Source organism: Brucella haematophila, assembly GCF_005938105.1.
GTDB lineage: Bacteria > Pseudomonadota > Alphaproteobacteria > Rhizobiales > Rhizobiaceae > Brucella > Brucella haematophila.
Genome location: NZ_VCPE01000022.1, coordinates 1 through 56,453, shown reverse-complemented (window position 1 = coordinate 56,453; position 56,453 = coordinate 1). Strand labels below are relative to the sequence as shown.

Below are 56,453 nucleotides of genomic sequence, written 5' to 3'. Positions count from 1 at the left end.
GGCATTCAGGTGGACCTCACCTATGTCGGCCCGCGCGCCATGATCACCTATGAACTGCCGCTCAATGAAGTGGTGTTCGATTTCTACGACCGGCTGAAGTCGATCTCGAAGGGCTATGCCTCGTTCGACTATAACCTCTCGGAATATCGCGAGGGCGATCTGGTCAAGATGTCGATTCTCGTGAACGAAGAGCCGGTCGATGCGCTGTCGATGCTGGTTCACCGAACGGCTGCGGAAAAGCGCGGCCGTGCGCTTTGCGAGAAGCTGAAAGAGCTGATCCCGCAGCACATGTTCAAGATTCCGATCCAGGCTGCTATCGGCGGCCGCATCGTGGCGCGCGAGACCATCTCGGCGCTGCGCAAGGACGTGACGGCCAAGTGCTACGGCGGCGACGTGACGCGTAAGCGCAAACTTCTGGAAAAGCAGAAGGAAGGCAAGAAGCGCATGCGCCAGTTCGGCAAGGTCGAAATCCCGCAGGAGGCCTTTATTCAGGCGCTCAAGATGGGTGATGATTGATTGCCTGCCTTTGCGGGCAGGCAAGTGCGCGCTTTAATGCAAGAACGGTGGTGTTGGATGGTCGCCGGTATCGTAAGGCTTTCCATCACCGCTTTCGTTTAAGTCAGTAATAATTTTATCGACTTTCTTAATTAGCAGAATTCCAAGTTCTTGTATTTTTGGATCGGGTTCGCCTAGCCGAATGAGCCGCTTTGACCTTAGGCAAAGAACGGCAAGATCATCGGGCTTGTTCACTGTATATAACGCCGGGAATACAGATAATACCGCTCTGACAAGATGATCATCGAGTGCTGGCCGGGCAGTATTCCAAATATGGACCGCAGCAACCTTGTCATCAGTAATCAAACTGAAGTTTGGTTTAAATGTCAGTTTAAACAGAGATTTAGGGCTGTTGTAGATAACGTTGTTGGCCATCACAAACTGGGCTGGGTGTTCATTCTTCCATTTTATAAACGCTTGAAGACCAGTTCGAGCCGAATCTCTCTCTGATACCTTTTTTATGTCTTTGAGGCGTTCAATGACCGCCCTTGGATCAGCGTTATTCAGCGCCAGGTCTGCACAAAGTCTCCGAACGCTTCCGTGAAAGTCGTAGCCTCCTCCGTCACTAGGATTCAGGCGCTTGCGAATTTCTGTCTTTTGAGGTTTTTCGTTTAAGTGTAGAATTTTAAGAAATGAAGAAATTCCGAAATTGGGCATGAGGGCTCCGTTCTAATATAGATATGATAATATAGGGGTGACTTTTACATATTAAAGAGGTGATAATAAGATTATATACTTCTAATATATTGATTTACTAATATATAAGCATCCATCTTAAGTTAAAGAAAGGCAAGATAATAAATGTCCGCAAATCCCCGCATCTCCATCACCTACTGCACCCAATGCAATTGGCTGCTGCGCGCTGCGTGGATGGCACAGGAACTGTTGCAGACTTTCGGGCAGGATCTGGGGGAAGTTGCATTGCGTCCGGGGACTGGCGGGGTTTTTGAAATCCGCGTGCTGATGCCAGATGGCAACGAAGAACTCATCTGGGAGCGCAAGCGCGACGGCGGCTTTCCGGAAGCCAAAGTATTGAAACAACGCGTCCGCGATCTCGTCTGGCCGGAACGCGATCTCGGTCATTCGGACCGACCAGCCAATTCATGAAGGGTTCTTACTCCGATCCTTCGATGACCTCAGGATGAGGGCGACGGCAGCGCCTCTATTGTAAGCTTCCCTCATCCTGAGGAGGTGCGAAGCGGCACCTCATCATGAGTTCATCGAAGGACGAGGGAAAACACGATCAGTCCTCATCCACCACGCGCAGGCGCATTTGGGTGGGCGCGCTTTCCGCCGGTCTTGGCTGCGGGCGGGGCGTTTCCTCGGCAGGCTTTTCGCCAAATTCCAGCGCTTCGATTTTCGCGCCGCGCCGGGTGACCTTGTTGGATGACACCAGAATATCGTCAATATCCTTGTTGGCCTGCACAAAGTGCGTCTGCAGCTTGCGCACGCGCTCGTCGAGGCGGCCCACATCTTCCATGAGGCGGATCACTTCGCCCTGAATGACATGCGCCTGTTCGCGCATGCGGGCGTCTTTCAGGATCGCCTGAATGACCTGTATCGACAGCATTAGCAGCGACGGCGAAACGATCACGATCCGCGCCCGGTGCGCGCGCTGGATCAGCGCTTCGAAATGTTCGTGAATATCAGCGAAGATCGATTCCGACGGCACGAACAGGAAAGCCGTATCCTGCGTTTCGCCGGGGATCAGATATTTGTCGGAAACATCCTTGATATGGATTTCCATATCGCGACGGAACTGCACAACAGCAGCTTTGCGGGCGTCAGGATGCTCCTTCTCACGCATGGCGTTCCAAGCTTCGAGCGGAAACTTGGCGTCGATCACGAGTGACGGTGCTTTGTTGGGCATGCGCACGAGGCAGTCGGGACGGGTGCCGTTGGAGAGCGTCGCCTGAAATTCATAAGCGCCTTGTGGCAAACCGTCGGCGATGATCGCTTCCATGCGTGACTGGCCGAAAGCACCGCGCGTCTGCTTGTTGGCGAGGATCGCCTGCAACTGCACCACCTGTCCGGCGAGCGACTGGATATTGCTCTGTGCCGTGTCGATGACGGCCAGACGCTCCTGCAATTTGGCAAGATTTTCATGGGTCGAGCGGGTCTGCTCGGTCATGGTCTGGCCGATGCGATGCGTCATGCCGTCGAGCCGTTCGCGGATCGACTGGTTCAACTCCGCCTGTCGTGAGCCGAAAACCTCCGCCATGGTCTGCATGCGGCCCTGCATCTCCGCCTGTGCTTTCAGAATTTCCGCCATGCGATATTCGGCGTCGCGGGCGCGGTCCTCGGCCTGTGCTTCGGCAACGGCGCGCAGGCGCGCAGAGCGCGTTGCGGCGATCAGGAAAATGACAAGGCAGAGCACCACCACCACAATGCCAGCCAGAAGAATATCTCCCAGCGTGAGCGATGTGGCACCGAGCTGCAAAAGCGGCTCATTCAAGAGGTTCTGGTTTTCCATGTGCGAAGCTTAGCTGATTCGTACGGGCTTGATGAGATCAAAACAGGAACATTTTGCAAAGCACAATTGACGATTCTGTCACAAGCGATTACGTGAAGCGCATGTCAGTAAAACCGCTTATCATCCTTCCCGATCCTGTGTTGCGCCTGGTTTCCAAGCCAGTGGAGCGCTTTGACGATCAGCTGCGCAAATTTGCCGGCGACATGTTCGACACCATGTATGACGCGCCGGGCATTGGCCTTGCCGCCATTCAGGTTGGCGAGCCGATCCGCATGCTCGTCATCGACCTTGCAAAGGAAGGCGAGGATAAAGCGCCGCATGTCTTCATCAATCCCGAGATTGTCGGCGTGACGGATGAAGTCAGCACCTATGAAGAAGGCTGCCTGTCCATTCCGGATTATTATGCGGAAGTGGAACGGCCAGCCGCCATTCAGGTCAAATATTTCGATGCCGATGGCAAGCCGCACGCAATGGAAGCCGATGGCCTGATGGCAACCTGCCTGCAGCACGAGATCGATCATCTCAATGGTGTGCTCTTCATCGATCATATTTCCAAGTTGAAGCGCGATATGGTCATCAAGAAGTTCAAGAAGCTCGCCAGCCAGCGGGCGTCGAAAAAGGCTCTTTAGATGCGTATTGTCTTCATGGGCACGCCGGATTTTTCCGTGCCGATCCTGACCGCCATTATCGGGCAGGGCTATGATGTGGTGGCCGTCTATTCGCAACCGCCGCGTCCGGCAGGACGCAGAGGGCTGGAACTGACCAAGTCGCCTGTCCATGAAAAGGCCGAGCAGTTCGGTATCCCCGTCTTCACGCCGAAGAGCCTCAAGGGTGCGGAAGAGCAGGAAGTGTTTGCGAGCCTGGAGGCTGATGTCGCCATCGTCGTCGCCTATGGTTTGCTGTTGCCCAAAGCTATTCTCGATGCGCCGCGGCTAGGCTGCTACAATGGCCATGCCTCGCTTCTGCCGCGCTGGCGCGGTGCCGCGCCCATCCAGCGGGCCATCATGTCGGGCGATAGTGAAACCGGCATGATGATTATGAAGATGGACGAAGGGCTGGATACGGGCCCGGTCGCCATGGCTGAAAAAGTGGCGATCACGCCGGATATGACGGCAGGCGAATTGCATGATCGCCTGAGCATGATCGGTGCCGACCTGATGGTGCGGGCGTTGGGCGCGCTTGAGCGCGAAAGCCTGACATTGCAGCCGCAGGCGGAAGAAGGTGTCACCTATGCCGCCAAGATCGACAAGGCCGAAGCACGCATTGACTGGTCGAAGCCTGCCCGTGATGTGCACAATGCCATTCGCGGCCTTGCGCCTTTTCCGGGTGCATGGTGCGAGATGGAAATCAATGGCGCTGTCGAGCGTGTGAAACTTCAGCGCTCGACGCTGGGCGAAGGTTCCGGTGCTGCGGGTACTATGCTGGACGACCGGCTGACGGTTGCCTGCGGCGGGGGCGCCGTGCGGCTCGTCACCTTGCAGCGTTCAGGCGGCAAGTCTTTGCCAGCGCAGGAATTTCTGCGCGGCGCGACGGTTACGAAGGTTTTGTAGGCCCGTGCCGCGCTACAGGCTTCTGGTCGAATATGACGGCACCCCCTATGCGGGCTGGCAGCGTCAGGAAAACGGCCATACCGTTCAGGGCGCTATCGAGCAGGCGTTCAAGAAATTCTGCGGCGAGGATCTGGCGTTAAGCGCGGCGGGTCGCACCGATGCAGGCGTGCACGCGACGGCGCAGGTTGCGCATGTCGATCTCAGCAAGGATTGGGGCGCGGGCAAGGTGCGCGATGCGGTCAATGCGCATCTGGTCATGGCCAATGAGCGCGTGAGCATCCTCAATGTCGAGAAGACGACGGACAGTTTCGATGCGCGTTTTTCCGCGCAAGGACGACATTATCTCTATCGCTTCCACAATCGTCGTGCTCCGCTGGCTGTCGATTATCAGCGCGCCTGGTGGGTGCAAAAGCGCCTTGATCACGAGGCTATGCACGAAGCGGCGCAGCTTCTTCTGGGCGAACACGATTTCACGACCTTTCGCGCCACGCAGTGCCAGGCCAAAAGCCCGGTCAAGACGCTCGACCGGCTTGATATTACGCGTGATGGCGAAATCATCGAAATGCGTGTTTCGGCGCGCTCTTTCCTGCACAATCAGGTGCGTTCCTTTGCAGGCAGCCTGATGGAAGTGGGCGTCGGTCGCTGGACGGCGGATGATTTGCAGGCGGCGCTTGAAGCACGCGACCGCAAGGCTTGCGGTCAGGTCGCGCCGCCTTACGGTCTTTATCTAATCGGTGTCGATTACGCTTTCCCGTTTTAATAAGCGTGCGGGTCGAAGCCGATGCCGAAGATCTGCTGAAGCAGCACGGTGAGGAACAGCGAGCCGAAGAAGACGCAGGCGAAGAACGGTGCTGCGAAAGCATGCGGACGTTGCAGCGCCACAAAGGTCAGCCGATAACTCAGCACAATCGAAGCACCGAACATGATGAACGCGAAAAGCGTCGCGACATCAAAACGCCCCGGAAAGAACAGCTGTAGCAGGGTGATCGGGGCAAAGACCCAGGCCAGAAGCGCGCTGCCCCAATTGGTGGCGATCACATAGGCCGCATAGCGTTTGACAATGCCGATCCGCTTGGCCAGCATGCCGATGATGGCAAGCGGCACCACCCATGCTGCAATATCGACGAAGGCCGCCCTCATGACGATGGCAAAGCGGATGCCCGCTTCCTCGCGCCCGGCGGTGAGATCGGCGGCATAGGCTACCCAACTGGCAAAAAGCGGTGGCAGAGCCACCGCTATTGCGAAAAAGGAAGACCAGAAACCCTCGGCGGATATGTCGAGATAATCGAGACCGTCGCGGCGACCGAGCATCATTTTCCAGACGCCCAGGAAATATCGGTAAATATCGTCCAGGCTCGGCATGGGCTCCCCAATGTTTCGCATGATCCAGTCCGAAAAGTCATGCAGCTTTCCGGGCCTATGCGTTACCCAAAGAAATCAGCGATGAAACGCTCATAAATCTGTGTCAGCCCTTCAAGGTCGGCAAGGGCCACGCGTTCATCGACCATATGCATGGTCTGGCCCACAAGGCCGAATTCCACCACCGGGCAATAATCCTTGATGAAACGCGCATCCGACGTGCCGCCGGAGGTCGACAGCTCTGGCCGCTTGCCGGTCACCGCTTCGACAGAGGCTGTCAGCGTACCGATCAGCTTTTCATCGCGGGTCAGGAAGACGTGGCTTGGGCTTTCGCGCCATGCCAGCTCATAGCTGATCGGCGTTTCGCGGCCGGGGCGCAGACGATTGTCGCGGGCGGCCTTTTCGAGGCGTGCGCGGATTTCGGCTTGCAGGCTTTCCGCCGTCCATGTGTCGTTGAAACGGATATTGAACGAGGTCGTGGCCTTGTTCGGGATGACATTGGTGGCCTTGTTGCCAACGTCGATGGTGGTGACTTCCAGATTGCTGGCCTGGAAATCGGCAGTGCCCTGATCGAAGGCCGGATAAAGCAGGCTTTCCACCAGCGTGGTGATGCCGCGCACCGGGTTTTCCGCCAGATGCGGATAGGCCGCATGGCCCTGCACGCCGTGAACGGTAATCGTGCCGGAAAGCGAGCCGCGACGACCAATCTTGATCATGTCGCCAAGCGCATTTGGGTTGGTCGGCTCACCGACAATCGAAGCGTCCCAGCTTTCGCCGCGCTGCTTTGCCCAGGCGAGCAGTTTTACGGTGCCGTTGACCGCAGGACCTTCTTCGTCGCCGGTGATGAGGAAGGAGACGCTGCCTTTCAGGCTGCCATGCTTTTCCACATGGCGGGCGACAGCAGCAACGAAACAGGCAACGCCACCCTTCATGTCCACAGCGCCGCGCCCATACATGACGCCGTCTTCGATAGCGGCGGAGAAGGGGGGGTGCTTCCAGTCGTTTTCATCGCCGGGCGGAACGACGTCCGTGTGGCCGGCAAACATCAAATGCGGTCCGTTGCCGGATTTGCGGGCATAGAGGTTTTCGATGTCGGGCGTGCCGTCTTCGCTGAAGACGGGCCGTTCAACGGAAAAGCCCATTGGTTTCAGCATCGCTTCCAGCGCCGTCAGCGCGCCGCCTTCGGCGGGCGTTACGGATGGGCAGCGGATGAGGGCGGCGAGATTTTCGGCGGGATTGACTGCTAGGCTCATGATGTCGGCTTCTTACTCAAGAATCGTCTGGAGAGTGAGACTAGATCGGGATGCGTCCGGATGGAACCACAAACCGTTGGCCGTAGCCATGTCTGAAAATTCACTCTTCACGCGCTTTTCCAACTTGGTTGCAATTCGGGAACGAAATTTTCTTGACCGGAGGGCGTCTGTCATCGTTAGTTAAAAAAGAGTTGATAACGAGACCCGGGAAACGGGCCGATCAGCGGGAACGTTTTTAATAATGGGAAACTGTGCATGCGTTTAATCACCACAACTGTAGCAGGCATGATGGCGCTCTTCGGAGCAACGATGGTACCAGCCAAGGCTGCACAGTGGAGTGAAGCGGGCGGAGTGACAAGCATCCCTTACGGACACAAGGACTATTGCGGGCGCAATCCACGCGATTGCCGTGGCCATAGCGTGTTGCCGCCGATGCAGCTCACTCCACAGCGTATGAAGCTCCTGCAGAGCGTAAGCAGCTCCGTCAATCACCGTATCAAGCCCGTTTCCGATCAGGATAATTACGGTAAGCGCGATTACTGGACCATTCCAGTCAATGGCAAGGGCGATTGCGAGGATTATGTGCTGATGAAGCGTGCGCAGTTGATGGCGCGCGGCATGAGTGCGTCGCAGCTTCTCATCACCATGGTGCAGGGCAGCGAGGCGCATATTGTGCTCACCGCCCGTACTGATCACGGCGATTATATTCTCGACAACCTGCGCGACGACGTGCTGCCAGTGGAGAAGACGTCCTATCGTTATATCAAGATGCAGTCGCCTGCCAATTCCGGCCAGTGGGTTTCCATTGCCGGTCGTTCGGTTGCCGTCGCGAATAACTGATAGCGAGCCGAGGGGGCGCGTTCCCCAAACCTGTTTTCTGAAAAGCCGCATCCTCGATGCGGCTTTTTTGTTGCGCTGACTTTGCTGGTCTTGGGTCGGAGGGCGGGCAATGCCGTCATTGTTCACGTTTATTATACAATAACCCGAGACACACTGTTCGGGTTTGGTGAACAAATTAACGACTGTAATGCGTCCGTGATGACGAATAATAAAACTATCATTTTGTTTTTAATTATTTTTTTTGAATTAATTGCAACGATTGCCGTAAGCGCTGTGCACGAATGTGTGGTCTTTCTAAAGTTTTTGTGACTGGAACTTTTCGCCATTGTTACCCATTTCGGACATATCGGAACGGCGAATTGATACGCCGCTCCATTTTATCAGGAGATTGAAATGAAGAAGTTTGTTCTTGCCGCTGCTGCCCTTGCTTTGAGTGCCGGTGCTGCTTTCGCTGAAAATCCACGCGTTGGTGAACCTGAGAATCTCTATGCAAATGATCGTACCCCGGTTGCATCGCAATCCGTTGACTACACTGCGCCTGCAGCGATCAGCACTCCGGTTTACCGCGATGGTTCGGCCAATCGTTTTGGCGATGCCAATCAGGGCTAATGGCTTTCAGCCATAGCATGTCATCCCGAAGGTGTTGTCGGAACGGGTCTTGAAGATCTGCCGGATGCCGGAAGGGAAAGCCGCAAAGGCTCAATTAAGCTCAACCTCGAAGTCCCTGATGCCTGAAGAAGGCTTGAACGGCCAGATGCCGAGGAAGGGGACAGGATGCAAAGGAATACGAAAATGAAAAAGTTCGCTCTTGCTGCCCTTGCAGTTGCTCTTAGCGCCGGTGCTGCCTATGCCGAAAATCCTTATGTCGGCATGCCGGAATCCCAGGTCGTTCAGGACAAGGCCTTCAAGACTCCGAATACGGCCCCGCTCTTCGGTACAAAGGGCGATGTGGACTACACCGCAACCGCCACCATTCGTCAGTCGGCCCCGGTTTATCATGATGGTTCAGCCAATCGCTTCGGCGATGCTTCGCCCTCCAGCTATGAGAACTAATGGTTCGATAGCATAAGAATCTCCCCGGAGGATGGCTGCGAAGCCTCCTCGGACACATGCCCGGACCAGAGGCTTCGTGCCATCCGATGGGAGCAGTCGATCCAGAGATCGATTGCATCAAACGACCCCCAAAACAAAAAGGCGAAGCACAAGCTTCGCCTTTTTGTTGTCTGTTAGCGCTGCAAGGCGTCAGTCGCGCAGCAATTCGTTGATCGAGGTCTTCGAGCGGGTCTTTTCATCGACGCGCTTGACGATCACGGCGCAATAGAGGCTCGGACCCCAGTTTTCGCCCGGCACGTTCTTGCCGGGCATGGTGCCTGCAACAACCACCGAGTAAGGCGGAACTTCGCCATAGAACACTTCGCCGGTGGCGCGGTCGACGATCTTGGTCGACTTGCCGATGAACACGCCCATGCCGAGCACTGAACCTTCACGCACGATGCAGCCTTCGACGACTTCCGAACGCGCGCCAATGAAGCAATTGTCTTCGATGATGGTCGGTCCGGCCTGCATCGGTTCCAGAACGCCGCCGATGCCAACGCCGCCGGACAGATGCACATGCTTGCCGATCTGTGCGCAGGAACCGACGGTCGCCCAGGTATCGACCATGGTGCCCTCATCGACATAAGCGCCGAGATTGACGAAAGACGGCATCAGGATAGCGTTCGGCGCAATATAGGCCGAGTGACGCACGACGCAGTTGGGCACAGCGCGGAAACCGGCCTTTTCGAACTCATTGGCAGTCCAGCCGTCGAACTTGGACGGCACCTTGTCCCACCAGGAGGACTGGCCGGGGCCGCCCTTGATGACTTCCATCGGGTTGAGCCGGAAGGAGAGCAGCACGGCTTTCTTCAGCCATTGATTGACTTGCCAGTTGCCGTCCGCCTGTTTTTCTGCGACACGGGCCTCGCCGCGATCGAGCAGGATAAGCGACTGTTCAACGGCATCGCGGATTTCGCCGCGGGTTGCCGTATTGACACCGTCGCGCTCGTCAAAAGCCTTGTCGATGGTCTTTTCAAGGGAGGCGAGGTCTGGCTTGGTCATGGGGTGCAGTCTCCGTGAAAGGGCAGCGGATGGCAGACCGGGCACTTGGTCCGGCCGATTGTCATGAAAGTGATTAAGCGAAGGCGCCATATGGGTCAATCACCTATTGATCACGGTGCAATTGCGCTCTCTTGATCTCCATTCTCGAACAATGTCTGTCATGTTTGAGACAGATTAAGCATTTAGCGCCAGAATGGATTTGGTAGCAGGTTGTAAGGAGCAGGTGAGAAGCATGAACCCGATGGAGAAGTCCGGCTGGACGCCGTTCCCGAATTCCGAGGAAGCGATCAAGCAGGCGAAAACCGTACCGCAAACGCCCCAGACGGAAGCGCCTGCCTATCGCCTTGCCTTTACGGATGACGATTTTCTGACGCGTCGCGACCTGCGCCCTGTGCGCCTGCAACTCGAACTTCTCAAGCCGGAGCTGATCCTTGCCGACCGTGGCATCAAATCGACGGTGGTGATGTTTGGCGGCGCGCGTATTCCGGAGCCGGGCGGCGAGGCATGGGCGGCCAAGAACGAGGTGCAGAAAAAGAACCTCGAAGCCAATTCACATTATTACGAGGAAGCGCGCAAATTCGCCCGCCTGTGCTCGGAATATTCCGCCACGACCTATTATCGCGAGTTCATCGTGGTGACGGGCGGCGGACCGGGCGTGATGGAAGCGGGCAATCGTGGTGCGGCGGATGTCGGTGCGCCGACCATCGGCCTCAACATCGTGCTGCCGCATGAACAGGCGCCCAACCCCTATGTGACGCCGGAGCTTTGCTTCAACTTCCATTATTTCGCGATCAGGAAGATGCACTTCCTGATGCGCGCCAAGGCGATCTGCGTTTTTCCGGGCGGCTTCGGCACGATGGACGAACTTTTTGAAGCAATGACACTGATCCAGACCAACCGTATGGAGCGCATGCCGCTGATCCTGTTTGGCAAGGAGTTCTGGACCAAGGCGATCAATATCGAGTTTCTGGCCGAACAGGGCACGATTTCGCCGGCCGATATCGAGCTTCTGAACTTCGTCGAAACGGCGGACGAAGCCTGGGATCAGATCAAGGATTTTTATAAGCTCTAGGCTGCCAAGCTGTAGTGCTTGGACTACCGGGGGGCGGTTTCGATTCTATCGGATGCGCCGAACCCCGGTGCAGGTCCCGTTCGGGCGCGGTCTAAAATCTGCAATCGATATGTGATTGAACACGCACGGCATGCGTTCAGATCGGGCGCTTTTCTTAGATTAATTCACAAATCTGCGCCCTTTCAACAGGTGAATGTGGATACATTTTCAATATTAACAGTATATTCAATTAGAAATTTAGAATGAAATAATCTGAAAATACATTTGGGATTCATCTGTATTGTCTGAGTTTGAATTTAAAATACCATCCAAATTGAATTTCTATATAAAAGGTGGGTAATATAAATATCAATTGAATATCAAGATGGCGGTGTTTGTGTCATTGTCCTGATGGCTGTTCATTGCGTATGCGTGATTGCTGCGGCCTTCGTCTCGATGATGCGCGGGCGTGTCCGTTTCTGTGTTTCTTTGATTTAATTATTTTCATCTTCCGGAAAATTCTCGGTTGTTTCCACATTTGCGCTCCGGTCGCGTCAATGTGGTGGGGAGGACTCTTCCCGCCTCTTGGGCTCTCCCCATGCCTCTTTTCCAGTGCGTGGGGCGAAATACTGCAAAGCTTACTTTAAAGGGTTTTTATGAACACGGTTTTGAAAAGGGCAGCTGCGCTGTTGCTTGGTACGTCCGCACTGATGGGATGCGTGAACATTGCGATGGCGGATGATTGGACGCTTGGGCAGTCGGGCTTGTTGGATGGTTTCGGCGAGAACGGGAGTGGGGCGGTTGCAGTTTCCGCCGACGGAAAGGTGATTGTTGGATCGGCTTTTGTCGAGCACACCAATCCTCAAGGGCTATCTGTCGTCTCCCAGCGCGCGGCAACTTGGGTGGACGGTGTAGCTACATTAGACTCTGCTTATGCGTCCGCAGATGGTTCAGCGAGTGGTGCAGTAGCAGTTTCCGCGAACGGCAAGGTGATCATTGGGTGGTCGGGTGAACGTCTTGAGGATCCAGATAAGCAGGCTACTGTGTGGTTGAACGGTTCGTCAAAGGGCGTGGGCCTCGATGGCGTTGACTTGGGCGACGGCTTTATCGATACAGCTGCTGAGGCGCACGCGCTTTCTGGCGACGGCAGTGTGATTGTTGGTAGTGCGCAGGACGAGAACCGTATTAATCACGCGGTAAAATGGGTAAATATTTCAGACGATCCGAGCGTTGAACATTACGCCACAGATTTAAACACACTCGGCGGAAACAGCAGCGATGCACTGGCAGTATCCCGCGACGGTAACGTTATCGTTGGCTGGGCGCAGGATAGTACGGGAAAACAATACGCGACATCTTGGGTGGGTGACACAACAACCCCGACACAACTCGGTGCATCTGCTGATGCGGTCAGTAGTCAGGCCATTGGCGTTTCTGCCGATGGTACGATGATTATTGGAAATGAAGATCTCGGTTCCAATCATGAACGCGGGCTTTCATGGGCCACTGGTCAAAGCAATGTGACAGTGCTTAACACTCTTGGCGGAAATATCAGCAAGGCGGTTGCAGTTTCCGGTGACGGCAAGGTTGTTGTCGGGTTTTCAGATAATGGCTCCGCAGAATTTCATGCAGTATCCTGGCTGAACGGATCGGCGGAAGCGACAGACCTCAACACGCTTGGCGGAAATTCGAGTACCGCAAAGGCAGTTTCCAACAATGGCGCGGTCATCGTTGGAGGGGCGGATTACACTGACGGCAATCAACACGCGGCGGCATGGGTAAACGGATCGACGCAAGCGATGGATCTCGGCACGCTTGGTCGGGATACGAGTGTCGCAAACGCAGTTTCCGACGACGGCACGGTAATTGTCGGATCTGTGGCAAACGATAACGATTTCGATCATGTGGCTCTTTGGAAGCTCGTTCCGCCGCCCGCGCCGAATCCAACTCCAGACCCCACACCCGCACCGACACCGGTGGGTATTGATGTGACGAACACGGTGGTGACGGTGGCAGCACTTGCTCACGACACCTTCTCTGTCATGGAATCGCAGCGGGCAACGCTTGGTCGTCTGCAAACGTCCTGCGATGTCTCGAAGGCTGGCGAAAGCTGCTATTCGATCTCGACCGATATCGGCAAATCGGGCAACTCCAAGGATATGCTCGGCTGGATGACGCTCGGTCACGCCTTTACCGATAATTTCTCGGCAGGTGTTTCCGTTGCGCATTCCCTGTGGCGCGATCTTCCGGGCGATTTCGACCACGAGGATAACAATCTCGGCGGTGGTCTTTATGCCCGCTGGAGAGACCAGACGGCCAATGGCAGCTGGTATGTGCAGGGTTCTGCCGCGATCAACCGTTATGATGTCAAGCGGACGCGACGAGTTCTGGGTTACACCGAACCGGGTACCGGTGACAGCACCATCAATGGCTGGGGCGTGCAGCTGGAAGCGGGTCAATCCTTCGATCTCGCGAACAAGTCCTCATTCGGCTATTACGGTGGTCTCCGCTACGATGATCTGAAGATGGATGGCTATACGGAAACCAACGCCTATTTCCCGTTCACCTATTCGGATGTGAAATCGCAGCGTACGACCGCTTATCTCGGTGCTAATTACGGCATGGCGCTGACCGACAAGGTGCGCTGGTCTGTCAATGCGGAGATTGAGCAGGACCTTTCGCATAAGGACCCGAGCGTCACTGCGAGTGCCGATTATGTCGGTTCCTATAAGTTCGACTCTGATGCGGCACACACTCGCGGCAGTCTGTCCACCACAGTTTCCTATGCGTTCAGCGATGCCGTCAGCATTGGTGTAACGCCTTATGTGAACCGCACGGTGAACAAGGATACCGGTTTTGGGGCGATCATCGGTCTTTCCGGTAAGTTCTAGAGCGCATCCCGAAAAGTGTGAAACGGCTTTCGGGAAAGATGCGCGTTAAAACAAAGAATTAGAGCGCCGATCTGATCCAATCAGATCGAAACGCGCTCTAAGGTCTCACCGGAGGCACGAACGGTTTCGCGTGGAATGAAGCGCAACAACGAAAGATAGTTCGTCTTCGACGTGCCGTTTGATGGAAGCCGATTTGATAAGATTAGGCAGGCGGGAGAGGGCAACCTTTCTCGCCTGCCTCGTTTTTGGCGAGTTTGCTAAAAAGGGCTGCTTTCGGGGCTTAAATAAATCGTTGGCGTACGCTTATGTTTGTAAGCAGATGGATTTTCGTTTTGAATTTTCGCAGTTTCTTTAAAAGTAATTTTCATTGTAAATTGATTGTTTAAATTTGAAACAATAGATATTGCCGTCGTTAAAAATAAATATATGATAAACTTATATGGTTTTGTTGGGGGTGTACCATGTATTTTTATTATATGAATAATATTATATATATTCCAGCATCGTTCTTCTTTCCAAATTAAGATGTCGCTATGAAAGCGATTCTTAAAATTATTTCCGGGCTGATGCTCGGGACGGTGGCTGCTGTCTGCCCGGCTCGCGCCGCGAATGTCGAGCAATCGGGGCCAACTCTCGATTTCGGAGCGCTTACCGGGGATGCCGCCGCGACAGCCGTGTCGGCTGATGGGTCAGTTATGGCGGGGCGAGCCTACACGTCCGGCGGCGGACTATCGGCGGTATCCTGGACTGCGGGCAACGCTACGCCGGTCGTTCTCTCAACATCGGGTGGTGGCAACTCTGTCGTCAATGCGGTCTCGGCTGACGGCACATTCATCGTCGGTCAGGCACAGATCGGTGCTGCCCTACACGCTGTGTCCTGGGCAAATGGTGCGACGCTGGCTACCGATCTTGGCACGCTTGGCGGCAGTTTTTCCGAAGCGGTTGCGCTGTCCTCAGATGGCAGTGTCATTGTCGGCAATTCCACCACTTCGGGCGGCATGAACCGTGCGGTCAAGTGGACGAGCGGAGCGACCTCTCCAACTGATCTTGGAACGCTCAACGGCAACGGCTCTTATGCCAAGGCCGTTTCTGCGGATGGATCGGTGATTGTCGGCTATGCGGCTTCCGTGTCCAACGCTAATCATGCAGTTTCCTGGACGAATGGCGCCTTGACACCAGCGGATCTCGGCACGCTTGGCGGCTCAAATTCCGCAGCAAATGTCGTATCGGCAAATGGGCGCGTCATTGCAGGGCAGTCGGAAACGAGCGGTGGTGAAATCCATGCCGCATCATGGGCCGATGGTGCATCATCGCCGGTCGATCTGGGCACGCTCGGCGGGTTCTATTCCGATGTGTTCACGCTCTCCGCTGACGGGTCGGTCCTCGCGGGCATATCCTATACCGAGATGGGTGAAACCCACGCCGTTTCGTGGAGGGACGGCGCGACGACGCCGACCGATCTTGGCACACTTGGCGGTTATTATTCCGATGTTGCGTCCATCTCCGCCGACGGTTCGATCATCGCGGGATCGTCGTCGGCAACAGACGGCAATCTGCACGCGGTTTACTGGGCGAATGGCGCAACCGCGCCCACTGATCTCGGAACACTTGGCGGCGTGTCTTCTACGGCCAATGCCATGTCGGCAGATGGGACAGTTGTGGTCGGAACGTCGACACTCGCGTCCGGGGTTTCACATGCAACCATTTGGAAGCTCCTGATTTCGGCTCCGCCGGTCACAGGCACGCCAACACCGAATCCTGATCCGGGCGAAACGGCAACACCGCCGGTTGTCGAAACTCCTACACCGGATCCCGGCGCGGGCGGAACAGAGCAGCAGTCACCCGGGTCTGAAGCTGGCTCAGGCGGTCAATCGGGATTGTCTACGGGTGCAGAATCTCAGCAACCACCGGCAGCGGGCGAAGGCTCGACACCATCGGACAACGGAACGCCCACAGAGTCTGGCTCGGGGGGAGCCGAACAACAGACAGCCGGAACTGAAGCAGGGTCTGGCGCTCAATCGGGTTCGTCGACGACGACGGAATCTTCACAATCGCCGACAGCGGGGGCTGGTTCAACGCAAACTGTGCAGTCGGTCGGTGTCGATGTGACCAATACGGCGAAGACTGTCGCTGCTTTGGCGGGAGACACATTTTCGCTGATGGAATCACAACGCGGAACATTGGGGCGCTTGCAGCGCGCATGTGATGTCGCGAAGGCGGGCGAAAGTTGCTACTCGCTTTCAGCCGATGTTGGGCATGCGGGCGGGAAGACCGATGCGCTTGGCTGGATTTCCATGGCGCATGCCTTCACTGATAATTTTCTGGCAGGCATCACAGTCGCACATTCCTTCTGGCGCGACATGCCGGAAAGTTTCGACCGGGATAATGACAATCTGGGCGGCGGCTTCTATGCCCGCTGGCGCGCGCCAACAGCAACGGGTCACTGGTATCTGCAAGGTTCGGTTGCCGCCAATCGCTACGATATTGAGCGGACGCGGCAGGTATTGAATTATACCGAGGCGGGCACGGGCGAGAGCACAATCAGGGGCTGGGGGGCATCGCTCGAAGCGGGACGGTCGCACGATCTCCCGGACAATGCTGCCATCGGTTATTATGCGGGGCTGCGCTACAGCGATCTCAAGATGGATGGGTACACGGAAACCAATGCTTATTTCCCGTTCACCTATTCCGATGTGAAATCGCGGCGCTTGGGCGTCTATCTTGGGGCGAACTATGCCATGCCGTTGAGCGAGCGGGTGCGCTGGCTGATTAATGCGGAGATCGAACAGGATATCCTGCATGATGATCCGAGCGTGATGGCGAGCGCCGACTATATCGGCGCGCTCAGCTTCGATGCAGATGCAGCGCATACACGCGGCAGCCTTTCGACCAGTTTGTCCTATGCGTTCAGCGAGGTCTTGAGTGTTGGCGTGACGCCTTATCTTGCGCGAACCGTTAACCGGGATATGGCCTATGGCGCGAGCATTGATGTCACGGGCAAGTTTTGACCGGACGTTGCAGGCTTATGCTTCTGCCTTTTCAGGAGTAAGCGATTGTGCGTCTTTCTCGCCCTCATAGGGGCGAGGACGATGAACCAGCGTGACCAGCACGACGGAAATGATCATCAGGAGATACCATGAGCCGAGCTTGCCGAGCGAAACCGGCACCCAGCCATTATGCTGGTTGGGATAGAGCCAGGCCTTCGACCACGTGCCGATATTCTCCGCAAACCAGATGAAGAGCGAGGTTAGCAGAAAGGCGAGGAGCAGAGGCATTTTGTGCCGAAAGCGGAACACGCGATAATGCATGCTGGTGCGCCAGAACAAGGCGAATGTCAGCGCAAACAGCGGCCAGCGAATGTCCCAGATGAAATGATGGGCGAAGAAATTGACATAGATCGCAGCCGCCAGCACCAGTGTTGTCCAGAGCGGCGGATAATGGTTCAGCCGAATGTCGAAGATGCGGTTGATGCGCGCCATATAGGAGCCGACTGCCGCATACATGAAGCCTGAAAACAGTGGCACGCCGCCGATGCGGAAGAAGTTCTCTTCCGGATAGATCCATGAACCGGCATGGGTCTTGAACACTTCCATGGCCGTGCCGACGACATGGAAAATCAGGATGACCTTGGCTTCCTCCCATGCCTCCAGCTTGAAGACCAGCATGGCAAGCTGGATAGCCAGCGCGGAAAGGAAGAGAAAATCATAGCGCGTGACGTAACCGGCGATACCGCCAACCCCGCTTTCCGGCCACAGCCAGCGGGTGAGGATGATGAGGCCGAGCATGGCGCCGCCAAACAGGCAGGCCCAAGCCTGTTTGAGGCCGAAGACCAGAAATTCAATCAGTCCGTCGGTCAGGCGGTTGCGCGGCAGCCGGTCGAGGACACGGTGGGCCGCCGCATCGATAGACTGTTCGAGGCCAGTAAAATGCCTATCTGCCTGCAATGATCTGTTCCAGAAACTGGGTCAGATTATCCGTCACATAGTCGACCTGATCGGTAAATTCCGGATCGCTTTCCCAGATTTCCGAGAAGGTCGGCTCGAAATTATTCGGCACCACCAGAACGGTTTTCATGCCGAGCGCCTTGGGCACGACGAGGTTGCGCGCCAGATCCTCGAACATCACGGCCTTACTGGCATCGACACCAAAAGCGCCCAGAAAACGGTCATAGGTGACACGTTCCGGCTTTGGCATCAGCCCGGCAGCGACGATGTCGAAAATATCGTCGAAATTATCGAGAATACCGAGCTGGCGTGCCGCGCGCTCGGCATGGCCGCGATCGCCATTGGTGAAGATGAAGCGGCGGCCCGGCAGGGACTTGATCGCTTCGCCAAGCGCCGGATCGGGCTTCAGCCAACTATAGTCAATGTCGTGCACCTTTTGCAGAAAGTCGTCCGGATCGATCTGATGGCATTCCATCAGGCCTTTCAGCGTGGTGCCATAGTCGAGATAGAACTGCTTCTGGATGCGACGCGCTTCCTCGCGCGGCAATTGCAGCAGGTTTTCGACATAGCTCGTCATCTTCACGTCGATCTGCGAAAACAGATTGGCGGCGTGGGGATAGAGCGTGTTGTCGAGATCAAACACCCAGTCAGTGATATGCTGAAAAGCTGGAGTGAAGGCCGAAGCGTTGGAACTATTGGTCATGGGGCTTTATGGCACGATCAGCGTGCCGGCACCATGTTCGGTGAAAAGTTCCAGCAGGACGGAATGCGGGGTCTTGCCATTGAGGATGACAACGCCTTCCACGCCACGGCGGATTGCTTCGATGCAGGTTTCGACCTTGGGGATCATGCCGCCGGAAATCGTACCGTCCTTGATGAGCGCCTGCGCATCAGCAACGGAGAGTTCCTTGATCAGCTTCTTGTCCTTGTCCAGCACGCCCGGAACGTCGGTCAGGAACAGAAGGCGGGTTGCGGCAAGCGCGCCTGCGATAGCACCGGCAAAGGTGTCGGCATTGATGTTGTAGGTGTGGCCGTCGCGGCCGGGAGCGACCGGCGCGATGACCGGGATCATCTCGGAACGCGCCAGAAGATCGAGCAGCGTGCGGTCCACTTCCGCCGGTTCGCCGACGAAGCCGAGATCGAGTACCTTCTCGATGTTGGAATCGGGGTCGATGACGGTCTTGTGCGCCTTCTGCGCGAAAACCATGTTGCCGTCCTTGCCGCACAGGCCGATGGCCCATTCGCCTTCGGCATTGATGAGGGCGACGATTTCCTTATTGATGGAACCGGCCAGAACCATTTCCACCACTTCGACGGTCTTTTCGTCGGTGACGCGCAATCCGCCTTCAAAACGGGATTCGATGCCGAGCTTGGTCAGCATGGCCTGAATCTGCGGTCCGCCGCCATGCACGACGATCGGGTTGATGCCGGACTGTTTCAAAAGCGCAATATCGCGGGCAAACGCCTTGCCAAGCTCCGGATTGCCCATGGCGTGGCCGCCATATTTCACGACGACGTGCTTGTTCTCGTAGCGCTGCATATAGGGCAGGGCGGCGGAGAGGAGTTGCGCTTGCTTTTCGGAATTTTCAAGGGTCGTCATCGCGGGCTCCATGGCTGGCGACAGGGCAGAAGAGGCAGGCTTTTCTAGACCGGTTTTGATTCAAATGGAATCCGCGAAAACGGTCTCGCGGCTTATTTTTCACGAATAGTTGGCTGGACACTGCTGCCAGTGTTCTATGTAAATCCTGATTTTATAGTTTCACTGTTCCATGAAGAAAGTTGTTTCAATGCGTCGGTTGATTTTGACCGCTCTGGTTTCGCTCTTTGCCCTCAATGCTGCTCAAAGCACTGCTGCTGCGGCATCCTCCACACAAACCGTGATCTTTGTCCGCCATGGCGAAAAGCCGGAAGCAGGATTGGGGCAGCTAAGCTGTCGCGGCCTGAACCGCTCGCTGAAACTGCCAGCGGTCATTACAAAACAGTTCGGCAAGCCTGCGGCGATTTTTGCGCCCAATCCGTCCGAGGAGAAGGATGACAAGGGCGAGACCTATGCCTATGTGCGTCCGCTGGCCACCGTCGAGCCAACCGCGATTTCGCTCGGCCTGCCGGTCGATACGCGTTTTGGCTTCGAAGATATCGACAAGCTGGAAGAAGCGCTGGCAGCACCCGCCTATCGCAATGCGACCGTTCTGGTTGGCTGGGAGCACAAGCAGATCGTCAAGCTGGTACGCGACATCGTCAAGGAGAATGGTGGCGACAAGCACAGCGTGCCCAAATGGTCGGGCGACGATTTCGACAGCATCTATGTGCTGCGCATGACCCGCGACGGGGAAAAGATCGACGTGCAGTTCGAGCACCGCAATCAGGGACTGAACAATCTGCCGGAAACCTGTCCTCTTTGAGGACAGGTCAGGCTGAGATCAGGATTCTTTGATCACCAGAGCAATAGCGGCGCGCAAATCGTCGAGGCCGAGGCCCTTTTCCGACGAGGTGGCGATAATACCGGGGAAGCAGGCTGCGCGGCGGAAGGTGAGTTTGTGCGTATCCGCCATCAGGCGCGGCACGCCCGCCGGTTTAATCTTGTCGATCTTGGTCAGCACGATCTGGTAGGACACGGCAGCCTTATCGAGAAGGTCGAGCACCTCGGCGTCGTTCTTCTTGATGCCGTGGCGGGCGTCGATCAGCACATAGACGCGCTTCAGCGTGGTGCGTCCGCGCAAATAGTCGAAAACAAGCCGCGTCCAGGCATCGACATGGGCCTTGGGTGCTTCGGCGAAGCCATAGCCGGGCATGTCCACGAGGGCCAGCGGCGGCAGGTCGCCGTTCTCGCCGGAATAACCGTCCGGCACGAAATAGTTCAGTTCCTGCGTGCGGCCCGGCGTATTGGATGTGCGCGCAAGGCCCTTCTTGTTGACCAGAGCGTTGATCAGCGATGACTTGCCGACATTGGAGCGTCCGGCAAAGGCGATTTCCACCGGGCCTTCCGGTGGCAGGAACTGCATCGACGGCACGCCGCGGATAAAGATCCACGACTTCTTGAACAGTGCACGGCCTTGCTCGACCAGTGCCGCCTGCGCCGCGCGGGTCGCATCTGCCGCCGCCTGAGCTGCATTGATTGCCGCCTGCTTCTTATCCTGCTCGCTCAATGTTTTTATCCTGGTCGCTTTATTCTGTAGAACACACGCATCAATGGTATGGGCCGCATTGTCAACATGACGGCATAAAAAACCCCGCCTGAGCGGGGTTCTTTCAGTTCTATTTCTTCGCCTCATTGGGCTTTCGTTTGAACATGCCCTTGAGGTTATCGAAGAGCTCGATCTTGACGCCCTGACGCTTCATGATGATGCCCTGCTGGGTGATCGAGAGCAGGTTGTTCCATGCCCAGTAGATCACCAGACCAGCCGGGAACGAAGCCAGCATGAAGGTGAAGATGATCGGCATCCAGGTGAAGATCGCAGCCTGTGTCGGATCCGGCGGGGTCGGGTTCATGCGCATCTGCAGGAACATCGTGATACCCATCAGGAGCGGCCAGACGCCAATCATCAGGAAGTGCGGCACGGCGAAAGGCAGCAGGCCGAACAGGTTGAAGAGCGAGGTTGGATCCGGTGCTGCAAGATCCTGAATCCAGCCAAAGAACGGCGCGTGGCGCATTTCGATGGTGACGTAGAGAACCTTATACAGGGCAAAGAACACCGGAATCTGCACCAGCACCGGCCAGCAGCCTGCGAGCGGATTGATCTTCTCTTCCTTGTACAGCTGCATCATGGCCTGCTGCTGCTTCATCTTGTCGTCCGCGTATTTTTCGCGGATTTCCGTCATCTTCGGCTGAACCAGCTTCATGCGCGCCATCGACTTGTACGACTTGTTGGCGAGCGGGAAGAACAGGCCCTTGAGCAGAACGGTGACAACCAGAATGGCGACGCCGAAATTGCCGGAGAACTTGTAGATCCAGTCGATGAGGTAGAACATCGGCTTGGTGATGAAGTAGAACCAGCCCCAGTCGATCAGCAGTTCGAACTGCTTGATGCCGAGCTGCTTTTCATAAGCCTGAATCTGGGTGACGACCTTTGCACCGGCAAAGACGTGGTTCTTCAGCGTCTGCGACTGGCCAGCCTCAATGGTCATCGGCGCGCCGAGGAAATCGGTCTGGTAGCGCGGGCGATCATTGGTGAAGTGCGAGAAGCGACCGGTGAACTTTTCGTCCTGCGGCGGTACCAGCGTTGCGGCCCAGTACTTGTCGGTGATGCCGAGCCAGCCGCCATTGACGTCCTTGAACGAGATGTCCTTGTCGTCTTCGACCTTGGAATACTTGATTTCCTGCAGGCCGTCCTGACCCATGACGCCGATCAGGCCTTCATGCAGAACATAGGTGGCGCTGGCATTTTGCGGCTGGTTGAAGCGGGTTACGCGACCATAGGAGGCCAGCGAAATCGGCGCACCGGTATTGTTGGTGATCGTGTCGTCAACGGCGAACATATAAGCGTCGTCAACCGAGATGACGCGCTTGAAGGTGATGTTCTTCTCGTTGGTATAGGTCAGCGTGACCGGCGTGGTCTGGGTCAGCTTGTCGTTGCCTTCCACGGACCAGACCGTGTTCGGACCCGGAACCGGGCCGGTCGTGTCATTGCCGGTGAAGCCGAGTTCAACGAAATAGCCCTGCTTCAGCGCGGAAGGCGCAAGCAGTTCGATATTCGGAGAATTGTCGTCGACCGTCTCGTGGTAGTTCTTGAGGAAGAGGTCATCAAGACGCGCGCCGGTCAGATTGATCGAACCGCGCAGCGAAGGCGTGTCGATCTGGACGCGCTGGGTCTGGGCGATTGCGGCTTCGCGGGTCAGCGCGCCGCCTGCGGCTGCCACATCACCATGGCCGGGAATTGTGCCCGAGGCGGCTGGCGCCTGCGGCGTATCGCCCGCGCTGTTGCCTGCCTGGCTACCCTGGGCTGCCTGCTGGGCCTGCCGCTGTTGCTCCTCAATGCGTGCCTGCTCCCGCTGGGCTTCCGTTTTCGGACCCAGATAAAACACTTGCCACAGCGTCAGTATGAGGATGGACAGGGCAATGGTGATGAAGAAATTGCGTTTATTTTCCATTGACGGGTCCTGATTCCGGTCTTTCCGTTCGGCGTTTCCCTTCGCCTTTCCGCTCACCCTTTGCCGTGATGCGGCGGGTGAGTTCCTCGGTCAGTCGCGAAAAGGGCGCAGTGAGAGCTTGCTCGCGCGCTACGATCACATAGTCGGTCGAAGGCGCCATGTCACGTCCTGCGTGACAACGTACCGCTTCTCTCAACCTGCGACGGATGCGATTTCGTATCACGGCGTTGCCGTTCTTCTTGGTGACGGTGAAGCCGGCGCGGGGCTTGTCGCCAATTTTGGCCACTGCCGATTCCTCTTCCGTCCGCTCGCGGACTTCGAGAAGAAACAGCGGACCACGCCGCTTTTCACCGTTCCTTAAAGCCAAAAACTCCGCTCTCTTGCGAAGGCGGAGTATTTGTTTCGGCTTTTTCATGTTTCTGATCACCGCGCTGCTGCGCGGGATAAGATTAAGCGGAAAGCCGCTTACGGCCGCGCGAACGGCGAGCGGCGAGAACCTTGCGGCCGCCGGTGGTAGCCATGCGTGCACGGAAACCGTGACGACGCTTGCGGACGATCTTGGATGGCTGATAAGTGCGCTTCATTTTTTTAATACCGCGGTGTGCGGCCCTTCTTAATTCTGTTTTTCAGTTGAGCATGATCTGGCCCGAAGCCGGTTTCCCTTTTCCGGGATCATGCTCTCATGAACAGGAGCTGGTTCTTTTCCCTTGCGGCGGACAGCGCAAACCATCCGTTAACCCGCGCGGGCGAACGTGACGCGGCTTATAGGGGGAGGGGCCTCAAGAGTCAATCCGCAGATGCGATCAAAGCTGCGCTTCGATGGCTGCTTTGTCGATAATCGACCAGACCGCTTTTATAAGGCCATTCTCGAAGGTGTAAAAGACGTTTTCCGCAAACCGGATATTGCGACCGTTGACCGGCAGGCCAAACAACGCGCCAACAGGCGTGCAATCGAAAGCCAGACGCGCGGCGATCGTTGGCGGTTCGCTGACGAGCAGTTCTATATTGAATTGGAGGTCGGGGATCGCCTTGAAATCCTGCTCAAGCATGGCGCGATAGCCAGCCAGTCCGAACGGCCTGTCATTATGCGAGACCGTCTGATGGACAAAGCGCCCGAGATTATCCCAATCCTGCTCGTTCAGGCAGGCGATATAATCCCGGTAGATGTCGGCAAGCGGGTTCTGCATGGTGGTTCCTCCTGTTTTCGAAATTAAGCGATCACGCATGGCAATGCCATTGCCAAACTGCGCATAGACTTCCATAAGAGAGCGCACATTTTTTCCAATGCGGAGCACGTTCCGCAGCAGCATTCAGAGGAGTTCACCATGAGCATCCGTCGCATCGGAGTTGGTCCGCGCATGAGCCAGGCCGTGGTTCACGGCAATACTGTTTACCTCGCCGGTCAGGTGGGTCTGCCAGGCGCCAGCGTGACCGACCAGACCAAGGCCGTTCTGGGTGAAGTGGACCGCCTGCTCAAGGAAGCCGGTTCGGATAAGACCAAGATCCTCCAGGCGATCATCTGGATGGCCGACATGAAGGATTTCGCCGAAATGAACGCTGTCTGGGACGCATGGGTCCATCCGGAGCACACCCCAGCCCGCGCAACCGGTGAAGCAGCGCTTGCAACGCCGGATTACAAGGTTGAAATCATCATCACCGCTGCGATCTGATCCCAGCGCGAATGCATGAGAAAGCCCCGCTTTTGCGGGGCTTTTTTATTCGCGGATGCGTTGCGAAAAGTCGTCGCGTCCGCCTGCCTGTGCTCTGGCATCAATGGATGCGCGCTGGCGTACTTCTTCCAGCGAGCCGCCGTTCTCGATCCAGTGATTGTCGTAGAGATAACCGGGTAGATAGCCCGACAGCAGAATGCGGTAGTCGAACGGGAATGTCGGGTCGAGCAGGCGCGCCATGTCAAAGATCATGGTCGTGCAGTTGGTGGTCAGCGTGTTGTAGAACTCCGCCTTGGCGGCCAGTTGGTTGCCACGCTCGACATAGGACAGGAACAATTGTCTGGCCGGGCCGGGCGGCAATCTGACCTGATAACGATAGGCATCTTCCTTGCGGACATTGGTGCGCAGGTAAATGATGTCCCGCTCCTCGGCGGCGATCATCGCCAGCTCGAATTCGCGGAAAAAGCCGCCAATGGACGAAAAGACCTCATGATGCTCGCGACGGATCTCGCCGGAGAAAACCACATGGCGTCCGTCGGCAAAGCCGAAGGAAAGCAGCGTGTGGGCGATGGCCGGGCTTGACCAGTAGGATAGATAGATGTCCACCGAGGTGATCTTGCTCAGATCGTAGGTTTCGTCTTTCCAGTTTTCGGTAAAGTCTTCGGTCGTGCGCCATTCGAAATCGCGGACATTGAACAAGGTGACCATGTCGCCATCCACCTTGCCGGTGACGATGCGCGCAACATCGGGTGCCCAGATGCGGTCGAGGGAAGGGCGGATCGTCGCCCACCAGCCGAGGATGAGGAGCGCGAGGAAGCAGAAGAACAGTCGTTTGCGCCAGCAGGAAAACTGCCGTTCCCCGGCAATGATCCAAAGCGTGATGAGCAGCCACACCGCGATGACTGCCTGGCGAACAACAGTACCGAACGGCAACTGGTACCACATCGCAAAACTCGCCCAGATCGCAAAGATAAGAGCGAAAACAACGAAGATAAACTTGCCTGCAATGCGAACGGGCGCCGATCTTAAAATAGACGTCATGTGCCTCAGTGCTCGCCGGTTGCGGTAATCATTGCGGAATCTGCGGCGATACTGACATGATTTGCGGCACTATGTCAGTGCCTATCCAGAAATCGGAGAAATTTATCTCAATAGACTGGAATCTTTAAAAACCAGCACTTCTATAAGATGTTACTTCTTTAGAGCGACGGCCTCTCCGCGCGGACGCGGCGCGGTTGTCTTGCGGCTACGCCTGTAAGGACGCACCACGCGCCACAGGAGCAGCGCTGCGACAATGGCGGCGTAGATGATCGGCTCCGCAGGCCAGCTTTTTACCGACATGATGAAATGGATCGCGCCGCCTGCGATGGCGACATAGACCAGTCTGTGCAGGCTGGTCCAGCGGCGTCCGAGCCGCCGGATCGACCAGTTATTCGACGTTAGCGCCAGCGGCACCAGCAAAGCGAGACTGACCATGCCGATGGTGATGAAGGGGCGGCGGAGAATATCGGCGAGGATAACCGGGAAATTCAGTGCCTGATCGAGCACCATATAGGTCGTGAAATGCATGAGCGCATAATAGAAGGCGAGAAGACCGAGCGCCCGGCGATAGCGCAGCAGGCTGATGCCGGTCAGATCGCGGATCGGCGTCACGAGCAGGGTCAGGATCAGGAGGCGCAGCGCCCAGAGACCAAGCGTATGTTCGAAAGTCTTGACCGGATCAGCGCCAAGACCGCCAGTCGCGCCGAGATAGAAGGTCCAGATCGCGGGAACGAACCCGACCGCATAGAGCAGCCAGACCTTCCAGCCATCGGATTTGCGGGCCGCCGGCTTTTGCATGCGCGTTTCGTTTGTCGCTGCCCTCTCAGCCGTCATGTCAATAATTCGCTTTCAGATCCATGCCAGCATAAAGCGATGCGACTTCGTCCGCATAGCCGTTGAAAGGCAAGGTCGGGCGGCGGCTTGAGGAAAAGAAACTGTTTTCGCCGATGCGCCGTTCGCTTGCCTGACTCCAGCGCGGATGGTCGACCGCCGGATTCACATTGGCGTAGAAGCCATATTCATTGGCGGCCTGCTGTTGCCAGGAAGTGGGCGGCTGCTTTTCCACAAAGCTGATGCGGGTAATGGCCTTGATGCCCTTGAAACCATATTTCCATGGCACGACGAGCCGGATTGGCGCGCCATTGGCGTTGGGCAGCGTCTCGCCATAAAGCCCGACAGCCAGAATAGTCAGCGGATGCCGGGCTTCGTCCAGTCGCAGCCCTTCGACATAGGGCCAGTTCAGCACCTGAAACAGCCCCTTTTGGCCGGGCATTTCCTCCGGGCGCACGACGCCGGTGAAGGCGATATATTTGGCGGAACCGAGCGGTTCCACTTGCGACAGCAGGCTTGCAAGCGGAAAGCCGATCCACGGGATCACCATCGACCACGCCTCGACGCAGCGCATACGGTAGATGCGCTCTTCCAGCGGCATTTTGGCGATCAGGTCGCGCATGTCGAATTCTTTTGGCTGTTTCACCAGCCCGTCGACGGTCAGTTTCCAGGGCAGCGGCTTATAGTCGGCGGAATTGGCGGAAGGATCGCTCTTGTCGGTGCCGAACTCGTAGAAATTGTTATAGGTCGTAACGTCTTCCTTCGGCGTCAGCTTTTCATCGACCTTGTAGGCAGAGGCGGCGGCCTTGAGCGGATCTGCAAATGCCGAGGATGCGAAGCCCCCGACAGTACCTATTGTGGCAAGCGCGCCGAGACCTGCCATAAACTGGCGGCGATGCAGATAGATGTTTTTCGGTGTCACCGCATCATGCGTGAGACGGGCATGCGAAAGACGACCGGGTTTGAAGCTGCTCATGTCCGTTATCCATCCTCCTGGAATAATACCCTATTTTGACGCTGAACGCGTCAGAAACATGGTGTTTTGTCCACTAGTTCGTGGCTCACGCATTGTTGATGATTTTCCCAATTTGTAACAGAATTGTAACACGTCGAAACTTTTCGTTATTCTGCCATATTCTCGCTCAATCTCTGCTGTTAAGGGAGTTGCATTCGCCGCGAAGGCAGGCACGTTATGGGCTTTCTGCGAGTGCCGCTTTCAAACCTTCGTTAACGTCTCGTTGGCTATGTTGAGATCATGGTAAAGAAGATGTTTATTGCCGCTTTGGCGGCTGCGCTTATGGTATCGACCGGCTCGGCTTTTGCTGAGGGGCAGCCTGTGGCTGTCTCTACGAAAGGTCAGGGCAAGGCACTGAGCGGCATTGCCGCTTCGATGAAGGAAGAAGAAGGCGCCCCCAAACTCGGTGAAGGCGTCACCATGCGCGAGAAGAAGATGGATACGGAAATCACGCCGGAACAGAATTTTTCCCGCAGCAAGCAGTTCATTCACCGCTTCTATACGCCGGAAAAGGCGTCCAACGAGCTGGTTATCCTGCTGCACGGCTCGGGTGGCAATGAAACCAGCCTCATTCCGCTGGCGTCCAAGATCTGGCCGCGCGCGACGCTGCTCGGCATTCGCGGTCGCGTCATGCAGGACGGCGGCACGCGCTGGTATAAGCGTATCACGCCGGTCAAGTTCGACCAGAAGGACATCCAGCTCGAAGCCAATGCTTTTGTGACGTTCCTGACGCGCCTTGCCGATGACAAGGACCTCGACCTCACTCATGCGACATTCGTGGGCTATTCGAACGGCGCCAATCTTCTGGCGGCAACCATGATGCTGCATCCTGATATGGTGAAACGCGCTGTGCTGATGCGCTCGATGCCGGTGCTGGACAATGCGCCGGTTGCCAATCTGAGCAAGACGCGCGTGCTGACGATCACCGGCGAGGAAGACAAGCTCTATTCGCCGTTTGCGCCTGCGCTCTCCGCACTTCTGCGCTCCAGCGGCGCGCGTGTCGATGCGCGCACGATTGATGCCGATCACATGCTTTGTGACAAGGATGCCGCCGCGATCAGCCAGTGGGTCGCATCGCTCGGACCGGACGGCGCACCTGCGGTTTCGATGAAGAGACCCTGAGTTCTAGGGGAGTAGGGGAATAAGGGAATAGGGCAGTATGTTGGGCAAGAAGCGCCTGACACTCTCTTAAGACCTATTCCCCTACTGCCTTACTCCCTTATTCCCCTAATCCCTTAACGAAACGATGCCACAATCCCCCGCTTCCGAACCGAAGGCGAGGCGGTGGCCCTGATCGTCCCAGCCCATGCTGGAGACCGCGCCTTTGCCGGGGCGGCGCAGCAAAACTTCCTTCTGATCGGCAAAACGAACCAGCATGATCATGCCGTCATTATAACCAATGGCGACGATATCCTCGACAGGATGGCAGGCAACCGCCGTCACCATGCTGTCGCCGCGCAGGCCAAGCTCAAGCGGGGCCTTGCCCATCGGGCCGTCCTTGCCTGCAAAAGGCCAGACAATGGCCGCAGGCGCACCGGACGTTGCAAGCCACTTGGCCTTCACGCTCCACGACCAGTCCTTAACCTTCGCCGGATAGCCGGTCATACGCATGTGTTTGGTGTCTTCGAGACGCCAGCCATGCAAGGCATTTTCCTGCATCGAGGTGATGAGGAAGCGGCCATCCGGCGAGAAAATGACGCCGATATGCGCGCCTTTCCATTCCAGTTCGGCAGGCTTGGCGGCAGTCCCGGTCCAGATCAGCGTTGCGCCGTTGTAACGGGCGATCGCAAGCCGCTGGCCCTTTGGTGCGAAGGCAATGCCTTCAACACTGCGTTCCTGCGGGAATTCCTGCACTTTGCCATCAGAACTGCGCACCCAGGCCGAGCGGCCCGATGCAAAGCCGACCGTGCCGCCGGGACCGGCAGCAACCGCCGTCATCCACTTGCGCGGAACTTTGGCAAGTTCGGTCACCGTGCCATTGGCATCGGTGCGGCAGACGCGACCGTCTTCGCCGCCGGTGATGAGTGATTTGCCGTCAACGGCAACCGCAGCGCTCAACAGCCCGTCATGGGCCGTTGAACTCTGGCTGCCGTTATCGAGCCGGTGGATCGTCCCATCGGCCATGGCAAAAAATGGAACGCCGCCGACGAAGCGTGCATGAAGACAATGACCTTCGAGGTCAAGCGGGGCAACTGTAGGCATCAGTGTCCAGTATTTCTTATTTAACTTGGCAGTTTTCGAAACCGGCTTTCAATTCAGCCGGGTCGAGTTCGCGTCCGATGAAGACAAGGCGGCTTTCCCGCTTTTCTTCCGGCTTCCATGCGCGCTGGTGATCGCCTTCGATGATCATGTGTACGCCCTGAACCACATAGCGGTCCGGGTCGTCCTTGAAAGCGATGATGCCCTTGAGACGCAGAATATTCGGCCCTTGAGTCTGGGTGATGTTCTGAATCCACGGGAAGAATTTCGCCGGATCGATTTCCCCGGCCCGCAGCGAAACGGACTTCACGGTGACATCGTGGATCGGCGAGGCGTGGTCATGATGGTGATGATCGTGATCGCAGTCCGGGCCGCAGACATGATCGTGGTCATGGTGATGATGATCATGGTCGTGATCATGCGCGTGGTGATCGTGCCCGTGATGATCATGATGATGGTGGTCATGCCCATGATCGTGGTCGCAATCCGGTCCGCAGACATGATCAGGATGATCATGGTCGAGGAAATGCGGGTCGTTTTCCAGCACGCGCTTCAGGTCGAAGGCGCCACGGTCGAGCACGCGCTCAAGCGGGATCGAAGCGCGCTCGGTGCGGTGAATCACGGCATGCGGATTGATGGCGCGCACGGTCGCTTCAATGGTGGCCAGTTCCTGCGGCGTCACCAGATCAGTCTTGTTGATCAGCACCACATCGGCAAAGGCAATCTGGTCTTCGGCTTCGCGGCTGTCCTTGAGACGCAGCGGCAGATGCTTGGCATCGACCAGCGCGACAACGGCGTCGAGGCCGGTTTTGGCGCGCACGTCGTCATCCATGAAGAAGGTCTGTGCGACCGGAACCGGGTCGGCAAGGCCGGTGGTTTCCACGACGATGGCGTCGAAGCGTCCCGGGCGGCGCATCAGGCCTTCCACCACGCGGATCAGGTCGCCACGCACGGTGCAGCAGATGCAGCCATTGTTCATTTCGTAGATTTCTTCATCCGACTCGACGATCAGGTCGTTGTCGATGCCGATCTCGCCGAATTCATTGACGATGACGGCATAACGCTTGCCGTGATTCTCGGTCAGAATGCGGTTGAGAAGGGTGGTCTTGCCCGAGCCCAGATAGCCGGTGAGAACGGTAACGGGAATGCGGCCAGCTTCAGTGGTCGCCTCTGCTGTGGTTTGGGCTTCAGCCTGGCTCATGGTCTTGCCTCTTGAAGTTACGGCCCCGGATCGGTCGGCGCACAAAGGCGCATGGCGGGGCTTCAGATCGGACAATTCATATAAGGGAACGGCGACAGTAATACCATATGCAATGCTATATTATTACATCTGCCCCATCACATTCCCGCCATTGATGAACTGCGGGTCGGATTGACTGGAAATGCCCGGTTTCCCGCTTCAGGATTTGAACCGCGCCAGGTCGAAGCGGTCGACATCGCGTAACAGATCGACAAAGCCCGACACGGCATTGGCGATCAGCTTTTCGCCGGCCTCCGCCGTCGCCGCAGCAGCGTTGCCTGCAACGCCATCGGTATTCAGGTCGTGCATTTTCCAGCCAAACGCATGCGGGCCATAGGCGCGCAGATATTTGAACTCTTCGGCAAAGCCGGACTGCGCATTGCTGAAATTGCGCGCTTTCGACATATCCACGAGGTCAGGCCGCAGCGCGAGCATCACCGAGGTTTCGATAAAGCCGCCATGGATGTCGAGCGCCTTTTCCTCCGGGGTGATCAGTCCTTCAGGAAGGCCGAAGCGGGTCCAGCTGGTTGCGACTGCGAGCATGCCGAGCCGGACGCGCAATTCGGTCGCAACGATGGTCATCAGGGGCGAATTGCCGCCATGGGCGTTGAGCATGACCAGCTTGCGAATGCCGCCCGCATGCAGGTTTTCGCCGATGCCGATCCACTGGTTGACCGCTTCGGAAAAGGCAAGGCTCTGGGTGCCTTCCGTATCCATATGTTCGATCGAATAGCCGACAGGCTGCACCGGCAGGAAGTTGACGTTCAGACCAGCCGGAATCGCCTCGCCAACCCGCGCGACAATGCCTTCCGCGATGATTGTGTCCGTATCGAATGGCAAATGAGGGCCATGCTGTTCGTGTGCGCCAAGGGGCAGGACGACAATCATATCGCTGTTCTGATCGCGCAGTTCCGTCATGTTTTCCTCACTTTGTTTATCGGGCCCTGAACCTAAACCCGGGGAGCCGGAGGGGCAAGCCAAGCGACAACAAGACTGGCTTTTGATTTAGCGGAACGTTTTTAACCTTGTTGTTTCATAAGTCGGACAATATTTTACGCTATAAACATCTCGGGCAATGTCGATCGAGCGACAAAATGAAGTCGCAACAAAGGGTGAGGTGGCAATGAACAAGGACAATAAAGCGGTTGTACTTTACCGGTTGCAATCCGTCGCGCGTCTTTCAAGAACAGTTCTGGCCACACGGCTTCTGGAACAGGGACTTTATGCCGGGCAGGATGCAGTCATGCTGCAACTGGCTGCCGAAGACGGGCTGACACCTGGCGTTCTTGCGCAGCGCCTCGGTGTGCGCCCGCCGACCATCACCAAGACGATTGCGCGCCTGCAAGGGCAGGGCTTTGTCGCCAAGCGTGCGTCCGAAACCGATCAGCGTCAGTCGCATGTCTATCTCACCCAGACCGGGCTTGAGACGATCAAGGCCATCGAAAAATCCATTCGCAAGACCGACAAGGACATGCTGAAGGGGCTCGACAAGAAGGAACGCAAGACTTTCCTGAAAATGCTTGGCCGTATGGAAGGCAATCTTGCGCTGCGCGGTCTGTCGCGCGTGGTTGAAGAAGCGTCCACCGATACCATTGAGGATGACGAAGCCGAATAAGCAAATCCGGCTGCGGGTTACTGCCAAAAAAACTTTCAATTCAATAATTGCAATGGCATAACCGTTTTAATGATGACGCCCGTGTGACGTAAGACGTATGGGCGTTCGTGGCATGGACCGTTGGGGGAGGCGACTTGGCCCAGAAAATCAAGCTTTCGACCATCGCTGATGCGCTGGGTGTTTCGACGGCTACCGTTTCGCTTGCGCTGCGCGACAGCCCGCTTGTTGCCGACCAGACCCGTGAGAAGATCAAGGAACATGCCCGCGCCATCGGTTATATCTATAACCGTCGGGCAGCGAGCCTGCGCACGTCGCGGTCGGGGATCGTCGGCGTCGTGGTGCATGACATCATGAATCCGTTTTTCGCGGAAATTCTGAAATCCATCGAATCGGAACTCGACCGGTCTCGCCAGACCTTCATTCTGTCCAATCACTACGATCAGCTGGAAAAGCAGCGCACCTTCATGGACACGCTTTTGCAGCTTGGCGCTGACGGCGTGATCATGTCGCCCGCCATCGGCACGCCGCCGGAAGATATCCAGATCGCCGAGGATAACGGCCTGCCGGTCGTTTTCATCGCGCGCAGTGTCGAAGGCGTTCATGCGCCGGTGTTCCGCGGTGACGATGCCTATGGCGTCGGCCTTGCCACCAACCACCTGATTTCACTTGGTCACAAGCGCATTGCCATGATCGGCGGCACCGACCAGACCTCGACCGGTCGTGACCGCTATCGCGGCTATGTGCAGGCGATGGACAAAGCCGGGCTGGAAATTCGCGACGACTGGCGCATTGCGGGTCCGCGTACCAAGCAGGGCGGGTTCGAAGTCGCGCCGCAGTTCCTCGCCTTGAAGGACAAGCCGACCGCTGCCGTCTGCTGGAATGATCTGACCGCAATCGGCCTGATGAACGGCATTGCACGCGCCGGACTGGTGCCGGGTGACGATATTTCCGTCACCGGCTATGACGATCTGGAAGAGGCGGCCATTGCCACGCCCGCGCTTACAACCGTCTGGAACGGCCAGCGCGAAGTCGGTCGTCGCGCCGCCCGCGCTTTGCTCGATCAGTTGAATGGTGTCGAGGTTGCCTCGACGCAGGAACTCATCAAGCCGGAGCTGCATATCCGGCAATCGACGTCCAAGCCCAAACATCCCTGATTCCCCCGCTCCGGGTCCGGTTCAGCCTGACCGGTCGCCGGTCTCCCCGTGAACTGCGAAATGCTTCCCAGAGGAATATTGTCATGACCAAGCGCGACGCAACCGTTCTGGTGCTCGGAAACTTCAACGATTATGCCGTCGAACGCCTTTCGGGTGAATTTTCTGTCCGCCGTATCCCGCGCGGTGATGCTGCGCTGGTTGATGCCGCCTGGGCGAACGATGTGCGTGGCATTGCCAGTATGTCCACTGTCGATGCGGCGCTGATCGACGCTTTGCCAAATCTGAAAATCATCGGCAATTTCGGCGTTGGTTATGATGCGGTTGACGCCAAACATGCCGCTGCCCGCAACGTGATGGTTACCAACACGCCTGATGTGCTGACCGACGAAGTGGCCGATACCGCGCTTGGCCTTTTGATCGATACCGTGCGTGAACTGTCGAAGTCGCAGGAATTCCTGCGCGCAGGCCGCTGGGAAAAGGAAGGCCGCTATCCGCTGTCGAAGCTGTCGCTGCGCGGACGCAAGGTCGGCATTTTCGGCCTTGGCCGTATTGGCAAGGCGGTCGCCCATCGCGTGGAGGCTTTCGGCCTGCCGGTTTCCTATCACAACCGCCGCAAGGCTGAAGGCGTCTCCTACGATTACTACCCGAGCCTGCTTGAACTGGCCAAGGCGGTCGACACGCTTATTCTGGTTGCCCCGGGCGGCGCGGAAACTGCCAAGGCGGTGAATGCAGAAGTGCTGCAAGCGCTCGGCCCGGATGGCGTGCTGATCAATGTCGGTCGCGGTTCACTGGTCGATGAGGACGCGCTGGCTGCGGCGCTGAACAATGGCACCATTGCCGCTGCGGGTCTGGACGTCTTCGCGAACGAACCCTCCGTGCCGCAAGGTTTGCTCGATGCGCCAAATACGGTTTTGCTGCCGCATATCGCATCTGCATCGCATAAAACCCGTCAGGCCATGGCGGATCTTGTGATCGACAATCTCATTTCATGGTTTGATACCGGCAAGGCGATCACGCCAGTGCCGGAAACGGAGCATGTTAAGGGAGTAGGGGAGTAAGGCAGTAGGGGAGTAAGTGAAGAAGGAGCTTGATAGACGCTTCCGCGTCAATCACCCTATTCCCCTATTCCCCTATTCCCCTATTCCCCTATTCCCCTATTCCCCTATTCCCGTCCCTTGTGTTCGCGCACCGCATCGCCAAACGCCTCGAATATCTTCCGCGAGGGAGCATCGGACTGGACCCAATATTCCGGGTGCCACTGGACGCCGACGACAAAGCCCTTGGCGTCCTTGACGGAAACGGCTTCCACGGTGCCGTCTTCAGCCACAGCTTCCACTTCAAGGCGCGGCGCAAGCCGGTCGATGGCCTGACGGTGCACCGAGTTTACCTTTACGCTGTCTTCTTTCAAAATTGCGCCAAGGCATGAATCCGGCTTGATGCGGATCGGGTGCTGGATCGCGAAACGCTCAGCCTGGCTTTCCGATTGCGGTGCGCGGTGGTCCATGCGCCCCTGCAATTCCTGAATTTCAGTGGCGAGCGTACCGCCCAGCGCTACATTCAGTTCCTGAATGCCACGGCAGATTGCCAGCACCGGCACGCCTTTTTCAATGGCGGCACGGATCAGCGGTAGCGAGGTCGCGTCGCGGGCTTTGTCATAGGGTTCGAAGGCAGCACTCGGTTCCACACCATAAAGCGACGGGTTGACGTTCGATTTCGAGCCGGTGATCAACACGCCGTCCACGGCGTCGAGAATGGCGTCGAGGTCGATCTTGTCACCGAAGCTCGGCACCAGAAGCGGCGTCACTTGCGCAACATCGATTGCCGCAGCCAGATATTGATCCGGTGCTGCATGCCAGGTGTAATTCTCGAAAGGTTTGACGTCAGTCGGTACGGCAATCAGGGGGCGGGACTTCGACATAGCATTCGGATCCGTTGATTTGGCTCTTATCTGGAGCAGTATTTAGGCCTGAATCAAAAAGCGGCATGTGTGTGCGAAAATGGTGATTTTCGAGTACCGGAGCGGAGCGTACTATTGGTACGTGAGCACCGGAATGCAGAAAATTGCCATTTGCAGCCGCACAGGGCGACTTTTGGAACAGGCTCTCAGCCTTGTGCAATAGAACACATCCAGAAAAGAGTGAAACAGTTTTCGGACAGGATGTGCGTCGGCATAACCTCTCGCAATTGGCAATTAGTGTCGTCTTTTCATCACGCTCGCGCGCCTTTTGTGTATTGTCCTGATTTGAGGCGAAATTCGAGCCTGCGCGCAGTTCAAATGCCGCTATGAATGTGCTCTAGAATTTTGCAATGAGGTGCATCTATCTGAAAACTGTTTCACAGGTTTCGGGATGTGTTCTACTAGGGGCAAAGATGGATTGGCAGTTGAGGGGATGTATGACTGACGATCAGCTTTTCTCCGTCCGGGGCAAGGTTATTGCCGTGACGGGAGGCTCCTCGGGTCTGGGCTTGCGCATGGTGCATGTGCTGGCCGGGCACGGGGCGCGGGTGATCTCTATTTCGCGCACGCATGCGGGCGAAAGCCTGTGTCCGTCGGGTGGGGAAGTTCTTGAAATCATGGCGGATGTAACCCATCCGGATGAAATCATGCGCGCCTTCGATGAAGCAGAGCAGCGTTTCGGGCCGATCTCGACCCTGTTCAACAATGCCGGCGTCGCCCATATGGCGCGTGCGCTCGATACGACACGCGACATGCTCGAACATATTTTCGAGGTCAATGTGGCGGGCGCTTTCTTCGTGGCGCAGGAAGCTGCACGTCGCATGATCGCGCAAGGCGCGGGCGGCTCCATCATCAATACGACCAGTATTTTGGGCGACAGGCCGCAGAAAGGCGCTGCCGCCTATTCCATGTCGAAAGCCTGCATCACGCAGATGACGCGTGCGCTTGCACTCGAATGGGCCGCACATGATATTCGCGTCAATGCGATCTCGCCGGGGTGGTTTCCGACCCGAATCAATGAAGAACAGCTCAATGGACCGGCTGCGGGCTACTTCAAAGGGCGTAATCCGCTGCGCCGTCTCGGCGAACCGCAGGATCTGGATGGTGTGGTGCTCATGCTGGCCTCCGATGCCAGCCGCTACATGACCGGCACCATCGTCAATGTGGACGGCGGACACAGCCTCTGAGTGCGCCCCAACGGGATAGGGATTTATTCCGCGTTGGCGTGCTTTCCTCCGGGTTTTCCCCGTCGGCGATTGCTATTCGGTGATATTCTCTAGTTTTGTTGTAGAATGCTTGTGAATTGCAATCGCGCCGCGAGGCGTAATACAGGGTGTTTTGCCACTCTGCTTTCACGGCCAAATTGTTTGAAGGCCTCCGCTTTGAAAGCCTATGGTTGTATTGTTATTTCGCAGGTTGCTGTTAAGTTGTTCCCCTGTGAATAATTGGGATACATCTTATGGTGGCGGGGGTAACAGCTTGTGGTTTCATTTCGCGAAAGATATTTTTAAGTCATTAGTGCAATAATCGCCCTCACGATAGGGACACAAGCAAGGACATGTGGCGGAGCCGTAAACCTGACATACCTGCAGACGTGCGGCTTTCTTTCATGCGATCACTTTACGGTAATCGCACCACGCTGTGGTTTGGCTTGTTGGCCCATGTGGTGGCCTGTGTTGTCATCTATGTGAAAACTGTTGACTGGCATTTCATCGGCTTTGCCGGGCTTTTTGCCGTCGTCGCTCTCGGTCGTCTCTACGACATGCGACAGTTCGACCGTGCCAGGCTAGGTCACCTTACATCCGCCGATCTCGACCGCTGGGAGTTGCGCTATCTCATTGGCGCTTCGCTGGTCTGCGCGACGCTTGGCATGTTGTGCTTCTTCTCGATCTTCGTGCTGCGTGATCCTTTTGCCGAGCTGGCCAGTCTGACCATTCTGCTGGCTTCGGTCGTTTCCATCGTCGGGCGCAATTATGCCTCGGCGAAGGCCGTCGTTTTGATGTCGATCTGCACGCTGATTCCGGTGCTCGCCGGGCTCGTGCTTGCGGGGACTCCCTTTCACATCATCATCGGCCTGCTGCTGATCCCGTATTTCCTGTCCAATATCGAAATGGCCAACGGCCTGCGTGAGTTTCTCTTCGCGGCCGTGATGGGCAAGCGCCGCCTGTCGATTGTCGCTGGACGCTTTGATGCCGCGCTCAACAATATGCCGCAGGGTCTGCTCATGCTCGATGGCCAGCAGCGCATTGCGGTGATCAATAACAAGGCCAAGGCGATGCTGCGGATCGCCGAGCACACCAAGTTGCACGGGCGCCGGCTGGAAGTCCTGCTGCGCTATTGCGCGCGGGAAGGGTTGTTTCCGCATAATGATATGGCGAATGTACGCGCCCGCATGACCGACCTTGTCGCCGGACGCAAGACGCGCGACATTTTCCAGCTTTCCGGTGAACGCTATATAGAATGTATCGGCAACCAGACTGTCGGCGATGGTGCGGTTCTCATGTTCGAGGATGTGACGCAGCGTGTCGAGGCAGAAGCCCGCATTCAGCACATGGCGCGGTTCGACGGACTAACCGGCCTTCCGAACCGTAATTATTTCGAGACCATGGTGCGCACATTGCGCGCCCATCAGTCTGCGGACAGTTTTGCGGCGCTAGTCGTCATCGACATCAATCACTTCAAGCATGTCAACGATACGCTCGGCCACCATACGGGCGACGTGTTGCTGCGGCTGTTTGCGCAGCGGCTTTATTCGCTCGACCAGCAACGCTTTGTGGTTTCGCGATTTGGTGGTGACGAATTCGTCGTGTTTGTTTTCAATCTTCAGACCCAGGCGGAAATTACCGGCATCATGGATCATATCACGTCGGTCGTGTCCGGCGTTTATGATCTCGACGGCGATCATGTTCATATCGACATCAGCGCCGGTATTGCGATTGAGAACATTGCCAATTGCGATGTCGGCAATATGCATATCAATGCGGATCTGGCGCTATATGAAGCGAAGGGCCATGAAGACCGGCAATGGGCGGTTTTCGTCGGCGCGATGGATACCAAATATCGCAGCCGCCAGAAGCTCAAGGCTGATCTCCGACAGGCCATCGGCAACAATGAAATCAAGGTTGTCTACCAGCCAATCGTCAGTGCGCAGTCTCTGCGCATTGTGGCTTGTGAAGCGCTGGCGCGCTGGGTGCATCCGGAGCTGGGTTCGGTGCCGCCTGCCGAGTTCATTCCTCTGGCCGAGGAAATGGGCATCATCACCGATATCACCCGATTCATGCTGGATCAGGCCTGCAAGGACTGTCTGACCTGGGGTGATCGTATCGGCGTTTCCGTTAATCTGTCGGCTATCGATCTGAAGAGCAACGAGATTGCCCGCGATATCGCTTCTGCCTTGCAGAAATCCGGTCTTCCCGCCCATCGTCTGGAAGTCGAAGTGACGGAAAGCGCAATCATCGCCGACCGCAACAAGACGTCGATGGTTTTGCAGCGGCTGAAGAACGCCGGCATCAATATTGCGCTCGACGATTTCGGCACGGGCTATTCCAGCCTCAGCTATCTCAACACGCTGCCGTTGACCAAGGTGAAGGTGGACCGCTCCTTTGTCCGCGACATCACCACCGACCGCCGGTCGCTGATGCTGTTGCGCGGTGTGACGCAGCTCTCGCATGAGCTGGGTCTTGGCGTGACCGTCGAAGGCGTGGAAACGGAAGAACAGCTTGCGCTGATCCGCGTTGCCGCCGGTGCCGATCTGGTGCAGGGCTATCTTCTCGGCATGCCGCTGCCTGCGGATACAATCGGCTCGATGACGACAAAATCCGTCACATGGCGCGAAGGCGGCCGTACCGTCGCCTGACCATCGGCCTGATCTTTTTTGGCCAGACCGCACCCCGTGACAATTGCGCGCGACGGATGCGGACGGGGCAGGCTGAATTTCGTACCGCTCATCAGGAATTTCGCTCCGGAGCGAGCACCTCATTGCGGCAAAGATGGCAAAAGGCCCTGAAATGCGGTTTCTAGCGCATTTCTCACGCTGAGCATCGAAAAAACGCTGTTTCCATGTGGCGAATCTGTGGCAATACTGTGCCGGGAAAATGGCGCGGGGGCGTATATGCAGTTGAACTTATACCTTTACATGAAGGTAAACCTGCTTATTCTGCCGCTGAATTGAAATGTATGATTTGCATGATTTGATGGTGCGGAAATCGCTTATATGACTGATTCAGCTGTCTCGGGGGAGAAACCGCCGCTATCCAATTTTGCGCGACAGCTGCTGCATTTTCTGGATCGTGTTGAATATCGGCGGATCGTCCATGCGGAAGATCTGGAAGAGATCGGTCGGCTTCGCTACCGCTCCTATCGTACCCGCAATGTGATGGATGAGGCCGAAGTGCCGTCCATTGTCGACGATATTGACCGGGACAGCCACGCTTTCGTCTATGGGGTGCATGTCGACGGGCAGCTCGTGAGCACATTGCGTATTCATCACATCACGCCCGATCATCGCAAGGGAACGAGCTATGCGCTTTTTCCCGATATTCTCGATCCGCTGCTCAATAGCGGCATGCATTTCGTCGATCCGACCCGCTTTGCCGCCGATCCGGAGTTGCTGAGCGAGTACCCGGCCATCCCCTATATCACATTGCGTATTGCTGCGATGGCGTCGGAATTTTTCGTTGCAGATCAATGCCTTGCCTCGGTCAAGCCGGAGCATATGGCATTTTACAAGCGCATTTTCGGCACGTCGATGATGGCCGATGCGCGTGAGCATGCAGGCTATGGCATCAAGGTCGGGTTGGGTGCCGCGCCGATCCGCAATATCCGCGATGCGGTTGCGGTGCGCTTTCCATTCTTCAAATCATTGCCGCGCGAGCGGCAGGCGATGTTTGCCGATAGACGCAGCACTGTTGTGCCGCTGACGATATTGCCGACTGCGAAATATACGGGACTGGGCGTATAAGCGATTACTATGCGTTCTATAGGCAGTGTTCTAAATAATTAGATGTAGCGCATTGCGCGAATCCGATTTACGAAGACTGCGGAACCGCTTTACGCGGAGAGAGAGGGTTGCTGCGACGAAAAGACTTGGCGTTCGTGCCGGGCTTTTGTTGTGTGCAGATTGAAGATTGCAGGTGTTTTCGCTTAACATCATCGATGTTGGGTGGAAAATCTGAATGGGTGGAACGAAAATGGCAGAACATCATACGACGGCTCCGGCTGAACTTGGCGCACCGATGGACTATGCTGAGCATGAGAAAACTTATGCCGGTTTCACGGGCCTGTTTAAATGGGGCACGGTGGCGGTTGTCGCCCTTATGATTGCCATGGCGTTCGGCTTTTTCGCTGGTGGTTTCTTTTCCGCGACCATTCTTTTTGTCCTAGTCTGCGTCGCCGCCTGGTTCATCCTCTAGCGCATTGATGCGGCCAGATGGCAACATCCGGCCTTGCGAAAATGCTGCAAGATTTAAGAGCGAACCGGGATTAACCCCGCATGATTTGATCGAATGCCTTGGCATGGGTTACTATGCCGAGGTTTTATGCATGTCTTAGCACTACAGTCGCATTCTTCGCCATGCCGGGCTGCAACGCGCGATTTCCTGCGCACCGGTGCTCACGTACCCAAAAGTACGCTCCGCTCCGGTGCTCGAAAATCACTCGTTTCGCCACGGCCTGACGAATTTGCAACTGTAGTGTCAATCTCAATTCTTTCGAAAAGAGTCTCATTTGAGAGGCTCGCAATTCTGCCCGACCGCAAGGCCGGATCAAGCCCGGATTAAGACCATGAAAGGGAAACCAGCTTGGCCCAGACGTTATTTATCCCGCTAGAGAGTGACCCCAACGAGACACGCGTTGCGGCATCGGCGGAGACGGTGAAGAAATTCATCGCGCTCGGCTTCGATGTCGTCGTCGAAAAAAGCGCTGGTGAGAAATCGCGCATTCCCGATGCCGAATTTGCGGCAGCCGGTGCCCGTATAGGCACGACGGCAGATGCCAAAACGGCAGACGTCATTTTGAAAGTGCGCCGTCCCACGGATACGGAACTCAAAGGGTATAAATCGGGCGCAGCACTGTTTGCCATGCTTGATCCCTATGGTCATGAAGATGCGGTGGCGGCACTTGCCAGGGCCGGAATTTCTGCTTTCACCATGGAGTTCATGCCGCGCATCACCCGTGCGCAGGTGATGGACGTGCTGTCGTCACAGGCAAACCTTGCCGGTTATCAGGCTGTGATCGACGCGGCGGAAGTTTATGACCGCGCCATGCCGATGATGATGACGGCAGCCGGTACGGTTCCCGCCGCCAAGGTCTTCGTGATGGGCGCAGGCGTTGCCGGTCTTCAGGCCATCGCAACGGCACGCCGTCTCGGTGCTGTCGTGACGGCAACCGACGTTCGCCCTGCTGCCAAGGAACAGGTTGCCTCGCTTGGCGCGAAATTCATCGCCGTCGAGGATGATGAGTTCAAGGCTGCCGAAACCTCTGGCGGTTATGCCAAGGAAATGTCGAAGGAATATCAGGCGAAGCAGGCCGCACTCGTTGCCGACCATATCGCCAAGCAGGACATCGTCATTACCACGGCGCTCATTCCGGGCCGTCCGGCCCCGCGTCTGGTGTCCAAGGAAATGGTCGCTTCCATGCGTCCGGGTTCCGTTCTGGTCGATCTCGCCGTCGAGCGCGGCGGCAATGTCGAAGGCGCTATCCCCGGTCAAGTTGCCGAAGTGAATGGCGTCAGGATTGTCGGCCATCTCAATATGTCGGGCCGCATCGCCGCGAGCGCGTCGCAGCTTTATGCGCGCAACCTGATCGCTTTCCTTGAAACGCTCGTCGACAAGGAAACCAAGCTGCTCAAGATCGATCCGCAGGACGAGCTGGTCAAGGCAACGCTTCTGACCCATCAGGGCGCGATCCTGCATCCGGCTTTCGCCAAGGCTGATGCTGTGCCTGCCGCAGCCGCGCCTGCAGCCGAAAAGCCAGCCAAACCCGCTGCCAAGCCGAAAGCGGCACCGAAGCCGAAAGTGGCGAAGGCAGAAGTAGTCGGCGATGCCAAACCGGCGCCGAAAGCAGCGAAAAAAGCGCCTGCAAAAGCACCGAAGGCTGCCGCAAAGTCTTCGTCTTCCCCCAAGTCTCCTGTTGATGGAGGAGAGGCATAATGGCCGAAACTAGTCTCGATAAAGCTCTTGAGAGCTTGAACCAGGCCGCAGATGCTGTCCGTCAGGCTGCGGAAAACGCCGGTGGTCTGGGTGATGCTGCGGCTGCTGCCGCGCATGCCGCATCGGGCGGCGCGATCGATCCGTTCGTGTTCCGCTTTGCGATTTTCATTCTGGCGATTTTCGTCGGCTATTACGTCGTGTGGTCGGTTACGCCCGCGCTGCACACCCCGCTGATGGCTGTTACCAACGCCATTTCATCGGTGATAGTTGTTGGTGCGCTTCTGGCCGTCGGCCTTTCGCTTTCGGGCTGGGCAACCGGCTTCGGTTTCATTGCGCTCATTCTGGCGAGCGTCAACATTTTTGGCGGCTTCCTGGTCACCCAGCGCATGCTCGCCATGTACAAGAAAAAAGAAAAGTGAGGCTGAACCATTATGAGCGTTAATCTCGCAGCCTTCCTTTACCTCGTCTCCGGCGTGCTGTTCATTCTGGCGCTGCGCGGCCTGTCGCATCCGACGACCAGCCGTCAGGGCAATATGTACGGCATGATTGGTATGGCGATTTCCATCGTCACCACGCTTCTGTTGGCGCGTCCAAGCTTCGGCGGTCTGGCGCTGATCGTCATCGGCATCGCCATTGGTGGCGGCATCGGTGCAGTCATTGCGCGCCGCATCGCCATGACGGCAATGCCGCAGCTCGTGGCCGCGTTCCACTCGCTGATCGGCCTTGCTGCCGTTCTGGTGGCCGCCGCCGCAATTTACTCGCCGCATTCCTTCGGTATCGGCGAAGTAGGCCAGATTCATGGTCAGGCGCTGATCGAAATGTCGCTGGGCGTCGCCATCGGCGCGATCACTTTCACCGGCTCGATCATCGCCTTCCTCAAGCTTGATGGTCGCATGTCGGGCAAGCCGATCATGCTGCCGGGACGTCATGTCATCAATGCCGCGCTGGCCGCAGCCATCGTGGTGCTGGTCGTTGTGCTGGTGAACACCGAAAGCCATTTCGTGTTCTGGCTGATCGTGCTTCTGTCGCTGGTATTTGGTGTGCTGATCATCGTGCCAATCGGCGGTGCAGACATGCCGGTCGTGGTCTCCATGCTCAATTCCTATTCGGGCTGGGCAGCGGCAGGCATCGGCTTCACGCTTGGCAATCTGGCGCTGATTATCACCGGCGCGCTGGTTGGTTCGTCGGGCGCGATCCTGTCCTACATCATGTGTAAGGGCATGAACCGCTCGTTCATCTCGGTCATTCTTGGCGGCTTTGGCGGCGATACGTCTGGCGGTCCGGCTGGCGAGGTTGAACAGCGTCCGGTCAAGCAGGGTTCTGCCGACGATGCGGCCTTCATCATGAAGAACGCTTCCAAGGTCATCATCGTACCGGGCTACGGCATGGCGGTGGCGCAGGCCCAGCACGCGCTGCGTGAAATGGCCGACAAGCTCAAGGCGGAAGGCGTGGAAGTCAAATACGCCATCCATCCGGTGGCGGGTCGTATGCCAGGCCATATGAACGTGCTGCTGGCTGAGGCCAACGTGCCTTACGATGAAGTGTTCGAGCTGGAAGACATCAATTCGGAATTCGCGCAGGCCGATGTGGCTTTCGTGATCGGCGCAAATGACGTCACCAATCCGGCTGCGAAGACCGATCCGAAGTCACCGATCTTCGGCATGCCGATCCTTGATGTCGACAAGGCAGGCACGGTTCTGTTCATCAAGCGCGGCATGGGCTCCGGCTATGCGGGCGTGGAAAACGAACTGTTCTTCCGCGATAACACCATGATGCTCTTCGCTGATGCGAAGAAGATGGTCGAGAGCATTGTGAAGGCGTTGGACCACTAGGAAGGGAATAGGGGAGTAGGGGAATAGGGCAGTATGTTTGACTTGCAAATATACGGACCGCATTTTCTTACTCCCTTACTCCCTTACTCCCTTACTCCCTTACTCCCTTACTCCCTTACTCCCTTACTCCCTTACTCCCTTACTCCCCTAACATCGCATCCTGCAAAGCGCGCAGTTCGGCGATCTTCGAGCCAGGCTGCGGTGCAGCATTGGCATAGGTGATGAGTTCGCCCTTCTTGATCGGCGCGATGACCGAGCCGTTCTGGAGCAGGCCGCAGGGAATAGCCTTGGCCGCGCGGGCTTCAGGCGTCGTCATGATCCACGAGCGATAGCAATATTGGCCAATGGCATCGAGACGGTCGCCCGGCTGCAGATCCTTCTTGGCAACCGCGCAGACTTCCGCCACCGGCTTCGGCAATGGCACCATATCGGTTTTGCCGTGCAGCACCACGCGCGCCACGGTCAGAGGCACTTCCAGCGAGGTGAGGTGGAAAGGGCGGTGAAAGGTGAAATAGGGGCCTTTGCCCATCTTCAAATCTTCCAGACGCTCGACCAGGCGGGGATGCTCCATCTTGGCAATGACGAAGACGCCCGGCGATACGCCGCGCCCGATGGAATAATCGACCACGCCCGACTTGTTGAGAACACCGCCGTCTTCCTTCGGGATCAGGGTGCGGTTCAGCTCGTCGATTGCGGCTCTGGGGCCGTGCATGCCGGCAATGTCCGGCACAAGCCCGGTGGCGTTGGCGATGGCCGCCATTTCAACCATCGTCTTGGAGCCGTCGATGAATTCCACCAGCAGGCGGACATTCATGTTCCGGCGGTCCGCCTCCTCCTGATAATCGTCGGGGATCGCATCGAAATTGAGCGGATTGTTCTTGCCCTTGCCGGCGGCTACCACCTTGTGGCCCATGGCGGACACGAATTCGATCAGCTCCATGCAGGATGAAGGCTCATCGCCAGCGCCCAGCGAATAGATCACGCCCTGCTTGTCGGCCTCGGCCTTGAGATAGGGCCCGATGGTGACATCGGCTTCGACATTCATCATGACGAGATGCTTGCCGTTGCGGATCGCCTTGATGCCGGTTTCCGCACCCACTTCCGGAATGCCGGTGGCGTCGATGACAACGTCGATCAGCGGGTTGGAGAGGATCAGGTCATTGTCGCCGGTGACGGCGATCTTGCCATTCTCGATAGCGCGGGTCATTGCCGCTTCGCTATTGGCTTCCTGCGCGTTTTCTTCGTCGCCATAGGCCGTGCGCACAGCTTTGAACGTGTTGGGTAGCCTGCGGGCAGAAAGTGCTCCGACTTCAATGCCCTGCATCCTTGCCACCTGCGTGACGATGTCAGTGCCCATCTCGCCAGCGCCAATCAGACCGATGCGGATCGGCTTGCCGGTTTCAGCCCGCGCTGCAAGATCGCGTGCCAGTCCAACCAATGCCACATTTGTCGTCATGAAACTCTCCGCAAAGCTAATGGCCGCAATTTTGTATCTACGCATTCCCAAACGCAAAACCGCTTCACACTTTTGCTGGGAATGCCTGGCCGGTAATCGGTAATATTGTCACGTTCGTGTTGAATTACGTGCGTAATAGACCAACAGTCTCTATATCAACACCGACAAGCGCGCATCCCCAATCTGCGCGACAAAATATGCATCCCTTTATAGGGCCACTGGAGCCAAAATGAGCAGTGTATCCCCCTTTGATCTGGTGATCTTCGATTGTGACGGCGTTCTCGTCGATAGCGAAGTTCTGTCCTGCCTCGCTTTCGAGCGCGTCTATGCCAATCACGGCATGGAACTGCCGCAGGGCACGGTGGCCAAGGGCATCGGCATGAAACAGGCCGATATCATGAAGATGATCGAGGATATGACCGGCCATCGCCTGCCGGATGGCGTCGATGGCGAATTCTGGCCTGCCACCCGAACCTTGTTTGCCGAAGCGCTGGAGCCGACCGTTGGCATCGCGAGCTTCCTGCGTGAACTGCCGCAGAAGCGTTGCGTGGCCTCTTCCTCGCATCCGGAGCGCATTGCGTTCAGTCTGGAGAAGACCGGCATCAACCATTATTTCGGCGATGCCGTTTATTCGTCAACCATGGTCAAGCGCGGCAAGCCTGCGCCGGATCTGTTTCTGTTCGCAGCCGACAAGATGGGCGTTGACCCGTCGCGCTGCGTGGTGATCGAGGATTCGCCCTTCGGCGTCGAAGGCGCAATTGCAGCGGGCATGACCGCATTTGGCTATACCGGCGGCGCGCATACCTATGACGGCCACGCCGAGCGCCTTTCGTCCAAGGGCGCGCATCAGGTTTTCACGCATTGGGATGATATTGCGCGGGAAATTCTGGTTGCCGCCTAAGCGTCTGATCCAAAAGTCGCCATGCCGGTCTGCAAATGGCAATTTCTGCGCTTACCTAGGCTCACGTACCCAAATGTACGCTGCGCTCCGGTTCTCGAAATCACCATTTTCGCCACGGCCTGTCGCTTTTTGATTCAGACACTAAGCGCGCTATGGGTTAAACAGAAGGCAAATCAGTTCAGCAGGAATGGCCAGCGAATGAAAGACGCAATCACGCTCGATCAGTTGCGCGACGCAATCGGCACGGAAATCGGATGTTCCGAGTGGCGCGAAGTCACGCAGGAAATGATCAACCAGTTCGCGGATGCGACGGACGATCATCAGTTCATCCATGTCGATCCGGAACGCGCCGCTAACGAAACGCCTTTTGGCGGCACCATTGCGCATGGCTTTCTGACGCTGTCGCTATTGTCCACGCTGGCCTATGAAGCGCTGCCCATGCTGGAAGGCGCGACCATGGGCATCAATTACGGCTTCGACAAGCTGCGCTTCCAGTCGCCGGTGAAGACCGGTGCACGGGTGCGTGCGCGCTTCAAGCTGGCCGATGCCGATATTCGCCCATCGGGAAGAGTCGTGAACTATTACGATGTGACGCTCGAAATCGAGAATTCGCTGAAGCCTGCCTTGACGGCCACCTGGCTGACGATTGCCGTGGTGGAGCCGCCCAAGGACTAAGGCTGGGCAGCATTAAGCCGCTTCGCGATAGGAAACCGGAAGCCGCCCTTCTTCATCGAGAGGGGCGGCTTTTCCTTTATGCTTGGTCATCAGCTCGCGGAAGAAAAACGGGCCATGCAGGAACATGCCGAAATCGTAGAAGTTTTTCTTCTCCGCCCCGCGCACATAGAGAAGGTGCATCAGGAAGAAGTTGCCCTTGGAGCGCTTGTAACGGTTTTCGCTGTGCACATTCTTGAAGCGGACGCGATGGATGAGCGGCGGGTTCTCCGTCTTGATCTTCAGGGCGCTGGCAGGATCGGAACCATAGAAATGGATGATATCCGTCAGCACCTGGAATTCCGACCACAGAACCGGGCTGTCCTCAAGCACCACACGCACATCCTCACGGAGCGCTTTCGCTCGTGGGTGCAGCGCGATCATCATCAGGCAGGAGCCGACAGCGAGCAGCGATACCGGCTGCCGTTTCAGAAGGTCGGGGCGCTGGCGCTGAACGGCGGCAAGCGCCTCGACAGCTGGCACAGTGCCGAGACTATGCGCGACAATGATAACTTCATCCGCATGGCTTTGTTCGATCTTGCGCATCAGCGCCTCGGCAAAGGCCGTCCGGCGCTGGTTCAGCTTCGCGTTGCGGTCATGAATGCGGTCATAGGCTGCCGACCAGTCGTCAAGCAGATAGGACATGAAGAACTTGTCGCCGGGCTTGCGCACCAGAAGCGTTGCAAGGAAGGCGGCGAGCGGCGCGGACCAGAGAAGATGCAGCGCCGAAAAGCCTGCCAGCATTGGCGCTGTGGCGATAAGGGCTGCAACGCCCAAAATGGCGAGCGACAGCAGGAAGGGCCACAGGAAGAACAGCACGAAACGCCAGCTCGTCGTGAGATAGCGCCACAGCGTGCCGGTGAAGAGGATGTTCATGAAGGCGAAAAAGCCGGTCAGCATCCGCCTGGGCGTCGAGCGCGCGGCATAATCGTCAAAAATATCCGCCGTGCCGAACTGGCAGAACGCGGTTTCCGTTCGCCAGCCATTGCCCTCAGTGACAGCCAAGGTCGTGCCGCTATCGTTCGGCTCGTCCGTCATGGGCGGCAGCTTGGTCTTGGCGTTCCAGAGCTTGTCAAAGTCTTTCAGGACTTGCGCGTGGCGCACGCGGACGGCTTTGGGGTGCAGGCCTTCATAGCCTGTGAACTGGATAACGAGTCGCTTGCGGAGGGACATGAAACAAACAAATGGAATCAAAAAACAGGAAACGTGCCGGTTAATTCTGTAGAGGGCCGGTCGCGAGGTGGGGCATCCCCATTGGACGACTATTGAGGCCGAATTATGCGGGAAACGAGCGGCTCATTAACGCATTTGTCCGACCGGAACTATAGTCAATTGGTGTAAAGGCGGTATTTCACAGGGGGAGATGGCCAAATTTGCATGTTGAGGTGGACAGCCCGGGCTCGATCTGGTAATAGCCAGCACCAATTTGCAGCGTTTCCGTTGCGAAGCTTGGGAGCCTTAGGGCGTTGCTCGGCCGGTCAGACCGGCTGAAATCGTTAAAAGACCCCCGAACGGCCTCAGGCTTAACCGAAATTCTAACCGATACGGGAATACACGTGCAGGTACTCGTCCGCGATAATAATGTTGATCAGGCTCTCCGCGCTCTCAAGAAAAAGATGCAGCGCGAAGGTATCTTCCGCGAAATGAAGATGCGCGGCCACTACGAAAAGCCATCTGAAAAGCGCGCTCGCGAAAAGGCAGAAGCCGTTCGTCGCGCTCGTAAGCTCGCTCGCAAGCGCGCACAGCGTGAAGGCCTCGTTGGCGGCGCCCGCGGCGCTCGCTGATCGACCTCAAAACAGGCGCCGCTGTTGTGGCGCCTTTTTGCTTTCCGGTGCTTCCCTCGGTTGCGCCGGTTTTTGCATGTCTTGATTTCAGAATTTTTGTTGCCGAAACAGCTCGGTTTCATCTTTTTATTAAAGTTTAGCGCGGCACCCAAAAAAGTTTCTAGACTTTGGCGGGCCAGTTATGTGTAAAAACAAATGATTAGGATGTTCAGCTTTCGGGCTGGATATTGGAAGGCGATACAGATTGTTTGCTGCCGCCTTTTCGCTGTTTTTATCTGACAGTTCCAGTGAGCCCTTGCCGGGCTGGCCCGGACTGAAACGAACAAGGCAGTCCCGCGAGACTCTTCGGCGGTGAAACGCCCATGCGTTGAACAAGAGCCGGGACGGGATGGAGAAGAAACGGGCCGTAACTGCCCGGTTTCGATGGAACTAAAAGGAACACTGTCGTTGCCAACACGCTTGAAGGTGCTGCAATCGTCCGAAACCAGGATTTCGGGAGTTGAGACATTCGGTGCAAACCGTGGGGCTGGAATCGGTCGTCACGGTTTTTTGATTGCCGCCACGCTGTTGGCTCTGACTGTGGCTGGCTGCCAAAGCTCGACCACGACGGCGCTGAGCACTGTTGATCGGGCGCAGGGTTCGAGCGAGAATATCAGCTCGCTCACCAGCGTGATCCAGTCCAATCCACGTGATCCGGAAGGCTATAATGTTCGCGGTTCTGCTTATGGCAAGGCCGGGCGTTACAAGGAAGCGATCCGCGATTTCGATCAGGCGATTTCGCTCAATCCGAATTTCTATCAGGCCTATTCCAACCGCGCGCTGGTCTATCGCTATATGGGCGATACCAACAAGGCTGCGCAGGATTACAGCAAGGCCATCCAGCTCAATGGACAGTATGACGCCGCTTATATCGGTCGCGGCAATGTCTACCGTCAGGCGGGCCGTCTGGATCAGGCTCTGAGCGATTTCAATCAGGCGATTGCCTTGCAGACGACCGATGGTCGCGCCTATCACAATCGCGGTCTGATCTATCAGGCCAAGGGCCAGCACAAGCAGGCCATCGAAGATTTCTCCAAGGCGATTTCGCTCAACTCCACAGCGCCGGAGCCTTATAACGGCCGCGGCCTTTCCTATGTGGCGCTGAACGACTACGACAACGCTTTCGACGATTTCAACACGGCCATCACGCTGGATCAGGGCGTTGCGGAAAGCTGGGCCAATCAGGCGCTGGTTTACGAGCATCGCGGTGAAAAGGCGAAAGCCGCCAGCTCTTATTCGAAGGCTGTGCAGCTTGATCCGCGATACCAGCCTGCGAAGGACGGTCTTTCACGCACACGCGGATAATTTGCGAAAACATTTCCAATTCTATGGCGGCGTGCTCCAAAATCGAGCGCGCCGCTTTTCTTTATACCTGCCCGCGATATATTAGTGAGTATGTCGCTCTTCGATCACATAGGCTTCAAAGCCAAAGATATTCGCCGCAGCCTTTCATTCTATGAAAGCTGTATGCCTGAGCTTGGACTGGAAGTGATTGCGCGTTCGGGCAGCGGCTTCTTCGTCAGCGGCGGGGAGAGGGCACCTGTGCCTTTCCTCTGGATCCATGGCTCTGGAGGTCCTGCCGACGGGGCGGCCATGGATGCAGCCGAGGCGAAGCCGGGCGAGCATCTGCATCTCATGTTCACAGCTGGAAGCCGCGATGCGGTGGAAGCCTTTCACCGCGTGGCATTGAGCGCCGGTGGCAGCGACAGCGGCGGCCCCGCCTATCAGGGGCCGGAAGAGATGGGCTATTACGCGGCGCTGGTCTTCGATCCCGACGGAAACACGCTGGAAGCGGGTTTCCGTGAGAGGAAGCGGTAAGCGCGCCTGATCAGGCGCGTAGGTTCCGCTTGTCGAGGCGACTGACCAGACGGTCGCCGATCCACTGAATGCCGCAGACCATGATGATTAGAATGATCACCACGGCGATCATGATCTGCGTTTCGAAACGCTGATAGCCGTAGCGGATGGCGAGGTCGCCAAGACCGCCTGCGCCGATAGCGCCAGCCATGGCCGATGCGCCCACCAGCGTGATGATCGTCACGGTGAAACCCGCAATGATGCCGGGCAGGGCTTCCGGAACCAGCACTTCACGCACGATTGTCCAGCGGCTTGCGCCCATAGAGCGCGCCGCTTCGACCAGACCATGATCCACCTCGCGCAGCGATACTTCCGCGATGCGCGCATAATAGGGGATAGCCGCAATCGACAGCGGGACGATGGAGGCCCATGTGCCGATCGACGTGCCGACGATGAAGCGGGTCACGGGGATAAGCGCCACCAGAAGAATGATGAACGGCACCGAACGGAAGCCGTTGATGATCGCGCCCAATAAGGTGTTGATCGTCAGGTTCTGCGCCAGGCCACCTCGTTCGGTCAGGATCATGATGAGGGCGAGCGGCAGACCGACCACGAGCGAAATCAGGCTCGAAAAGCCGGTCATGATGATGGTCTCCCAGAAGGAGCGCCAGAGAAGATCAAGCATCGCCTGAGACATAGCCGAGTACCTCCGTGGCGTCTGCATGGGTGTTGAGATAGCCAATACCGGCTTCGAATTTCGCTTTGTCCTGAGCGGGCAGGCTGATGAACAGCGTGCCGACCGGCTCGCCCTGGATCGTGTCCATGCCGCCATGGATCAACTGCGGCACGAGGCCGGTGGCCGCTGCCACATCGTTGAAGAAAGCGCCGCGCGCGGCTTCACCTGAAAGCTTGACGCGGAGGATGGCCTTATCCCCCGCCTTGTCCGTCAGGCGTGCGCGCCACGAGGCGGGCAGTTCCGGCGTCAGTACCTGCAACATGCTCTGGGTGACCGGCGATTGCGGATTGGCGAAGACCTTCCAGACCGGGCCTTCTTCGGCAATCGCACCATGATCGAGCACGATAACGCGGTCTGCGATGCGGCGGATGACATCCATCTCATGGGTGATGAGGAGGATGGTCAGGCCAAGCTTGGTGTTGATGTCTTTCAGCAGCGCCAGAATGGACTGGGTGGTTTCCGGGTCGAGCGCCGAGGTCGCTTCGTCGGACAGCAGAAGCGCAGGCTCGGCGGCAAGCGCGCGTGCGATGCCGACACGCTGCTTCTGGCCGCCGGAAAGCTGGGCTGGATAATGGTTTGCCTTGTCGGACAGGCCCACCAGTTCGAGGAGCTCGGCGACACGGCGCGCACGCTCGGTCCTGGATTTGCCTGCGATCTTGAGCGGCAGGGCGATGTTATCGGTGACGGTCTTGGCCGAGAGCAGATTGAAATGCTGGAACACCATGCCGATGCGGCGGCGCAAAGGGCGCAATTCGGTTTCGCCAAGGCCGCTGATTTCGCGGCCTTCGATGCGGATCGAGCCTGAGTCTGGCTTTTCGAGCCCGTTGACGCAGCGGATCAGCGTGGACTTGCCCGCGCCGCTGCGACCGATAATGCCGAGGATTTCGCCGCGCGATACGGAGAGCGACACGCCATTGATGGCTGCCGTGTTACCGAACATTCGGCGCACGTCTTTCATCTCGACGATGGGCGCTGTTGCGGTGGATGGCGGTTCAATGATCGCGGGGGTCACGGGGGTCACGGTCGTTTCTTCTATAGTTTGAAGCGCCGCTGCGCACAGCGGCAAACTGCAATCGGATAAGGCTTCAAGGAAAGATGAGGCCTGGCTAAGCCATGGAGCTAATGCTCAACGCCGATGCTTTTGGGCAATTTTTTTTCATACGTCAATAAAAGCCGCGCCGGAAACAGTTTCCGGCGCGGTGTTTTGCGGATGAAAAGCTTATTTCCAGGCCGGAATTCCGGTGCCCTTATAGGCGCGGTCAAGCTCGGCCTTCACGGCGTCGTTCTGGAACGAAGCGACCAGATTCTTCACCCATTCGGCGTTTTCATCTTCGGTGCGCACCGCGATGAAGTTGTTGTAAGGATTGTTTTCCTTCGATTCCCAACCGATGGCTTCTTCCTTCTTCAGACCTGCCTTGGCAGCCCAGTCATTGTTGACGATGGCTGCATCGAGATCGTCGATGGAACGACCAACCACACCGGCGTCGAGTTCCTTGATCTCAAGCTTCTTCGGGTTTTCGACGATGTCGATCGGCGTTGCGAGAATGCCTGCATCCGGCTTCAGCTTGATCAGGCCCTTTTCTTCGAGAACGCGAAGCGCGCGGCCTTCGTTCGACGGATCGTTCGGCACGCCGATGACGCCGCCTTCCTTGACTTCGTCGAGGCTCTTGTGCTTGCGCGAATAGATGCCAATCGGCCAGACAGCCGTGTAACCGGCAACGCTGATCTTGTAGCCGTGCTGCTTGATCTGTTCATCGAGATAAGGCTTGTGCTGGAAGGCGTTAGCGTCGATTTCCTTGCGCTCCAGAGCTTCATTCGGCTGGTTATAGTCGTTGAAGGTTACGCGCTCGATGTTGAGGCCGTGCTTCTTGCCTTCTTCGGCGACAACTTTCCAGACGTCTTCGTCTTCGCCGCCCATGATGCCGACCTTGATGGTCTTGTCTTCTGCATGGCTCGGAGCGGAGGCGAAGCCAACGGTCAGCGCAGCAGCGGTGAAGAGAAGGGCTTTCAGACCGGCGCGGCGGCTCAAAGCGTAACGGGAAAGGGCTGACGACATTTTTGTTTTCCTTGTCTAAGCAACAGAGAAAGCCGGTCCCGGATTGCGATCATTAGATGATCATTCTCCCCAGCCCTCCTTGAAGCCGATAATTCCCGTTTGCATGGAATTAAACAAGGAAAATTTTTTCTGAAAATCGAGCGGCTGCAAATCTGAAATTGCGTTCACAGACATGTGAGCGGATTGCTGTTTCCGCTCACCATGCTCTCAGGAATCTGGTTCTATCGATTATCCGCGATAATCATCTGTGCGGCCTTCTCGGCGATCATCAGCGTCGGCGAATTGGTGTTGCCGGACGTGATGGTCGGCATGATGGACGCATCAGCAATGCGCAGACCCGCAATGCCGTTGACCCGCAGGCGCGGATCGACAACCGCTTCCACATCCTGTCCCATGCGGCAGGTGCCGACCGGGTGGAAAATGGTTGTGCCGATATCGCCTGCGGCTTTCTCCAGCTGTTCCTGTGTTTCATAGCTCGGGCCGGGCTTGAACTCCTCCGGGCGGTATTGCTGCAAGGGCGCTTGTGCAACGATATGGCGGGTGAGGCGGATTGCATCGGCGGCGACGCGGCGGTCGCTTTCTTCCGTCAGATAGTTCGGCCGGATGGCCGGTTGCGCGCGGTGATCTGGCGATTTGACGTGGATCGAGCCGCGACTGTCCGGGCGCAGATTGCATACGCTGGCGGTGAAAGCGGGGAAGGGGTGAACGTTTTCGCCGAATTTTTCCAGGCTCAGCGGCTGCACATGATATTGCAGATTGGCGGTTTCATAGGACGGGTCCGAACGGGTGAAGACGCCAAGCTGGCTTGGGGCCATCGACATGGGGCCGGATTGGCGCAGCAGATATTCCAGCCCGATCATCGCCTTGCCGAGAAGCTTGTTGGCCTTTTCATTGAGGGTCGGAATTCCCGTGACCTTATAGGCGCAGCGCAGCTGCAAATGATCCTGAAGGTTCTCGCCAACCTGGTTGCGTTCCAGCGTGACCGGAATGCCTGCCTGTTGCAGCACGTCACCGCGCCCGATGCCTGACAGTTCCAGCACATGTGGCGAGCCGACCGCACCGGCAGCGAGAATGACCTCGCGCCGGGCCTTGACGGTCCGGGTTGCGCCGTTCTGGTCGAAGGTCACACCATTGGCGCGCAGCTCTGCAATCTCGATGCGGCGCACATGCGCGCCGGTTTCGACGCGCAGGTTTTTGCGCTCCAGCGCCGGGCGCAGAAAGGCCTTGGCGGTATTCCAGCGAATGCCGCGCTTCTGGTTGACCTTGAAATAGGACACGCCTTCATTGTCGCCGCGATTGAAATCGTCGGTGGCGGGGATGCCAGCGGCAACGGCGGCATCGCGGAAAGCATCGAGAATATCCCAATGCAGGCGGGCGTTTTCGACACGCCATTCGCCGCCGGTGCCGTGCAGGGCGCTGGCGCCCGCATAATAATCCTCCGATTTCTTGAACAGCGGCAGCACATCGTCCCAGCCCCAACCTTCGCAACCGGCCTGCCGCCAGAGATCATAGTCGCGGGCCTGACCGCGCATATAGATCATGCCGTTGATCGACGAGCAGCCGCCAAGCACCTTGCCGCGCGGATAGCCGAGCGCGCGGCCGTTCAGGCCGGGTTCTGCTTCCGTGGTGAAGCACCAGTCGGTGCGCGGATTGCCGATACAATAGAGATAGCCGACCGGGATGTGGATCCACGCATAATTGTCCTTGCCGCCCGCTTCCAGCAGCAGGACGGAACGGTCGGGATTCTCGGACAGTCGGTTCGCGAGGGCGCAACCTGCCGTGCCCGCGCCAACCACGATGTAATCGTAGGTGTCGGTCATGATTGTATATCCAGTAAAATGCGGAGCCGCGATCAGCCGATACAGCGGCTCATTGATGGGTAGTTACCCGAACAGTTTCTTTCCTAGACGTGAGGCATAGAACTCTCCGATGATACCTTTACGGAAGAGTATGACGCATGCCATGAAGATGAGGCCCGTGACGATTGTGACTGGGAAGTCGGATGTTGCGAGATAGTTCTGGAGGGCGACGACGAAGGCGGCGCCGACGATGGGTCCGATCAGCGTGCCGATGCCGCCAAGCAGCGTCATCAGGATGACCTCGCCCGACATCTGCCAGCCGACATCGGTCAGCGTTGCAAACTGGAAGACGAGTGCCTTCATGCCGCCTG

Annotated in this window: 55 protein-coding genes and 1 pseudogene (1 of these 56 running past the window's edge); 29 read left to right on the top strand and 27 right to left on the bottom strand. The window is 57.0% G+C overall.

The annotated features are described in order from the left end of the window. Nucleotides 1–516, top strand: the 3' portion of a protein-coding gene (lepA, locus tag FGI60_RS23535) for a translation elongation factor 4 (protein ID WP_138787219.1). Its footprint begins 1,293 nt before the window's first position; only the last 516 of its 1,809 coding nucleotides appear in the window; the start codon falls outside the window, past its left edge; the stop codon is at nucleotides 514–516. A 33-nt stretch (nucleotides 517–549) separates the two neighbouring features. Here the strand turns inward: lepA and FGI60_RS23530 are convergent, their stop codons facing one another. Continuing rightward, a complete protein-coding gene (locus FGI60_RS23530; protein ID WP_138787218.1) occupies nucleotides 550–1,212 on the bottom strand; it encodes a hypothetical protein in 663 nt (220 codons plus the stop codon). Nucleotides 1,213–1,356: 144 nt separating this feature from the next. Here FGI60_RS23530 and FGI60_RS23525 point away from each other — a divergent pair, with 144 nt between their 5' ends. Next, the gene (locus FGI60_RS23525; protein ID WP_138787217.1) at nucleotides 1,357–1,662 is read left to right on the top strand and encodes a SelT/SelW/SelH family protein; all 306 of its coding nucleotides are present in this window, start codon (nucleotides 1,357–1,359) and stop codon (nucleotides 1,660–1,662) included. Nucleotides 1,663–1,798: 136 nt separating this feature from the next. On the opposite strand, the gene FGI60_RS23520 is transcribed toward FGI60_RS23525, so the two are convergent. Further along, nucleotides 1,799–3,028, bottom strand: a complete 1,230-nt coding sequence (locus tag FGI60_RS23520) for a DNA recombination protein RmuC (protein ID WP_138787216.1) — start codon at nucleotides 3,026–3,028, stop codon at nucleotides 1,799–1,801. 101 nt (nucleotides 3,029–3,129) lie between these two features. On the opposite strand from FGI60_RS23520, the gene def reads away from it, so the two are divergent. The 3 genes from def to truA are packed head-to-tail and all read left to right on the top strand — an operon-like array spanning nucleotide 3,130 to nucleotide 5,338. Then, nucleotides 3,130–3,657 (top strand): peptide deformylase, encoded by a 528-nt coding sequence (def, locus tag FGI60_RS23515; RefSeq protein WP_138787215.1) that lies wholly within the window; start codon nucleotides 3,130–3,132, stop codon nucleotides 3,655–3,657. Beyond that, entirely contained in the window at nucleotides 3,658–4,578 is a 921-nt protein-coding gene (gene fmt, locus FGI60_RS23510) for a methionyl-tRNA formyltransferase (RefSeq protein ID WP_138787214.1), read from the top strand. A gap of 4 nt (nucleotides 4,579–4,582) precedes the next feature. Further along, entirely contained in the window at nucleotides 4,583–5,338 is a 756-nt protein-coding gene (truA, locus tag FGI60_RS23505; protein ID WP_078339916.1) for a tRNA pseudouridine(38-40) synthase TruA, read from the top strand. Here the strand turns inward: truA and FGI60_RS23500 are convergent. Continuing rightward, nucleotides 5,335–5,940, bottom strand: coding sequence for a hypothetical protein (locus FGI60_RS23500; protein WP_138787213.1), 606 nt, complete (start codon nucleotides 5,938–5,940; stop codon nucleotides 5,335–5,337). The two genes, truA and FGI60_RS23500, sit on opposite strands and share 4 nt — an antisense overlap. A 62-nt stretch (nucleotides 5,941–6,002) precedes the next feature. Next, nucleotides 6,003–7,190: a succinyl-diaminopimelate desuccinylase gene (gene dapE, locus FGI60_RS23495; protein WP_138787212.1), complete on the bottom strand. Its 1,188-nt coding sequence runs from the start codon at nucleotides 7,188–7,190 to the stop codon at nucleotides 6,003–6,005. Between the two features lie 288 nt (nucleotides 7,191–7,478). Between dapE and FGI60_RS23490 the strand changes: the two genes are divergently transcribed. The 3 genes from FGI60_RS23490 (at nucleotide 7,479) to FGI60_RS23480 (ending at nucleotide 9,083) form a co-directional block, all read left to right on the top strand. Then, complete coding sequence (locus FGI60_RS23490) at nucleotides 7,479–8,030, top strand: transglutaminase-like cysteine peptidase (RefSeq protein WP_138787234.1); 552 nt, start codon at nucleotides 7,479–7,481, stop codon at nucleotides 8,028–8,030. A gap of 393 nt (nucleotides 8,031–8,423) precedes the next feature. After that, nucleotides 8,424–8,639, top strand: a complete 216-nt coding sequence (locus FGI60_RS23485) for a hypothetical protein (RefSeq protein ID WP_138787211.1) — start codon at nucleotides 8,424–8,426, stop codon at nucleotides 8,637–8,639. Between the two features lie 183 nt (nucleotides 8,640–8,822). Next, entirely contained in the window at nucleotides 8,823–9,083 is a 261-nt protein-coding gene (locus FGI60_RS23480) for a hypothetical protein (protein ID WP_138787210.1), read from the top strand. A 189-nt stretch (nucleotides 9,084–9,272) separates the two neighbouring features. Here FGI60_RS23480 and dapD read toward each other — a convergent pair whose 3' ends face one another. Further along, nucleotides 9,273–10,127: a 2,3,4,5-tetrahydropyridine-2,6-dicarboxylate N-succinyltransferase gene (gene dapD / locus FGI60_RS23475; RefSeq protein ID WP_078339922.1), complete on the bottom strand. Its 855-nt coding sequence runs from the start codon at nucleotides 10,125–10,127 to the stop codon at nucleotides 9,273–9,275. Between the two features lie 232 nt (nucleotides 10,128–10,359). Between dapD and FGI60_RS23470 the strand changes: the two genes are divergently transcribed. From FGI60_RS23470 to FGI60_RS23460, 3 genes are all read left to right on the top strand, one after another. After that, entirely contained in the window at nucleotides 10,360–11,199 is an 840-nt protein-coding gene (locus FGI60_RS23470; protein WP_113534782.1) for an LOG family protein, read from the top strand. Nucleotides 11,200–11,834: 635 nt separating this feature from the next. Next, nucleotides 11,835–14,069, top strand: a complete 2,235-nt coding sequence (locus FGI60_RS23465; RefSeq protein WP_138787209.1) for an autotransporter domain-containing protein — start codon at nucleotides 11,835–11,837, stop codon at nucleotides 14,067–14,069. 533 nt (nucleotides 14,070–14,602) lie between these two features. Next, entirely contained in the window at nucleotides 14,603–17,077 is a 2,475-nt protein-coding gene (locus FGI60_RS23460) for an autotransporter domain-containing protein (protein ID WP_138787208.1), read from the top strand. Nucleotides 17,078–17,092: 15 nt separating this feature from the next. Here FGI60_RS23460 and FGI60_RS23455 read toward each other — a convergent pair whose 3' ends face one another. From FGI60_RS23455 to argB, 3 genes are read right to left on the bottom strand one after another with little or no spacing between them, the layout of a single operon-like run. Then, nucleotides 17,093–18,013, bottom strand: coding sequence for a DUF817 domain-containing protein (locus tag FGI60_RS23455; RefSeq protein ID WP_138787207.1), 921 nt, complete (start codon nucleotides 18,011–18,013; stop codon nucleotides 17,093–17,095). Then, entirely contained in the window at nucleotides 18,000–18,716 is a 717-nt protein-coding gene (locus tag FGI60_RS23450; RefSeq protein ID WP_138787206.1) for a pyrimidine 5'-nucleotidase, read from the bottom strand. Before FGI60_RS23450 ends, FGI60_RS23455 begins: the two co-directional genes overlap by 14 nt. A gap of 6 nt (nucleotides 18,717–18,722) precedes the next feature. Then, complete coding sequence (argB, locus tag FGI60_RS23445; RefSeq protein ID WP_078339928.1) at nucleotides 18,723–19,613, bottom strand: acetylglutamate kinase; 891 nt, start codon at nucleotides 19,611–19,613, stop codon at nucleotides 18,723–18,725. A gap of 187 nt (nucleotides 19,614–19,800) precedes the next feature. On the opposite strand from argB, the gene FGI60_RS23440 reads away from it, so the two are divergent. Continuing rightward, a complete protein-coding gene (locus tag FGI60_RS23440) occupies nucleotides 19,801–20,415 on the top strand; it encodes a hypothetical protein (protein WP_138787205.1) in 615 nt (204 codons plus the stop codon). Between the two features lie 18 nt (nucleotides 20,416–20,433). On the opposite strand, the gene yihA is transcribed toward FGI60_RS23440, so the two are convergent. From yihA to FGI60_RS23415, 5 genes are all read right to left on the bottom strand, one after another. Continuing rightward, entirely contained in the window at nucleotides 20,434–21,159 is a 726-nt protein-coding gene (gene yihA, locus FGI60_RS23435; protein WP_078339930.1) for a ribosome biogenesis GTP-binding protein YihA/YsxC, read from the bottom strand. A 109-nt stretch (nucleotides 21,160–21,268) separates the two neighbouring features. Beyond that, nucleotides 21,269–23,101, bottom strand: a complete 1,833-nt coding sequence (yidC, locus tag FGI60_RS23430; protein ID WP_138787204.1) for a membrane protein insertase YidC — start codon at nucleotides 23,099–23,101, stop codon at nucleotides 21,269–21,271. Further along, on the bottom strand, nucleotides 23,091–23,516 hold the full coding sequence (gene rnpA, locus FGI60_RS23425; RefSeq protein ID WP_138787203.1) for a ribonuclease P protein component: 426 nt from the start codon (nucleotides 23,514–23,516) through the stop codon (nucleotides 23,091–23,093). The genes yidC and rnpA overlap by 11 nt, the downstream gene beginning before the upstream one ends. 34 nt (nucleotides 23,517–23,550) lie before the next feature. Beyond that, entirely contained in the window at nucleotides 23,551–23,685 is a 135-nt protein-coding gene (gene rpmH / locus FGI60_RS23420; RefSeq protein WP_006467565.1) for a 50S ribosomal protein L34, read from the bottom strand. Between the two features lie 219 nt (nucleotides 23,686–23,904). Continuing rightward, entirely contained in the window at nucleotides 23,905–24,288 is a 384-nt protein-coding gene (locus FGI60_RS23415) for an ester cyclase (RefSeq protein ID WP_138787233.1), read from the bottom strand. A 138-nt stretch (nucleotides 24,289–24,426) separates the two neighbouring features. Here FGI60_RS23415 and FGI60_RS23410 point away from each other — a divergent pair, with 138 nt between their 5' ends. Further along, nucleotides 24,427–24,771 carry a RidA family protein gene (locus FGI60_RS23410; protein WP_138787202.1) on the top strand — a complete coding sequence of 115 codons (345 nt, stop codon included), beginning with the start codon at nucleotides 24,427–24,429 and terminating at the stop codon, nucleotides 24,769–24,771. Between the two features lie 45 nt (nucleotides 24,772–24,816). Here FGI60_RS23410 and FGI60_RS23405 read toward each other — a convergent pair whose 3' ends face one another. The 3 genes from FGI60_RS23405 to msrP form a co-directional block, all read right to left on the bottom strand. Further along, entirely contained in the window at nucleotides 24,817–25,812 is a 996-nt protein-coding gene (locus FGI60_RS23405; RefSeq protein WP_138787201.1) for an Lnb N-terminal periplasmic domain-containing protein, read from the bottom strand. A gap of 150 nt (nucleotides 25,813–25,962) precedes the next feature. Further along, complete coding sequence (msrQ, locus tag FGI60_RS23400; protein WP_138787200.1) at nucleotides 25,963–26,610, bottom strand: protein-methionine-sulfoxide reductase heme-binding subunit MsrQ; 648 nt, start codon at nucleotides 26,608–26,610, stop codon at nucleotides 25,963–25,965. 37 nt (nucleotides 26,611–26,647) lie between these two features. After that, entirely contained in the window at nucleotides 26,648–27,619 is a 972-nt protein-coding gene (gene msrP / locus FGI60_RS23395; protein WP_138787199.1) for a protein-methionine-sulfoxide reductase catalytic subunit MsrP, read from the bottom strand. 279 nt (nucleotides 27,620–27,898) lie between these two features. On the opposite strand from msrP, the gene FGI60_RS23390 reads away from it, so the two are divergent. Beyond that, entirely contained in the window at nucleotides 27,899–28,780 is an 882-nt protein-coding gene (locus tag FGI60_RS23390; RefSeq protein ID WP_138787198.1) for an alpha/beta hydrolase, read from the top strand. 105 nt (nucleotides 28,781–28,885) lie between these two features. Here FGI60_RS23390 and FGI60_RS23385 read toward each other — a convergent pair whose 3' ends face one another. From FGI60_RS23385 to FGI60_RS23375, 3 genes are all read right to left on the bottom strand, one after another. Beyond that, on the bottom strand, nucleotides 28,886–29,860 hold the full coding sequence (locus FGI60_RS23385) for a WD40 repeat domain-containing protein (protein ID WP_138787197.1): 975 nt from the start codon (nucleotides 29,858–29,860) through the stop codon (nucleotides 28,886–28,888). Nucleotides 29,861–29,876: 16 nt separating this feature from the next. Beyond that, a complete protein-coding gene (locus tag FGI60_RS23380; protein WP_138787196.1) occupies nucleotides 29,877–31,058 on the bottom strand; it encodes a CobW family GTP-binding protein in 1,182 nt (393 codons plus the stop codon). 198 nt (nucleotides 31,059–31,256) lie between these two features. Then, a complete protein-coding gene (locus FGI60_RS23375) occupies nucleotides 31,257–32,015 on the bottom strand; it encodes a creatininase family protein (protein WP_138787195.1) in 759 nt (252 codons plus the stop codon). 205 nt (nucleotides 32,016–32,220) lie between these two features. On the opposite strand from FGI60_RS23375, the gene FGI60_RS23370 reads away from it, so the two are divergent. From FGI60_RS23370 to FGI60_RS23360, 3 genes are all read left to right on the top strand, one after another. Continuing rightward, nucleotides 32,221–32,712, top strand: coding sequence for a MarR family winged helix-turn-helix transcriptional regulator (locus FGI60_RS23370; protein WP_138787194.1), 492 nt, complete (start codon nucleotides 32,221–32,223; stop codon nucleotides 32,710–32,712). A 134-nt stretch (nucleotides 32,713–32,846) separates the two neighbouring features. Beyond that, nucleotides 32,847–33,866 (top strand): LacI family DNA-binding transcriptional regulator, encoded by a 1,020-nt coding sequence (locus FGI60_RS23365; RefSeq protein WP_078339941.1) that lies wholly within the window; start codon nucleotides 32,847–32,849, stop codon nucleotides 33,864–33,866. 83 nt (nucleotides 33,867–33,949) lie between these two features. Continuing rightward, nucleotides 33,950–34,924 (top strand): 2-hydroxyacid dehydrogenase, encoded by a 975-nt coding sequence (locus FGI60_RS23360; protein ID WP_138787193.1) that lies wholly within the window; start codon nucleotides 33,950–33,952, stop codon nucleotides 34,922–34,924. Nucleotides 34,925–35,028: 104 nt separating this feature from the next. On the opposite strand, the gene FGI60_RS23355 is transcribed toward FGI60_RS23360, so the two are convergent. Beyond that, on the bottom strand, nucleotides 35,029–35,784 hold the full coding sequence (locus FGI60_RS23355; RefSeq protein ID WP_138787192.1) for a gamma-glutamyl-gamma-aminobutyrate hydrolase family protein: 756 nt from the start codon (nucleotides 35,782–35,784) through the stop codon (nucleotides 35,029–35,031). Between the two features lie 476 nt (nucleotides 35,785–36,260). On the opposite strand from FGI60_RS23355, the gene FGI60_RS23350 reads away from it, so the two are divergent. From FGI60_RS23350 to FGI60_RS23320, 7 genes are all read left to right on the top strand, one after another. Next, the gene (locus tag FGI60_RS23350; protein WP_078341222.1) at nucleotides 36,261–37,010 is read left to right on the top strand and encodes an SDR family NAD(P)-dependent oxidoreductase; all 750 of its coding nucleotides are present in this window, start codon (nucleotides 36,261–36,263) and stop codon (nucleotides 37,008–37,010) included. 371 nt (nucleotides 37,011–37,381) lie between these two features. Beyond that, nucleotides 37,382–39,679: a putative bifunctional diguanylate cyclase/phosphodiesterase gene (locus tag FGI60_RS23345; RefSeq protein WP_138787191.1), complete on the top strand. Its 2,298-nt coding sequence runs from the start codon at nucleotides 37,382–37,384 to the stop codon at nucleotides 39,677–39,679. 357 nt (nucleotides 39,680–40,036) lie between these two features. Further along, nucleotides 40,037–40,783, top strand: coding sequence for an N-acyl amino acid synthase FeeM domain-containing protein (locus FGI60_RS23340; protein ID WP_138787190.1), 747 nt, complete (start codon nucleotides 40,037–40,039; stop codon nucleotides 40,781–40,783). Nucleotides 40,784–41,012: 229 nt separating this feature from the next. Next, entirely contained in the window at nucleotides 41,013–41,234 is a 222-nt protein-coding gene (locus FGI60_RS23335; protein ID WP_078341239.1) for an aa3-type cytochrome c oxidase subunit IV, read from the top strand. Nucleotides 41,235–41,621: 387 nt separating this feature from the next. Beyond that, nucleotides 41,622–42,971 carry a Re/Si-specific NAD(P)(+) transhydrogenase subunit alpha gene (locus tag FGI60_RS23330; protein ID WP_138787189.1) on the top strand — a complete coding sequence of 450 codons (1,350 nt, stop codon included), beginning with the start codon at nucleotides 41,622–41,624 and terminating at the stop codon, nucleotides 42,969–42,971. Further along, a complete protein-coding gene (locus FGI60_RS23325) occupies nucleotides 42,971–43,390 on the top strand; it encodes an NAD(P) transhydrogenase subunit alpha (protein ID WP_078341226.1) in 420 nt (139 codons plus the stop codon). Before FGI60_RS23330 ends, FGI60_RS23325 begins: the two co-directional genes overlap by 1 nt. A gap of 12 nt (nucleotides 43,391–43,402) precedes the next feature. Beyond that, on the top strand, nucleotides 43,403–44,803 hold the full coding sequence (locus FGI60_RS23320) for an NAD(P)(+) transhydrogenase (Re/Si-specific) subunit beta (protein ID WP_138787188.1): 1,401 nt from the start codon (nucleotides 43,403–43,405) through the stop codon (nucleotides 44,801–44,803). 139 nt (nucleotides 44,804–44,942) lie between these two features. Here FGI60_RS23320 and FGI60_RS23310 read toward each other — a convergent pair whose 3' ends face one another. Then, nucleotides 44,943–46,259 carry a 1-deoxy-D-ribulose 5-phosphate reductoisomerase gene (locus tag FGI60_RS23310; protein ID WP_138787186.1) on the bottom strand — a complete coding sequence of 439 codons (1,317 nt, stop codon included), beginning with the start codon at nucleotides 46,257–46,259 and terminating at the stop codon, nucleotides 44,943–44,945. A 229-nt stretch (nucleotides 46,260–46,488) separates the two neighbouring features. Here FGI60_RS23310 and FGI60_RS23305 point away from each other — a divergent pair, with 229 nt between their 5' ends. Then, nucleotides 46,489–47,160, top strand: coding sequence for an HAD family hydrolase (locus FGI60_RS23305; RefSeq protein ID WP_138787185.1), 672 nt, complete (start codon nucleotides 46,489–46,491; stop codon nucleotides 47,158–47,160). 198 nt (nucleotides 47,161–47,358) lie between these two features. Then, nucleotides 47,359–47,835 (top strand): MaoC family dehydratase, encoded by a 477-nt coding sequence (locus tag FGI60_RS23300; protein WP_078341230.1) that lies wholly within the window; start codon nucleotides 47,359–47,361, stop codon nucleotides 47,833–47,835. A gap of 12 nt (nucleotides 47,836–47,847) precedes the next feature. Here FGI60_RS23300 and FGI60_RS23295 read toward each other — a convergent pair whose 3' ends face one another. Further along, entirely contained in the window at nucleotides 47,848–49,044 is a 1,197-nt protein-coding gene (locus FGI60_RS23295; protein ID WP_138787184.1) for an alpha/beta hydrolase, read from the bottom strand. 383 nt (nucleotides 49,045–49,427) lie between these two features. Between FGI60_RS23295 and rpsU the strand changes: the two genes are divergently transcribed. The 3 genes from rpsU (at nucleotide 49,428) to FGI60_RS23280 (ending at nucleotide 51,512) form a co-directional block, all read left to right on the top strand. Continuing rightward, on the top strand, nucleotides 49,428–49,655 hold the full coding sequence (gene rpsU / locus FGI60_RS23290) for a 30S ribosomal protein S21 (RefSeq protein WP_078341232.1): 228 nt from the start codon (nucleotides 49,428–49,430) through the stop codon (nucleotides 49,653–49,655). A 423-nt stretch (nucleotides 49,656–50,078) separates the two neighbouring features. Then, nucleotides 50,079–50,999 (top strand): tetratricopeptide repeat protein, encoded by a 921-nt coding sequence (locus FGI60_RS23285; protein ID WP_138787183.1) that lies wholly within the window; start codon nucleotides 50,079–50,081, stop codon nucleotides 50,997–50,999. A gap of 90 nt (nucleotides 51,000–51,089) precedes the next feature. After that, nucleotides 51,090–51,512, top strand: a complete 423-nt coding sequence (locus FGI60_RS23280; protein ID WP_078341234.1) for a VOC family protein — start codon at nucleotides 51,090–51,092, stop codon at nucleotides 51,510–51,512. Between the two features lie 10 nt (nucleotides 51,513–51,522). Here FGI60_RS23280 and FGI60_RS23275 read toward each other — a convergent pair whose 3' ends face one another. The 5 genes and pseudogenes from FGI60_RS23275 to FGI60_RS23255 all read right to left on the bottom strand — a co-directional run. Continuing rightward, complete coding sequence (locus FGI60_RS23275) at nucleotides 51,523–52,188, bottom strand: methionine ABC transporter permease (RefSeq protein WP_138787182.1); 666 nt, start codon at nucleotides 52,186–52,188, stop codon at nucleotides 51,523–51,525. After that, a complete protein-coding gene (locus tag FGI60_RS23270) occupies nucleotides 52,169–53,185 on the bottom strand; it encodes a methionine ABC transporter ATP-binding protein (protein ID WP_138787181.1) in 1,017 nt (338 codons plus the stop codon). Before FGI60_RS23270 ends, FGI60_RS23275 begins: the two co-directional genes overlap by 20 nt. Nucleotides 53,186–53,446: 261 nt before the next feature. After that, nucleotides 53,447–54,283, bottom strand: coding sequence for a MetQ/NlpA family ABC transporter substrate-binding protein (locus FGI60_RS23265; protein WP_078341236.1), 837 nt, complete (start codon nucleotides 54,281–54,283; stop codon nucleotides 53,447–53,449). Nucleotides 54,284–54,504: 221 nt separating this feature from the next. Next, nucleotides 54,505–56,103 (bottom strand): GMC family oxidoreductase, encoded by a 1,599-nt coding sequence (locus FGI60_RS23260; protein ID WP_138787180.1) that lies wholly within the window; start codon nucleotides 56,101–56,103, stop codon nucleotides 54,505–54,507. Between the two features lie 63 nt (nucleotides 56,104–56,166). Beyond that, nucleotides 56,167–56,453, bottom strand: a pseudogene (locus tag FGI60_RS23255) (branched-chain amino acid ABC transporter permease); the annotation flags it as partial.

Bases quoted from the DNA above. Each gene is read 5' to 3' on its own strand.
- FGI60_RS23295 (WP_138787184.1), bottom strand. From the start codon at position 49,044: ATGTCCCTCCGCAAGCGACTCGTTATCCAGTTCACAGGCTATGAAGGC.
- FGI60_RS23385 (WP_138787197.1), bottom strand. From the start codon at position 29,860: ATGCCTACAGTTGCCCCGCTTGACCTCGAAGGTCATTGTCTTCATGCA.
- FGI60_RS23530 (WP_138787218.1), bottom strand. From the start codon at position 1,212: ATGCCCAATTTCGGAATTTCTTCATTTCTTAAAATTCTACACTTAAAC.
- FGI60_RS23500 (WP_138787213.1), bottom strand. From the start codon at position 5,940: ATGCCGAGCCTGGACGATATTTACCGATATTTCCTGGGCGTCTGGAAA.
- yidC (WP_138787204.1), bottom strand. From the start codon at position 23,101: ATGGAAAATAAACGCAATTTCTTCATCACCATTGCCCTGTCCATCCTC.
- FGI60_RS23390 (WP_138787198.1), top strand. From the start codon at position 27,899: ATGGTAAAGAAGATGTTTATTGCCGCTTTGGCGGCTGCGCTTATGGTA.
- FGI60_RS23345 (WP_138787191.1), top strand. From the start codon at position 37,382: ATGTGGCGGAGCCGTAAACCTGACATACCTGCAGACGTGCGGCTTTCT.
- FGI60_RS23340 (WP_138787190.1), top strand. From the start codon at position 40,037: ATGACTGATTCAGCTGTCTCGGGGGAGAAACCGCCGCTATCCAATTTT.
- FGI60_RS23310 (WP_138787186.1), bottom strand. From the start codon at position 46,259: ATGACGACAAATGTGGCATTGGTTGGACTGGCACGCGATCTTGCAGCG.
- FGI60_RS23300 (WP_078341230.1), top strand. From the start codon at position 47,359: ATGAAAGACGCAATCACGCTCGATCAGTTGCGCGACGCAATCGGCACG.
- FGI60_RS23375 (WP_138787195.1), bottom strand. From the start codon at position 32,015: ATGACGGAACTGCGCGATCAGAACAGCGATATGATTGTCGTCCTGCCC.
- argB (WP_078339928.1), bottom strand. From the start codon at position 19,613: ATGACGACCCTTGAAAATTCCGAAAAGCAAGCGCAACTCCTCTCCGCC.
- msrQ (WP_138787200.1), bottom strand. From the start codon at position 26,610: ATGCAAAAGCCGGCGGCCCGCAAATCCGATGGCTGGAAGGTCTGGCTG.
- FGI60_RS23360 (WP_138787193.1), top strand. From the start codon at position 33,950: ATGACCAAGCGCGACGCAACCGTTCTGGTGCTCGGAAACTTCAACGAT.
- def (WP_138787215.1), top strand. From the start codon at position 3,130: ATGTCAGTAAAACCGCTTATCATCCTTCCCGATCCTGTGTTGCGCCTG.
- FGI60_RS23525 (WP_138787217.1), top strand. From the start codon at position 1,357: ATGTCCGCAAATCCCCGCATCTCCATCACCTACTGCACCCAATGCAAT.
- FGI60_RS23480 (WP_138787210.1), top strand. From the start codon at position 8,823: ATGAAAAAGTTCGCTCTTGCTGCCCTTGCAGTTGCTCTTAGCGCCGGT.
- dapE (WP_138787212.1), bottom strand. From the start codon at position 7,190: ATGAGCCTAGCAGTCAATCCCGCCGAAAATCTCGCCGCCCTCATCCGC.
- FGI60_RS23485 (WP_138787211.1), top strand. From the start codon at position 8,424: ATGAAGAAGTTTGTTCTTGCCGCTGCTGCCCTTGCTTTGAGTGCCGGT.
- FGI60_RS23280 (WP_078341234.1), top strand. From the start codon at position 51,090: ATGTCGCTCTTCGATCACATAGGCTTCAAAGCCAAAGATATTCGCCGC.
- FGI60_RS23270 (WP_138787181.1), bottom strand. From the start codon at position 53,185: ATGAAAGACGTGCGCCGAATGTTCGGTAACACGGCAGCCATCAATGGC.
- FGI60_RS23260 (WP_138787180.1), bottom strand. From the start codon at position 56,103: ATGACCGACACCTACGATTACATCGTGGTTGGCGCGGGCACGGCAGGT.
- dapD (WP_078339922.1), bottom strand. From the start codon at position 10,127: ATGACCAAGCCAGACCTCGCCTCCCTTGAAAAGACCATCGACAAGGCT.
- fmt (WP_138787214.1), top strand. From the start codon at position 3,658: ATGCGTATTGTCTTCATGGGCACGCCGGATTTTTCCGTGCCGATCCTG.
- rpmH (WP_006467565.1), bottom strand. From the start codon at position 23,685: ATGAAGCGCACTTATCAGCCATCCAAGATCGTCCGCAAGCGTCGTCAC.
- msrP (WP_138787199.1), bottom strand. From the start codon at position 27,619: ATGAGCAGCTTCAAACCCGGTCGTCTTTCGCATGCCCGTCTCACGCAT.
- FGI60_RS23370 (WP_138787194.1), top strand. From the start codon at position 32,221: ATGAACAAGGACAATAAAGCGGTTGTACTTTACCGGTTGCAATCCGTC.
- rnpA (WP_138787203.1), bottom strand. From the start codon at position 23,516: ATGAAAAAGCCGAAACAAATACTCCGCCTTCGCAAGAGAGCGGAGTTT.
- FGI60_RS23415 (WP_138787233.1), bottom strand. From the start codon at position 24,288: ATGCAGAACCCGCTTGCCGACATCTACCGGGATTATATCGCCTGCCTG.
- FGI60_RS23350 (WP_078341222.1), top strand. From the start codon at position 36,261: ATGACTGACGATCAGCTTTTCTCCGTCCGGGGCAAGGTTATTGCCGTG.
- FGI60_RS23285 (WP_138787183.1), top strand. From the start codon at position 50,079: ATGGAACTAAAAGGAACACTGTCGTTGCCAACACGCTTGAAGGTGCTG.
- FGI60_RS23405 (WP_138787201.1), bottom strand. From the start codon at position 25,812: ATGACGTCTATTTTAAGATCGGCGCCCGTTCGCATTGCAGGCAAGTTT.
- FGI60_RS23305 (WP_138787185.1), top strand. From the start codon at position 46,489: ATGAGCAGTGTATCCCCCTTTGATCTGGTGATCTTCGATTGTGACGGC.
- FGI60_RS23470 (WP_113534782.1), top strand. From the start codon at position 10,360: ATGAACCCGATGGAGAAGTCCGGCTGGACGCCGTTCCCGAATTCCGAG.
- FGI60_RS23275 (WP_138787182.1), bottom strand. From the start codon at position 52,188: ATGTCTCAGGCGATGCTTGATCTTCTCTGGCGCTCCTTCTGGGAGACC.
- FGI60_RS23325 (WP_078341226.1), top strand. From the start codon at position 42,971: ATGGCCGAAACTAGTCTCGATAAAGCTCTTGAGAGCTTGAACCAGGCC.
- FGI60_RS23320 (WP_138787188.1), top strand. From the start codon at position 43,403: ATGAGCGTTAATCTCGCAGCCTTCCTTTACCTCGTCTCCGGCGTGCTG.
- FGI60_RS23465 (WP_138787209.1), top strand. From the start codon at position 11,835: ATGAACACGGTTTTGAAAAGGGCAGCTGCGCTGTTGCTTGGTACGTCC.
- FGI60_RS23450 (WP_138787206.1), bottom strand. From the start codon at position 18,716: ATGACCAATAGTTCCAACGCTTCGGCCTTCACTCCAGCTTTTCAGCAT.
- FGI60_RS23410 (WP_138787202.1), top strand. From the start codon at position 24,427: ATGAGCATCCGTCGCATCGGAGTTGGTCCGCGCATGAGCCAGGCCGTG.
- FGI60_RS23265 (WP_078341236.1), bottom strand. From the start codon at position 54,283: ATGTCGTCAGCCCTTTCCCGTTACGCTTTGAGCCGCCGCGCCGGTCTG.
- FGI60_RS23490 (WP_138787234.1), top strand. From the start codon at position 7,479: ATGGCGCTCTTCGGAGCAACGATGGTACCAGCCAAGGCTGCACAGTGG.
- FGI60_RS23440 (WP_138787205.1), top strand. From the start codon at position 19,801: ATGCGTCGGTTGATTTTGACCGCTCTGGTTTCGCTCTTTGCCCTCAAT.
- FGI60_RS23355 (WP_138787192.1), bottom strand. From the start codon at position 35,784: ATGTCGAAGTCCCGCCCCCTGATTGCCGTACCGACTGACGTCAAACCT.
- FGI60_RS23460 (WP_138787208.1), top strand. From the start codon at position 14,603: ATGAAAGCGATTCTTAAAATTATTTCCGGGCTGATGCTCGGGACGGTG.
- FGI60_RS23335 (WP_078341239.1), top strand. From the start codon at position 41,013: ATGGCAGAACATCATACGACGGCTCCGGCTGAACTTGGCGCACCGATG.
- FGI60_RS23380 (WP_138787196.1), bottom strand. From the start codon at position 31,058: ATGAGCCAGGCTGAAGCCCAAACCACAGCAGAGGCGACCACTGAAGCT.
- FGI60_RS23520 (WP_138787216.1), bottom strand. From the start codon at position 3,028: ATGGAAAACCAGAACCTCTTGAATGAGCCGCTTTTGCAGCTCGGTGCC.